This is a genomic window from Sulfitobacter sp. PS-8MA (assembly GCF_040933935.1).
In the GTDB taxonomy this organism is placed as follows: Bacteria; Pseudomonadota; Alphaproteobacteria; order Rhodobacterales; family Rhodobacteraceae; genus Sulfitobacter.
In genome coordinates this window covers 1-55,773 of the sequence record NZ_JBFQYJ010000006.1, presented here as the reverse complement: position 1 = coordinate 55,773, position 55,773 = coordinate 1, and the positions used below count along the sequence as shown (strand labels likewise).

At 63.2% G+C, this 55,773-nt stretch carries 53 protein-coding genes and 1 pseudogene (1 of these 54 only partly in view); 25 read left to right on the top strand and 29 right to left on the bottom strand.

What is annotated here, in order from left to right; translation table 11 throughout:
• From AB4M76_RS04230 to AB4M76_RS04195, 8 genes are all read left to right on the top strand, one after another.
• Nucleotides 1–886, top strand: partial view of an NAD(P)/FAD-dependent oxidoreductase gene (locus AB4M76_RS04230; RefSeq protein WP_368440566.1) — the 3' portion only. 239 nt of this gene lie to the left of the window's left edge; the window shows 886 of its 1,125 coding nt (coding positions 240–1,125); its start codon lies beyond the left edge, outside the window; the stop codon is at nt 884–886.
• On the top strand, nt 852–1,169 hold the full coding sequence (locus AB4M76_RS04225; RefSeq protein ID WP_368440565.1) for a (2Fe-2S)-binding protein: 318 nt from the start codon (nt 852–854) through the stop codon (nt 1,167–1,169). Before AB4M76_RS04230 ends, AB4M76_RS04225 begins: the two co-directional genes overlap by 35 nt.
• Nucleotides 1,162–2,547 carry an FAD-dependent oxidoreductase gene (locus AB4M76_RS04220; protein ID WP_368440564.1) on the top strand — a complete coding sequence of 462 codons (1,386 nt, stop codon included), beginning with the start codon at nt 1,162–1,164 and terminating at the stop codon, nt 2,545–2,547. Before AB4M76_RS04225 ends, AB4M76_RS04220 begins: the two co-directional genes overlap by 8 nt.
• Nucleotides 2,544–3,314 carry an ABC transporter ATP-binding protein gene (locus AB4M76_RS04215; RefSeq protein ID WP_368440563.1) on the top strand — a complete coding sequence of 257 codons (771 nt, stop codon included), beginning with the start codon at nt 2,544–2,546 and terminating at the stop codon, nt 3,312–3,314. The genes AB4M76_RS04220 and AB4M76_RS04215 overlap by 4 nt, the downstream gene beginning before the upstream one ends.
• Before the next feature lie 23 nt (nt 3,315–3,337).
• Nucleotides 3,338–4,129, top strand: coding sequence for an ABC transporter substrate-binding protein (locus AB4M76_RS04210; RefSeq protein ID WP_368440561.1), 792 nt, complete (start codon nt 3,338–3,340; stop codon nt 4,127–4,129).
• Nucleotides 4,130–4,196: 67 nt separating this feature from the next.
• On the top strand, nt 4,197–4,886 hold the full coding sequence (locus AB4M76_RS04205) for an ABC transporter permease (protein ID WP_368440560.1): 690 nt from the start codon (nt 4,197–4,199) through the stop codon (nt 4,884–4,886).
• 2 nt (nt 4,887–4,888) lie between these two features.
• Complete coding sequence (locus tag AB4M76_RS04200; protein ID WP_368440559.1) at nt 4,889–5,656, top strand: ABC transporter permease; 768 nt, start codon at nt 4,889–4,891, stop codon at nt 5,654–5,656.
• A 2-nt stretch (nt 5,657–5,658) separates the two neighbouring features.
• Nucleotides 5,659–6,003: a RidA family protein gene (locus AB4M76_RS04195; RefSeq protein ID WP_368440558.1), complete on the top strand. Its 345-nt coding sequence runs from the start codon at nt 5,659–5,661 to the stop codon at nt 6,001–6,003.
• A 127-nt stretch (nt 6,004–6,130) separates the two neighbouring features.
• On the opposite strand, the gene AB4M76_RS04190 is transcribed toward AB4M76_RS04195, so the two are convergent.
• The 3 genes from AB4M76_RS04190 to AB4M76_RS04180 are packed head-to-tail and all read right to left on the bottom strand — an operon-like array spanning nt 6,131 to nt 10,515.
• Nucleotides 6,131–8,188, bottom strand: coding sequence for an FAD-dependent oxidoreductase (locus tag AB4M76_RS04190; protein ID WP_368440557.1), 2,058 nt, complete (start codon nt 8,186–8,188; stop codon nt 6,131–6,133).
• A 9-nt stretch (nt 8,189–8,197) separates the two neighbouring features.
• Complete coding sequence (locus AB4M76_RS04185; RefSeq protein WP_368440555.1) at nt 8,198–9,250, bottom strand: flavin reductase family protein; 1,053 nt, start codon at nt 9,248–9,250, stop codon at nt 8,198–8,200.
• Nucleotides 9,247–10,515: an aromatic ring-hydroxylating dioxygenase subunit alpha gene (locus AB4M76_RS04180; RefSeq protein ID WP_368440553.1), complete on the bottom strand. Its 1,269-nt coding sequence runs from the start codon at nt 10,513–10,515 to the stop codon at nt 9,247–9,249. The genes AB4M76_RS04185 and AB4M76_RS04180 overlap by 4 nt, the downstream gene beginning before the upstream one ends.
• A 108-nt stretch (nt 10,516–10,623) precedes the next feature.
• Here AB4M76_RS04180 and AB4M76_RS04175 point away from each other — a divergent pair, with 108 nt between their 5' ends.
• Nucleotides 10,624–11,535: a LysR family transcriptional regulator gene (locus AB4M76_RS04175; protein WP_368440552.1), complete on the top strand. Its 912-nt coding sequence runs from the start codon at nt 10,624–10,626 to the stop codon at nt 11,533–11,535.
• 72 nt (nt 11,536–11,607) lie between these two features.
• Here AB4M76_RS04175 and AB4M76_RS04170 read toward each other — a convergent pair whose 3' ends face one another.
• Together AB4M76_RS04170 and AB4M76_RS04165 are read right to left on the bottom strand one after the other, a co-directional pair.
• Nucleotides 11,608–13,227, bottom strand: coding sequence for an acyl-CoA dehydrogenase family protein (locus AB4M76_RS04170; protein ID WP_368440551.1), 1,620 nt, complete (start codon nt 13,225–13,227; stop codon nt 11,608–11,610).
• Between the two features lie 181 nt (nt 13,228–13,408).
• Nucleotides 13,409–14,551 carry a patatin-like phospholipase family protein gene (locus tag AB4M76_RS04165; protein ID WP_368440550.1) on the bottom strand — a complete coding sequence of 381 codons (1,143 nt, stop codon included), beginning with the start codon at nt 14,549–14,551 and terminating at the stop codon, nt 13,409–13,411.
• 333 nt (nt 14,552–14,884) lie between these two features.
• Between AB4M76_RS04165 and AB4M76_RS04160 the strand changes: the two genes are divergently transcribed.
• A complete protein-coding gene (locus AB4M76_RS04160; protein ID WP_368440549.1) occupies nt 14,885–15,682 on the top strand; it encodes a glutathione S-transferase family protein in 798 nt (265 codons plus the stop codon).
• 318 nt (nt 15,683–16,000) lie between these two features.
• Here the strand turns inward: AB4M76_RS04160 and AB4M76_RS04155 are convergent, their stop codons facing one another.
• From AB4M76_RS04155 to dsbD, 5 genes are all read right to left on the bottom strand, one after another.
• Complete coding sequence (locus AB4M76_RS04155) at nt 16,001–17,416, bottom strand: dihydrolipoyl dehydrogenase (protein ID WP_368440548.1); 1,416 nt, start codon at nt 17,414–17,416, stop codon at nt 16,001–16,003.
• A 159-nt stretch (nt 17,417–17,575) separates the two neighbouring features.
• A complete protein-coding gene (locus AB4M76_RS04150) occupies nt 17,576–18,283 on the bottom strand; it encodes a L,D-transpeptidase (RefSeq protein ID WP_368440547.1) in 708 nt (235 codons plus the stop codon).
• 31 nt (nt 18,284–18,314) lie between these two features.
• Complete coding sequence (locus tag AB4M76_RS04145) at nt 18,315–18,950, bottom strand: DsbA family protein (RefSeq protein WP_368440546.1); 636 nt, start codon at nt 18,948–18,950, stop codon at nt 18,315–18,317.
• A gap of 45 nt (nt 18,951–18,995) precedes the next feature.
• Nucleotides 18,996–19,838, bottom strand: coding sequence for a prolipoprotein diacylglyceryl transferase family protein (locus tag AB4M76_RS04140; protein WP_368440545.1), 843 nt, complete (start codon nt 19,836–19,838; stop codon nt 18,996–18,998).
• Nucleotides 19,835–21,619, bottom strand: a complete 1,785-nt coding sequence (gene dsbD, locus AB4M76_RS04135; protein ID WP_368440544.1) for a protein-disulfide reductase DsbD — start codon at nt 21,617–21,619, stop codon at nt 19,835–19,837. Before dsbD ends, AB4M76_RS04140 begins: the two co-directional genes overlap by 4 nt.
• Nucleotides 21,620–21,820: 201 nt before the next feature.
• Here dsbD and AB4M76_RS04130 point away from each other — a divergent pair, with 201 nt between their 5' ends.
• The 4 genes from AB4M76_RS04130 to AB4M76_RS04115 are packed head-to-tail and all read left to right on the top strand — an operon-like array spanning nt 21,821 to nt 26,031.
• Nucleotides 21,821–23,116 carry a flavin-dependent oxidoreductase gene (locus tag AB4M76_RS04130; RefSeq protein ID WP_368440543.1) on the top strand — a complete coding sequence of 432 codons (1,296 nt, stop codon included), beginning with the start codon at nt 21,821–21,823 and terminating at the stop codon, nt 23,114–23,116.
• Complete coding sequence (locus AB4M76_RS04125) at nt 23,113–24,159, top strand: TRAP transporter substrate-binding protein (protein WP_368440542.1); 1,047 nt, start codon at nt 23,113–23,115, stop codon at nt 24,157–24,159. The genes AB4M76_RS04130 and AB4M76_RS04125 overlap by 4 nt, the downstream gene beginning before the upstream one ends.
• A gap of 52 nt (nt 24,160–24,211) precedes the next feature.
• Nucleotides 24,212–24,712, top strand: coding sequence for a TRAP transporter small permease (locus tag AB4M76_RS04120; protein WP_368440541.1), 501 nt, complete (start codon nt 24,212–24,214; stop codon nt 24,710–24,712).
• Nucleotides 24,709–26,031 carry a TRAP transporter large permease gene (locus tag AB4M76_RS04115; RefSeq protein WP_368440540.1) on the top strand — a complete coding sequence of 441 codons (1,323 nt, stop codon included), beginning with the start codon at nt 24,709–24,711 and terminating at the stop codon, nt 26,029–26,031. The genes AB4M76_RS04120 and AB4M76_RS04115 overlap by 4 nt, the downstream gene beginning before the upstream one ends.
• 122 nt (nt 26,032–26,153) lie before the next feature.
• On the opposite strand, the gene AB4M76_RS04110 is transcribed toward AB4M76_RS04115, so the two are convergent.
• Complete coding sequence (locus AB4M76_RS04110) at nt 26,154–26,612, bottom strand: DUF3237 domain-containing protein (protein ID WP_368440539.1); 459 nt, start codon at nt 26,610–26,612, stop codon at nt 26,154–26,156.
• A gap of 85 nt (nt 26,613–26,697) precedes the next feature.
• Between AB4M76_RS04110 and AB4M76_RS04105 the strand changes: the two genes are divergently transcribed.
• Entirely contained in the window at nt 26,698–27,294 is a 597-nt protein-coding gene (locus AB4M76_RS04105) for a TetR/AcrR family transcriptional regulator (protein WP_368440538.1), read from the top strand.
• 350 nt (nt 27,295–27,644) lie between these two features.
• Here AB4M76_RS04105 and AB4M76_RS04100 read toward each other — a convergent pair whose 3' ends face one another.
• A complete protein-coding gene (locus AB4M76_RS04100; RefSeq protein WP_368440537.1) occupies nt 27,645–27,956 on the bottom strand; it encodes an ETC complex I subunit in 312 nt (103 codons plus the stop codon).
• Between the two features lie 139 nt (nt 27,957–28,095).
• Between AB4M76_RS04100 and AB4M76_RS04095 the strand changes: the two genes are divergently transcribed.
• Nucleotides 28,096–28,380: an antifreeze protein gene (locus AB4M76_RS04095; RefSeq protein WP_368440536.1), complete on the top strand. Its 285-nt coding sequence runs from the start codon at nt 28,096–28,098 to the stop codon at nt 28,378–28,380.
• A gap of 100 nt (nt 28,381–28,480) precedes the next feature.
• Nucleotides 28,481–30,688 (top strand): excinuclease ABC subunit UvrB, encoded by a 2,208-nt coding sequence (gene uvrB / locus AB4M76_RS04090; protein WP_368440535.1) that lies wholly within the window; start codon nt 28,481–28,483, stop codon nt 30,686–30,688.
• Between the two features lie 50 nt (nt 30,689–30,738).
• Here the strand turns inward: uvrB and AB4M76_RS04085 are convergent, their stop codons facing one another.
• Both AB4M76_RS04085 and AB4M76_RS04080 read right to left on the bottom strand, forming a co-directional pair.
• Nucleotides 30,739–31,008 (bottom strand): GlsB/YeaQ/YmgE family stress response membrane protein, encoded by a 270-nt coding sequence (locus tag AB4M76_RS04085; protein WP_368440534.1) that lies wholly within the window; start codon nt 31,006–31,008, stop codon nt 30,739–30,741.
• A 270-nt stretch (nt 31,009–31,278) separates the two neighbouring features.
• Nucleotides 31,279–31,635, bottom strand: coding sequence for a PRC-barrel domain-containing protein (locus tag AB4M76_RS04080; protein WP_368440533.1), 357 nt, complete (start codon nt 31,633–31,635; stop codon nt 31,279–31,281).
• A gap of 181 nt (nt 31,636–31,816) precedes the next feature.
• Between AB4M76_RS04080 and AB4M76_RS04075 the strand changes: the two genes are divergently transcribed.
• Complete coding sequence (locus tag AB4M76_RS04075; RefSeq protein ID WP_368440532.1) at nt 31,817–32,002, top strand: PLDc N-terminal domain-containing protein; 186 nt, start codon at nt 31,817–31,819, stop codon at nt 32,000–32,002.
• A gap of 134 nt (nt 32,003–32,136) precedes the next feature.
• Complete coding sequence (locus AB4M76_RS04070) at nt 32,137–32,808, top strand: hypothetical protein (RefSeq protein WP_368440531.1); 672 nt, start codon at nt 32,137–32,139, stop codon at nt 32,806–32,808.
• Between the two features lie 29 nt (nt 32,809–32,837).
• On the opposite strand, the gene AB4M76_RS04065 is transcribed toward AB4M76_RS04070, so the two are convergent.
• The 3 genes from AB4M76_RS04065 to AB4M76_RS04055 form a co-directional block, all read right to left on the bottom strand.
• On the bottom strand, nt 32,838–35,126 hold the full coding sequence (locus AB4M76_RS04065; RefSeq protein ID WP_368440530.1) for a glycosyl hydrolase family 28-related protein: 2,289 nt from the start codon (nt 35,124–35,126) through the stop codon (nt 32,838–32,840).
• A gap of 148 nt (nt 35,127–35,274) precedes the next feature.
• Nucleotides 35,275–35,688: a DUF4864 domain-containing protein gene (locus tag AB4M76_RS04060; protein WP_368440529.1), complete on the bottom strand. Its 414-nt coding sequence runs from the start codon at nt 35,686–35,688 to the stop codon at nt 35,275–35,277.
• A 60-nt stretch (nt 35,689–35,748) separates the two neighbouring features.
• Complete coding sequence (locus tag AB4M76_RS04055) at nt 35,749–37,329, bottom strand: lysine--tRNA ligase (protein WP_368440528.1); 1,581 nt, start codon at nt 37,327–37,329, stop codon at nt 35,749–35,751.
• A 124-nt stretch (nt 37,330–37,453) separates the two neighbouring features.
• Here AB4M76_RS04055 and AB4M76_RS04050 point away from each other — a divergent pair, with 124 nt between their 5' ends.
• On the top strand, nt 37,454–37,876 hold the full coding sequence (locus AB4M76_RS04050; protein ID WP_368440527.1) for a tellurite resistance TerB family protein: 423 nt from the start codon (nt 37,454–37,456) through the stop codon (nt 37,874–37,876).
• Nucleotides 37,877–37,882: 6 nt separating this feature from the next.
• Here AB4M76_RS04050 and dacB read toward each other — a convergent pair whose 3' ends face one another.
• Complete coding sequence (dacB, locus tag AB4M76_RS04045; protein WP_368440526.1) at nt 37,883–39,499, bottom strand: D-alanyl-D-alanine carboxypeptidase/D-alanyl-D-alanine-endopeptidase; 1,617 nt, start codon at nt 39,497–39,499, stop codon at nt 37,883–37,885.
• 100 nt (nt 39,500–39,599) lie between these two features.
• Between dacB and AB4M76_RS04040 the strand changes: the two genes are divergently transcribed.
• The gene (locus tag AB4M76_RS04040) at nt 39,600–40,436 is read left to right on the top strand and encodes a DMT family transporter (protein WP_368440525.1); all 837 of its coding nucleotides are present in this window, start codon (nt 39,600–39,602) and stop codon (nt 40,434–40,436) included.
• Here AB4M76_RS04040 and AB4M76_RS04035 read toward each other — a convergent pair.
• The 3 genes from AB4M76_RS04035 to AB4M76_RS04025 form a co-directional block, all read right to left on the bottom strand.
• Nucleotides 40,428–41,021, bottom strand: a complete 594-nt coding sequence (locus tag AB4M76_RS04035) for a nicotinate-nucleotide adenylyltransferase (protein WP_368442379.1) — start codon at nt 41,019–41,021, stop codon at nt 40,428–40,430. The two genes, AB4M76_RS04040 and AB4M76_RS04035, sit on opposite strands and share 9 nt — an antisense overlap.
• A gap of 82 nt (nt 41,022–41,103) precedes the next feature.
• On the bottom strand, nt 41,104–42,651 hold the full coding sequence (locus AB4M76_RS04030) for an alanine/glycine:cation symporter family protein (protein ID WP_368440524.1): 1,548 nt from the start codon (nt 42,649–42,651) through the stop codon (nt 41,104–41,106).
• 11 nt (nt 42,652–42,662) lie between these two features.
• A complete protein-coding gene (locus AB4M76_RS04025) occupies nt 42,663–43,100 on the bottom strand; it encodes a universal stress protein (protein ID WP_368440523.1) in 438 nt (145 codons plus the stop codon).
• A gap of 349 nt (nt 43,101–43,449) precedes the next feature.
• Here AB4M76_RS04025 and ettA point away from each other — a divergent pair, with 349 nt between their 5' ends.
• The gene (gene ettA, locus AB4M76_RS04020) at nt 43,450–45,105 is read left to right on the top strand and encodes an energy-dependent translational throttle protein EttA (RefSeq protein WP_368440522.1); all 1,656 of its coding nucleotides are present in this window, start codon (nt 43,450–43,452) and stop codon (nt 45,103–45,105) included.
• 299 nt (nt 45,106–45,404) lie between these two features.
• On the opposite strand, the gene AB4M76_RS04015 is transcribed toward ettA, so the two are convergent.
• The gene (locus tag AB4M76_RS04015) at nt 45,405–46,382 is read right to left on the bottom strand and encodes a PleD family two-component system response regulator (RefSeq protein WP_368440521.1); all 978 of its coding nucleotides are present in this window, start codon (nt 46,380–46,382) and stop codon (nt 45,405–45,407) included.
• A 374-nt stretch (nt 46,383–46,756) separates the two neighbouring features.
• Here AB4M76_RS04015 and AB4M76_RS04010 point away from each other — a divergent pair, with 374 nt between their 5' ends.
• The gene (locus tag AB4M76_RS04010) at nt 46,757–46,963 is read left to right on the top strand and encodes a cold-shock protein (RefSeq protein ID WP_007117950.1); all 207 of its coding nucleotides are present in this window, start codon (nt 46,757–46,759) and stop codon (nt 46,961–46,963) included.
• Nucleotides 46,964–47,109: 146 nt separating this feature from the next.
• Complete coding sequence (locus AB4M76_RS04005) at nt 47,110–47,661, top strand: L,D-transpeptidase (protein WP_368440520.1); 552 nt, start codon at nt 47,110–47,112, stop codon at nt 47,659–47,661.
• A 68-nt stretch (nt 47,662–47,729) separates the two neighbouring features.
• On the opposite strand, the gene AB4M76_RS04000 is transcribed toward AB4M76_RS04005, so the two are convergent.
• From AB4M76_RS04000 to AB4M76_RS03970, 7 genes and pseudogenes are all read right to left on the bottom strand, one after another.
• Nucleotides 47,730–48,677, bottom strand: a complete 948-nt coding sequence (locus AB4M76_RS04000) for a LysM domain-containing protein (protein ID WP_368440518.1) — start codon at nt 48,675–48,677, stop codon at nt 47,730–47,732.
• Between the two features lie 133 nt (nt 48,678–48,810).
• Complete coding sequence (locus tag AB4M76_RS03995) at nt 48,811–49,791, bottom strand: ABC transporter substrate-binding protein (RefSeq protein ID WP_368440516.1); 981 nt, start codon at nt 49,789–49,791, stop codon at nt 48,811–48,813.
• A 27-nt stretch (nt 49,792–49,818) separates the two neighbouring features.
• Complete coding sequence (locus AB4M76_RS03990) at nt 49,819–50,658, bottom strand: ABC transporter permease (protein ID WP_368442377.1); 840 nt, start codon at nt 50,656–50,658, stop codon at nt 49,819–49,821.
• A complete protein-coding gene (locus tag AB4M76_RS03985) occupies nt 50,658–51,518 on the bottom strand; it encodes an ABC transporter permease (RefSeq protein ID WP_368440515.1) in 861 nt (286 codons plus the stop codon). The genes AB4M76_RS03990 and AB4M76_RS03985 overlap by 1 nt, the downstream gene beginning before the upstream one ends.
• Nucleotides 51,518–52,303, bottom strand: a complete 786-nt coding sequence (locus AB4M76_RS03980) for an ABC transporter ATP-binding protein (RefSeq protein ID WP_368440514.1) — start codon at nt 52,301–52,303, stop codon at nt 51,518–51,520. Before AB4M76_RS03980 ends, AB4M76_RS03985 begins: the two co-directional genes overlap by 1 nt.
• Before the next feature lie 72 nt (nt 52,304–52,375).
• Nucleotides 52,376–53,836 (bottom strand): dihydropyrimidinase, encoded by a 1,461-nt coding sequence (hydA, locus tag AB4M76_RS03975; RefSeq protein ID WP_368440513.1) that lies wholly within the window; start codon nt 53,834–53,836, stop codon nt 52,376–52,378.
• A gap of 79 nt (nt 53,837–53,915) precedes the next feature.
• A pseudogene (locus tag AB4M76_RS03970) lies at nt 53,916–55,165 on the bottom strand (Zn-dependent hydrolase).
• Between the two features lie 166 nt (nt 55,166–55,331).
• Between AB4M76_RS03970 and AB4M76_RS03965 the strand changes: the two are divergent.
• On the top strand, nt 55,332–55,773 hold a 442-nt coding region (locus AB4M76_RS03965; protein ID WP_368440512.1), incomplete at its 3' end, for a TetR family transcriptional regulator C-terminal domain-containing protein.

The window sequence follows — 55,773 nt, the reverse complement described above, 5'->3', positions numbered from 1 at the left end:
GTTGCAGGAGGTCACGGGCATCGACGTGGCGCTGGACCAACCCGGCGGCTATGAGTTCTTCACCGATGCCGAGGAGATGGCAGGCTTTGCCGCCGAAATGGCGCGGCAGGCCGACCATCTGGGCCATCGCGCCCGCTATGAGATGCTGAACGGGGATGATCTGCGCAGCCAGATGGCAGGCATCGGGCCAGAGGTCGCTGGCGCGAGCTTCTCGCCCAGCGACGGTCATGTAAATCCGCTGCGCTTTCTGCGCGCCCTGCGCTGTTCGGTTCAGGCGATGGGCGGGCGTGTGACACTGGGGGCCACCGTCTCTGCCATCGTGCCGCAACCCGGTGGGGGCTTTGCGCTTGCGCTGGCCGATGGGGGTGTCGTTTACAGCGCGCAGGTCGTGCTCTGCGCCGGGCTGGGGTCCGCGTCTTTGGCGGGCGATCTGGGGTTCATCACCCGGGTCAAGCCGCAGCTTGGCGAATTGCTGATCACCGAAAAACTGGGCGACCGCCTGCCGTTTCTGTCCAGCACCATCCGACAGGTTGACGAAGGCGGGGTGCAGATCGGCGGCACCAAGGCCGATGCCGGGCTCGATGACCGCGAGAGCCTGCGCGTCATGTCGGGCCTCGCGCGCCATGCCGTCACCGTCTTTCCCGCCCTCACCGATGTGCGGGTGGTCCGGGCTTGGGGCGCTTTGCGCGTCATGTCGCCCGATGGCTACCCGGTCTATGCCAAATCCGCCGCGCATCCCGGTGCTTTTCTGGTGACCTGCCACAGCGGCGTCACCCTCGCCCCGCTGCATGCCAGCGTGCTGGCGGATTGGATTTTGAACACATCCCCCACCCCTGATCTGGAGGCTTTCGATGAACGTCGCTTCGCGCTTTCGCACGCCGCCTGAGACCGGGAAGCGCGTGGCGTTCACCCTTGATGGCGCGCCCGCCTCGGCCCCCGCCGGGGTCACCGTCGCGGCGGCGCTTCTGGCGCAGGGCGGCGATTGGACCCGGCAGACCGCCTCGGGCGCGCCGCGCGCGGCTTTTTGCATGATGGGCGTCTGTTTCGACTGTCTGGTCGAGGTTGACGGCAGGCCCAATAGCCAAGCCTGCATGACGCTTCTGCGCGAAGGCATGACCGTGCGACGCCAGACCGGGCTGCGTGGACTGTGCGGAGGTCAGGATGGCTGAGGTCGATCTGATCATCATCGGCGCGGGGCCGGCAGGCATGTCCGCCGCCGCCGTGGCCGCCCGGGGCGGGCTTCGCGTGATGCTGCTGGACGAGCAGCCGCGTCCGGGCGGGCAGATCTACCGCAATGTGGCGCAGAACCGGGGCCAGCGTGGCTATCTCGGCAAAGCCTATGCGGCGGGGGCGGCCTTGGTCGATGCGCTCGCCCATCCGGGCATCACGATCCAGACGGGCGCCACGGTTTGGCGGCTCGACGAGGGGCCGCAGGTCACATGGTCGCAAGGCGGCAAAAGCCAGACGACCCCGGCGGCCCATGTGCTGCTGGCCACCGGCGCACAGGAACGCCCGGTGCCCTTTCCCGGCTGGACCCTGCCCGGTGTCATGCCCGCTGGCGCCGCGCAGATCCTGATGAAAACCGCCGGGATGCTGCCCAAAGATGCCGTGCTCGCGGGCTCCGGCCCGCTGCTCTACCTCATCGCGGCGCAGATGATCGACGCGGGCTGCCCGCCGCAGGCGCTCGTTGAAACGCAGACGCGGCGCAATATGCTCTCTGCCCTGCGCCACCTGCCGCGCGCGCTCTTCGGTATGCCGACCCTGCTGAAGGGGCTGAGCCTGATCGCCAAGATCCGGGCGGCGGGCGTGCCGCGTTATACGGGGGCCTCGGATTTCCGCGCGACCGCCAAAGCCAATGGCGATGTCGCCTTCGCCTTCCGCGCGCAGGGCCGCGCCCACAGCCTCAGCTGCGGCCTGCTGCTGACCCATCAAGGTGTGATCCCCGGCACCCATATCACCCGCGCCGCCGGGATCGCGCATGGTTGGAACGCCGCGCAGGGTGCCTTTCAGCCCGAGCATGATCTCTGGGGCGCGACCGACCAGCCGGGGCTGCATGTGGCAGGCGACGGTGCGGGGATCGGGGGTGCCGAGGCGGCGGCGGCGGCAGGTGAATTGGCGGCACTCGACATCCTGCGCCGCTCCGGCCAGCTCGGCACCGACCGCCGCAACCAGCGGGCTGCCCGCGCCCGTGCCGCGCTGTTCCGCGCCCACGCCATTCGGCCCTTCCTCGATGCCGCCTACCCGCCCCCGCCCGAGACCCTTAGCCCCTTAGACGACACCATCGTCTGCCGCTGCGAGGAAGTCTCCGCCGGGGCGATCCGACAGGCCATCGGCGAAGGCGCGCAAGGCCCCCGCCAGATCAAAACCTCCCTGCGCTGCGGCATGGGCCCCTGTCAGGGCCGCATGTGCGACGCGACCCTGCGCGGCCTGCTCAGCGAAGGCCCCGCAAACCAGCCAATTTCCCCGCCCCGCGCCCGCTCGCCGATCAAACCGATTGCCCTGGGCGAGCTGGCCGCACTCTCACCCCCTCAGGAGGACCCCGCATGACCGCCCCCGCAGCCCTGAAAGTCAAAGACCTGCACAAAAGCTTCGGCCTGCATGAGGTCATCAAAGGCGTATCGCTAGAGGCGCAAAAGGGTGAGGTCATCGCCATCCTCGGCGCCTCCGGCTCCGGCAAAAGCACCTTCCTGCGCTGCATCAACCTGCTGGAGACGCCGAACGCCGGCGAGGTCTGGCTGGCGGGCGAGCAGATGCGGATGACGCGGAACCGCCGGGGCGAGATTGTGCCGCAAGACCTGCGGCAGGTCGAGGCCATGCGCGCCCGTCTGGCGATGGTTTTTCAGGGCTTCAACCTCTGGTCGCATATGACTGTGATGGAAAACGTCATGGAAGGTCCGCTCTACGTCCAGGGCATCCCCAAGGCGCAGGCCCGCGAGAAGGCCGAGGCGCTGCTGGCCAAGGTCGGGCTGTCGGACCGGGCGGATTATTACCCCGCGCATCTTTCGGGCGGCCAGCAGCAGCGGGTGGCGATCGCCCGGGCGCTGGCGATGGACCCTGACGTGATGCTTTTCGACGAGCCGACATCGGCGCTCGACCCTGAACTCGTTGGCGAGGTGCTGGGCGTCATGCGCGATCTCGCCGAAGAGGGCCGCACCATGCTCGTCGTGACCCATGAGATGGGCTTTGCCCGCGATGTCTCCACCCGAACCGTGTTTCTGCACCAAGGCGAGGTCTGCGAAGAAGGCCCGCCCGCCGAGCTCTTTTCCAACCCGCAAACCCCAGAGTTCCAAGCGTTTCTTTCGCGCATGAACTAATCAACGACAGAGAGGACCACCCCATGTTTCGTAGAACCATCCTAAGCAGCGCCGCCGCCATCGCCCTCAGCGCCATCGCCCTGCCGCTGGCCGCCCAAGACACGCTGCGCATCGGCGTCGAAGGCGCTTACCCGCCGTTTTCTTCCAAGGAATCCGATGGCACGCTGGTCGGCTTTGACATCGACATCGCCAAGGCGCTCTGCGCCGAGATGCAGCGCGACTGCGAGCTGGTCGAGCAGGAATGGGACGGCATGATCCCGGCGCTAAAGGCGCGCAAGTTCGACGCCATCGTCGCCTCCATGTCGATCACCGAAGAGCGCAAGCGCCAGATCGATTTTTCCGACAAATACTACAAGACCCCGGCCCGTCTGGTGGCCCCCAAGGATGCCGATTTCGAAGGCACGCCCGAGGGGTTGGCCGGGAAGCGCATCGGTGTGCAGCGCGGCGCCACGCATCAGTGCTACGCCGAAAAGATGTTCCCCGACGCCGAGATCGTGCTCTACGGCTCGCAGGACGAGGTGTTCCGCGATCTGGCGCTTGGCCGCGTGGACGCGCAGCTGTCTGACAGCCTGATCGCGCAGGAAAGCTTCCTCAGCGCCGAGGCCGGTGCCGATTATGCCTTCCTCGGTGGCGATCACACGGATGTCGAATGCTACGGCGAAGGCGTGGGCATTGCCGTGCGCAAGGGCGAGGACGAACTGCGCGAAGATTTGAGCGCGGCGATCACCGCCATCCGCGAAAACGGCACCTATGCGGAGATCAACGACACATACTTCCCCTTCGACATCTACGGCGGTCGGCCCGAGCGCCAGTAACCCCCCGGCCCTAAACCCCCGTCAGGGCCGCCCCGCGCTGCCCTGACGCTCCTCTGAGGAACATGCGATGAACCTGCTTTTGGAATATCAATCCCAATTGATCGACGGCACGATCATGACGATCAAACTGGCGCTCACCTCGCTGGTGATCGCCTTGGTCTTCGGATTGCTCGGCGCATGGGCCAAACTCTCGGCCAACCGTTTGGCGCAGCGGCTGGCGGGGGCCTATACCACCATCGTGCGCGGCGTGCCGGATCTGGTGCTGATCCTGCTGGTGTTCTTTGGCGGTCAGGTGACGCTCAACAACATCGGGGCCGCGACCGGGCTTTGGGGCTATGTCGAGGTCAGCCAATTCGCCGCCGGCGCGGGCACGATCGGCGTGATCTTCGGCGCCTATTTCACCGAGACCTTTCGCGGCGCGATCATGGCGATCCCGTGTGGCCAGATCGAGGCGGGCATCAGCTGCGGGATGCGTAAGTCCCTGATTTTTCGACATATCATCTGGCCGCAGATGATCCGCTTTGCCCTGCCCGGGTTCACCAACAACTGGCTGGTGCAGCTCAAGACCACGGCGCTGGTCTCGGTCATCGGGCTTCAGGATCTGGTCTATAACGCCTTTACCGCCGGGCGCTCGACGGGCCAGCTATTCACCTTCATGGCGGCGGCGTTCGTGATCTACCTGCTGCTCACCGGCCTCTCTGACCTGCTGCTGCGCGCGGTGGAGCGGCGGTATAACCGCGGCGTGGTGAGGGCGTAATCATGGAAAACCTGCTGTCCTATATCCCGCTCGACATCGCGCTGATTGTCGAGAATTTCGACCGTTTCCTCTATGGCGTATGGGTCACGCTCAATCTGACCTTCCTCTCGCTGTTTCTGGGGGGGCTGCTGTCGATCCCCATGGCCATTGCGCGGGCGTCGCAACACCGGGTCTTCAACCCGCTGGTGCAGGGCTATACTTACGTCTTTCGCGGCACGCCGCTGCTGGTGCAGACCTATCTGATCTACTACGGCGTCGGCCAGTTCGAGGTGATCCGCCAGAGCTTCCTCTGGGACCCGATCCTGTCCTCGGCCTGGTGGTGCGCGCTCATTGCCTTCACGCTCAACACCGCCGCCTATACGACCGAACTGCTGCGCGGCGCCATCGCCGACACCCCCAAGGGCGAGGTCGAGGCCGCCATCGCCACCGGCCATTCCTACCGCAGCCGCATGCGCCGGATCATCCTGCCCTCGGCCTTTCGCCGTGCGATCCCGGCCTATTCCAACGAGGTCATCTTCATGCTGCACGGCTCGGTCATCGCCAGCACGATCACCCTGCAGGACATTCTCGGCGTCGGGCGCTGGCTGAACGGGCGCTACTACCTCGCCTATGAGGGCTTTATCACCGCGGCCCTGCTCTATTTCCTGATCGTGCTCTGCATCACATGGGCCTTTCGCGGGTTCGAGCGCCGCTACCTGCGCCATCTGACCCGCCCTGACCCCGCGGCCCAGCCTGACGTCCCTCCCCTTCCGACCCCTGAAAGAGTATGACCATGATCGAACGCATTCACAGCAAGCAACGCATGAGCAAAATCGTCAAACACGGCGGTGTTGTCTATCTTTGCGGACAGGTTGGCGACGGGGCCACGGTGACCGAGCAGACCGAGGATTGCCTTGGCCGCGTCGATCACCTGCTGCGCGAGGCGGGCTCCTCGCGCGCGCATATCTTGCAGGCGACCATTTGGCTGGCCGATACGGCGGATTTCGACGCGATGAATGCGGTCTGGGACGCCTGGGTGCCAGAAGGAGCCGCCCCGGCCCGCGCCTGCGGCGAGGCGAAGCTGGCCGATGCGGAGCTTCGGGTCGAGGTGATTGTGACCGCTGCCCTCACCGCGTAACGCTTGGCTGGCGGCGCCGCGTGACACAGTTCCGGAAGCGCGCGGCTCGCCCTCTTCGCGATCAAGGCCCAACGATCATAGAGCGCGACCGGCGCGGGCATTGAGGACCGCACCCCGCTTTTGCGGATCAGAGATCTTTGACGAGGCGCAGCGCGTCGTAGATGGCCGCATGGGTGTTGCGCGACGACACCGCATCGCCGATCCGGAAAAGCTGAAACGCGCCATCGGGATTGGTCTCAAGCCGCTGCGGCTCGCCATTGATCAAGGCGGAGTGATCTACCGCCCCGCCGTTGCGAGACAGGGGGCGCAGGTCGAAATATAGCTCATCGAGCGGCATCGTGCCGTAGTTCACGACCACCTGATCATATTCGGCATGGGTGACGCGGTCGGAATAATCGGTGCCGAGGGTGGCGCGCAGACGGTTCCCCAGACGCTCCAGCCCGACCAGCCGCTGGGCGATGGTAAAACGCACATCGTCATGCTGAAGCGCCTTCATATAGCGCGACAGGTTCATCGCCATGACTTCGGGCGCAAAGGAGCGGTCGGGGGTCATGATCTCGATCTTGGCATGGCTGCGAAGGGCCGCTTCGGCAGCTTGCAGACCGGCATGATCGCCCGCCTCATCGTAGATCAGAATATCGCGGCCGGGGGCGACGTCGCCCGAGAGAATGTCCCAAGAGGTCACCGCAAGCGGCAGCTCGCTGTCGGTTTCAAACAGCATCCGATGCGCCATCCCGCCGGTCGCGACGATCACCACATCCGGATCGAGGGCGGTCACGTCTTCCGCCTCGGCATAGGTGTTGTAGCGGATGTCCACCCCGGCCGCCGCGCATTGCGCGACGCGCCAGTCGATCAGCCCCATCATCTCGGAACGGCGCGGCGAGCGCGCGGTCAGGCGGACCTGACCGCCGGGCGCGCTGGCAGCTTCGAGCAGGGTCACCGAATGGCCGCGCGCCGCCGCAACGCGCGCCGCTTCCAGCCCGCCCGGACCGGCCCCGATGACCGTCACCCGGCGGCGCTTCTGCGCCGGTGGGATGGTATGGGGCATCGTCTCTTCGCGGCCCGTCGCGGCGTTGTGCAGACACAGGGCCATGCCCCCCTGATAGATCCGGTCCAGACAATAGTTCGCGCCGACACAGGGGCGGATATCGTCCTCCCGGCCCTGGGTGATCTTGGCCACCAGATGCGGGTCGGCCATATGCGCCCGGGTCATGCCAACCAGATCGAGATGCCCCTCGGCAATCGCGTGGCGGGCGGTGGCGACATCCTGAATCCGCGCGGCGTGAAAGGTCGGCAAGCCGGTGGCACGGCGCAGACGGCCTGCGAAATCCAGATGCGGGGCCGAGCGCATGCCCTGGATGGGGATCATCTTTGTCATCGCGGGATCGGTGTGAATCCGGCCCCGGTTCACATTCAGGAAATCGACCATCCCGCTGGACTTGAGCCTGCGCCCGATCTCGATCCCTTCCGCTTCGGTGATGCCACCGGCCTGGCTCTCATCCGCCGTGGCGCGGATGCCGACGATGAAATCAGGGCCAACCCGTTTGCGCACCGCCGAGAGCACATCGGTGGTGAAGCGCAGGCGGTTTTCCAATGTGTCGGCCCCGTAAGGCCCGGTCAGCGCATTGGTGAGCGGCGACCAGAACTGGTCCATCAGGTGACCGCCGGCGTAAAGCTCTACCCCGTCCATCCCGCCGGCCTGCATCCGCTCCGCCGCGGCGGCATAGTCTTCGATGATCCGCGCGATGTCCCAATCCTCCAGCACCTTGGGGAAGGCCCGGTGGGCGGGTTCGCGGTGGGGGCCGGGCGACACGGCGGGCAGCCAGTCGCCCTTGTTCCAGGTCGTGCGCCGGCCCAGATGGGTCAATTGGATCATCACCGCCGCGCCATGTTCATGGCAGGCGTCGGTCAGCTCGCGGATCCAGGGCACGACCTCGTCGCGATAGGCGAGGATGTTGTTGAACACCGGCGGGCTGTCGCGCGACACCGCCGCCGAGCCGGCCGTCATGGTGAGGGCCACGCCCGCGCGGGCCCGCTCTTCGTGATAGAGACGGTAGCGCGTCTTGGGCATCCCATCCTCGGGATAGGCCGGTTCGTGGCCGGTGATCATCACCCGGTTGCGCAGGGTCAGATGCTTCAGCCGGAACGGCGTGAGCAACGGGTCGGTTCCGGGGGTATCCTTCATGGCGCGCTCCTAACAATCAAGGACGATGTCGGTCAGCGGGCGGCTGACGCAGGGCAGGATGAAGCCGCGGTCGATCTCGCGCTGGCGGATGCCGCCGTCATGCGACATGGTGACTTCACCGGAATGTTTGAACGTCTTGCAGGTGCCGCACATCCCCCGCGCACAGGAGGAGGGCAGCGGCAGCCCGGCCTGTTTGACCGCCGAGAGGATCGTCGTGGTCTCGGCACAGGAAAACACCTGGCCCGACTTTGCGAAAGTGACGCTGCGCAGCGGGGTTTCGGTGCCCGGCGTGATCTCGGCCTCGGGCGATGAGAAATCGAAACTTTCCTCCCCGTAGCGCTCGGGCGGCACGCCTGCCGCGCGGGCCGCGGCGCGCACCATGGCCATGAACCCCTGCGGGCCGCAACACAGAACCGTGCGGCGGGCGAGGTCTGGCACGATCCGCGCCAATAGGTCCGCGTCCAGCCGGGTCGATGCCGCCTCGCGCGTGGTCAGCCGCGCCACCGCAAGCTTCGGCAGGCGGCGGGCGAGCGTCTCCGTCTCGGCCGCTACGATCCAATCGGTCTCGCGCGGCGCGACCTGGATCAGCACCGCGTCGAGATCAATGCCCCTATCGGCGGCGGTGCGCAGGATCGACAGCATCGGTGTCACGCCGCTCCCCGCCGCGATCAGCGCATAGGCCTCGCCCGGCCAGGCGGCGGGGCCGAACCGGCCAGAGGGGCCAAAGGCCTCGATCCGCGCGCCGCGGCACAGCGTGGCGTGCAACTGGCGCGACCCCGCGCCCGGCTGCCGCTTGACGGTGATCTCAATGCCGCCGTCGCGCGCCGCGGAGGAAGAAATCGTATAGCAGCGCTCAATCCGCCCCGCCGCCGTTTCGATACGGAAGGTCATGAACTGGCCCGGGTCATGTTCGATCCGGCTGCCGTCCTCCGGGGTCAGCAGGAAGGTCCGCACCTCTGGCGCTTCGTCCCAGACGCCCCGACAGACCAGCCTGCCCCAGCGGTCCGGCGGGAAGCGCCGCCGCCGCCGGCTGTCCCATTCGGTGAGGTCGATCTCGGTCACAGCGCGTATCCGCTTGCCTGCATCCGCGCGACATACCAGCTGGCAAATTCATCCAGCGCCCGTTCGGTGAAGCGCGAATAGGGCCCGGGCCGATATCCGGCAGAAGAGACCCCGCGCTGCGCCAGCGCCACCAGATGCGCGTCCTCGGCATTGGTTGTCTTCCAGACCGCCGTGAGGTTCTCAAGGTCGTAATCCTCGCCCTCGACAGCCTCGGCATGGACCAGCCATTTCGTGCGCACCAATGTCCGGTCGGGGGCGACCGGGTAGGCGGCAAAGACGACAGCATGGTCTGACATGATATGGTTCCAGGAATTGATGCCCCAAAGATGCACATCGCCCATCCAGGGGCGGTTCGCCTTGCCCAGCGAAAGCGCCACGGCGGCGCGCGTGTCGGGCGTCTGGCTCTCCCCCAGTCCGGCGATGATCAGCCGCTGCGTGCGGAAATTTGTCGGCCAGCCCACGGTATGTTCCACAGGTTCATAGGCCAGCCCCTCCCCGGTCCAATGCGCGCCGTATTTCGCATAGGCGTCCAGCAGGGCATTCGCCTCGGCCCGCTCGCTTTCGGTGAGGTTCTCGGGGTCGTATCCGAAATCGGCGGCGTGGAAACTGAGCGCGAGCTGCGGATGGTTCGACGCGCAGTGATAGCACTCGCGGTTGTTCTCCATCGTCAGCTTCCAGTTGCCCTCTTCGATCACGTCCTGTTCAAAGGCGACCTTTGCATTGCGCAGGTCGTAATCTGCCAGACGCGGCTCCATGACGGTGGCCAGTTCTTCGATATCGGCAGGCGGATCGGGCGCGAGACAGGCATAGAGGATGCCCCCCACGTCGCGCAGCGCCACCGGCTTGAGGTGATGCAGGGCGCGGTCGAAATCGACGCCCATATGGGGGGCGAGCGCGAGGGCACCGTCGAGATCATAGGTCCATTGATGATAGGGACACACGAGCTTGCCGACGATCGACCGCCCCGGCGGTACCAGCCGCGCCCCGCGATGGGAACAGACATTGTGAAACGCGCGCAGCCCACCCTCGTCATCGCGCAGAATGACGATGGAAGAAGGTCCGATATCCAGTGCGATCACATCGCCCGCCTCGGGCACGTCACAGGCCACCCCCACGGCGATCCAGTGCTGGCCGAAAATCGCCGCGCAATCGGCCGCCCAGACGGCGGCGGAGGTATAAAGCGGCGCGGGCAGCGTATGGCCCGGGCGGCGGGCCGCGAGATGTCGCGCGATGTCGGGGTGATTTCCTCCGTCGGTATCGAACATTGCATACCTCCTCGTAACACTGGGAACAGCCTGCGCGTTACAATCGCTTGCCGCAACGGCATTTCCGGGCCAGAAATACATACGCCCAGCGAATGGAAAGGACTGCCCATGCATAGGCTGCGCCGCAGCATTTCCTCCCTGACCGTGTTGCTGACCTTTGAGGCCGCGGCGCGGCGCGAGAGCTTTACCCGCGCCGCCGAGGAGCTTGGCGTGACGCAGGCGGCGGTGTCGCGCCGGATGAAGCAGCTCGAAGCTGAAATCGGCTGCCCCTTGTTTCTGCGCGCCAACCGGCGGGTGGTGCTGACAGAAGAAGGCAGCGCCCTATTCGCGGCCACCGGTGACGGTTTTGACCGGATCGCGGATGCCATTGCCGGTATCCGCGACCGTCCGGCTGACCTGACGGTCGCGGTGTCGGTGGCCTTTGCGCATTTTCGGCTGCTGCCCGAATTGTCGTCATTTCGGGATATCGCGCCCGAGGCGAACCTGCGCGTGGTGTCGAGCGATACCTGGACCGCCCCGGATGACCCGAGCATCGATATTGCCGTCAGATATGGGGCGCCGCCGTTTCGCGGCATGACGGTGCTTGGATCGCTGGGGGACGCCGTGGTGCCGGTCTGCGCCCCCGCGCGCCGCAATGCGCTTGCCGGTGTCACCATCGATGACCTGATCGCGGGGCGCTGCGGCGCGCTGATCGAGGCCGATGCGCCCGAACCCACATGGATGGGATGGGGCCAATGGTTCACAGCGCAAGGCCACCGCGCCCGCCCCAGCGGCAAATGGCTGAGGTTCAGCAGCTATTCCGACGGGATTTACGCCGCGATGGCAGGTCAGGGCATCGCATTGGGCTGGAAGGGGCTGATCGAGCGCCCCCTCGCCGACGGCCGCCTTGCGGCCTTGCCCCTGCCGATCCTAAGGCCGAAAGAGCGCCATTGGATCATGGTATCCGACAAACTCGCCCCCTCGCCTCAGGCCCAAGCTTTCGCGTCCTGGATGGAAAAATCCATGGGCTTTGTGCCGTGATCCGCCTGCGGTAGCGGATCGGGGAAAGGCGCGGCGTATAGACCACGGGCGTCCGCCCTCTGCGATGGCCCGTTAGCCAATCCTCGCCAATATTGCCGCGCTGTCCTCCGTACGGATCGTGCCCGGAACCCGGCCTCTGTCGCCCGAAACTCGCGTCGCGACAAAGGCTTCCGCGATTGCCTCCGGCGCATGTCGGAGCAAAATCGCAGCGGTCAAAAGATAGGCCGTCCTTTCGACGAACCAGCGGGCGTCCTGTTCCGGCGGGAGGCTGCTCCAACGCGCCCGGTAGGCCTGAAGCGCCGCATCAAACCGCGGGTCATCCCCGGCCACAGCGTCCAGTTCCGCATCGACGACAGCACGCGCCCGCGGGTCTTTCGCAAGGCTGCGCAGGACATCAAGGCAGATGACATTGCCCGACCCCTCCCATATGCCGTTGAGCGGGGCTTCACGGTAGAGCAGCGGCAGCGGCGTGTCTTCGATATAGCCCATGCCCCCAAGGATCTCCATCGCCTCGCCGACGACCATGGGGCAGAGTTTGTTGTTCATGAATTTGGCCAAGGCCACCCCGATGCGGGCGAAAGCGCGGTCGTCTTCGGTCTGACCGTCAAAGGCCCGGGCGACCCGCATCCCAAGCGCCAGCGATCCTTCCCAGTCCAGCGTCAAATCGGCCAGAACGCTGCCCATCAACGGCTGATCGATCAGGGTCTTTTGGAAGGCCGTTCGATGCGTCACCCAGTGGTTTGCCTCGACCAAAGCCGCGCGCATCAGCCCCGCGGGCGCCATTGCGGTGTCGAGCCGCGTGTGATGGACCATCTTGATAATCGTCTGGATGCCGCGCCCGCCCGCGCCGATCTGATAGGCCAGCGCGCGGTCATATTCGATCTCGGCAGAGGCGTTGGAGCGGTTTCCCAGCTTGTCCTTCAACCGCTGGATGCGGATGCTATTGCGCGCGCCCTCCAGCCAGCGCGGGACAAGAAAACAGGTCAGCCCTTCGGGCGCCTGCGCAAGCGTGAGCAGCCCGTCTGACATCGGGGCAGAACAGAACCACTTATGCCCGGTCAGCCGCCAGACGTCCCTATCGGCTTCGGCGCGGGTGGCATTGCTCATGACATCCGAGCCGCCCTGTTTTTCGGTAATGGCCATGCCGATGGTGGCACCGCTCTTACGCGCCAGCGGTGCGACCGCGGGGTCATACTGTCGGGACAGGATCTTGCGGGACCAATCCGGCGAAATCCCCTGCGCGGCGGCGATCACCGGGACGGCGGCATAGGTCATCGTCAGGGGGCAGCAATGCCCCGGCTCGACCTGACTGGCCAGATAGACCATCGCCGCATGGGTCGCATGTCCGCCGGGGGTGCCTTCCCAGGCCACGGCGGAATAACCGGCCGCCGTGGAGATCTCCATGAACTGGTGATAGGCCGGGTGATAGCGCACCTCATCCAGCCGCCGCCCCCAGCGATCGAACAGGTCGAGTTCAGGACTGTGGCGATTGGCATCGCGTGCAGCCGCACGCCATTTGGCCCCGCCGATGCTCTGCGCATAGCGATGGACCGCATCGGTCTGCGCGCCCATCAGGGGGGCAATCGAACGCAAGACCGGGTCACCCTGCCATAGATCACTGTCACCTCGGCTGCCCGGCTGGTTATAGACCTCATGGGTGCCAAGATCAGATTGCGGGTCACTATGCGTCATGCCAGCCTCATTGATGCAGAAGGGAGAGCCGATGCTGAACCTTAGTCCCTATCGGGATTTCAGTCCATCATCAGACCAACGGGGTTTTAGCGCGCGCGCCCCCCCGGCCAAAAGCCTATGGCGGATGCTTCAGATAGCACTGATGCCGGGACAGCGCGCCTGGCCCTACGTCAAATCGCGCTCACAACGGGCCTAGGAAGGAGCGCAATTCATCCGCGCGCGCAATCGTATCGGCATAGCCCAGATCAATCAGATCGCCGATATAGGCAGGCTCAAACATCAGATAGCTTTCCAACCGCCCGTCATGATGCCAGGCCCCGACCATCTTCATCAGGATGCGGATCGTGCGCGGCAGGTCATGCGCATGCGGGCGCGCGATGTCGCGCAGGTCTTGCGATGGGGCGAGAAGCAGCGCGGAAATGGGCCGCAGCCATGATTGCTGCCGCACGTCCTCGGGCATGAGGGTAAGCGTTTCGTTGACCCGCAACATCCGCTCATAGTCGGCTTCGATATTGTCATTGAAGAGGATGTCGAGCGCATGGCCGGCAATATCCCCGAAAGTCGGCGGCGCGGTGGGCAGGTCTTTCGGCGGGACTTGGTGCAGAGGGTCGCGCGTTGCGATGACCAGCACCCGATCCGCACCGGTACGGATTGCCGGTGACAGGGGTGAGGTAGACCTCAGCGAGCCATCGCCATAATATTCGCCCTCGATCTCCACCGGATCAAACGCAAAGGACAGCGAAGACGAGGCCAGCAGATGCGCCGGACCGATCTGCGCACGGCGTCCGATCCGGCGGGCGCGTTGCCAGTCGGCGATGCCCTCCACCCCGTCAAAGAAGGTGACCGCGACACCCTGGCTGTAGCTGGAGGCGGTGACGCAAAGCGCATGGAGCGCCCCGCTGGAAATGGCCCGATCCAGCCTTTTACGGTTGAACTCACGCTCCAGCAATTGGCGCAGCGGGGCATGGTCAAGCAGTGCGCCCCCTGCCCGCAACCCGCCAAAACGAAACAACAGGTTCCCGGCCAGACGGGAGCCGCTAAGCAGGACTTTGAGCGGAATGGTCTCATAGATCGAGGTGCAGTGCAGCCCCCGCCACAGTCTTTCCAGATGCCGCACCGCCACCTGAAAGTCCTGCGCCATCACCGCGACCGGGGCCGCGTTGATCGCACCGGCAGAGGCGCCGCAGACGATCTGGAAAGGCGAGCGCCGGGCGCCGCTGATCTCTGCAATCGCCTTGAGGACACCGACCTGATAGGCACCCCGCGCACCGCCGCCCTGAAGCACCAGAGCGGTCTTTCCGCGATCTCCCCTATGCGTTTCCATTCTCACATCCCGTCCCAGCAGAGCGGCGGGTGGCGGGCCACCTGCCTCTGGTCAATAATGCGCCGGGCGCGACGGCGAATAAAGCACTGATCTTGCGAAAGACTGGCAGTGCGACGTGCTGATGATGGTGCGCGCACCCCGGCGTGGGGGCTGCGAGAGCCAGATCACCGCCCGCTATCGGAAAATACTCTTTGGCAGGTGTCCTCCGACCCGGCTAGACTTCTGACAAGGCCCGCGCTTTCCTTTCGCCCCCCGATCACGCGCAGAGCATGACCTGCGAAGCGATGGGAAGGCCAGTATTTGACCTGCACCGCCCCCCAGAGGAGTGAACTGATGTCCGGCAAACATATCGTCTATCACATCCCCGTCTGCCCTTTCTCGCAACGGCTCGAAATTCTGATGGCGCTGCGCGGGCAGAAAGACGCGGTTGAGTTCCGGGTCGTCGACATCACCAAACCGCGCGACCCGGCGCTGTTGGCGAAAACGCAGGGCACGACAGCTTTGCCGGTTCTGGAAACCCCGGAGGGCGCGATCCTGAAAGAGAGCCTGGTCATCCTCCGCTATCTCGATGAGGCGCTCGAAGGCCCGACGCTCCGCCGCGACGACCCGTTTGAACATGCCATCGAATCCATGCTGATCACCCGCGAGGGGCCGTTCACCATGGCGGGATATCTCTTTGTCATGAACCAAGACCCCGACCAACGCGAAGCCTACGCAGAAAAACTGCGCGCCATTTACCGCGATATCGACGGTTTCCTGCGCTGTTACAGTCAGAAAGAGCCTTTCTTGTTCGATGCCTTCGGGCTGGCCGAAACGGTCTTCACCCCGATGTTCAAACGCTTTTGGTTTCTCGACTATTATGAGGAATTTGAACTGCCCGACACGCCGGAATACCGGCGGGTGCGGATGTGGAAAGACGCCTGCATGGCCCATCCCGCGGCCCAGCAGGTCAGCAAGGAAGAGATCGTGAAGCTCTATTACGATTACGCCCTTGGCGCGGGAAATGGCGCACTGGTCGAAGGCCGCAGCGTCTCAAGCTTTGCCTTCCTCCCCCATTGGCGCGACCGCCCCTGGCCGCCGCGGGACAAATATGCCGGCAGCGCCAGCGACGCGGCTTTGGGGTTGGTATAGGCGGGCGCGGGCCGTGGGTCGGTATCTGAATGAGCGCCGCAATAGCGGGTTTTTGTGCCCGTCAGAGGATGAGCTTTCAGGATGTCGTAGATCGGACCCGGTTCGCGCCCTTTGCTCCGCCGGTTCAAAACCAAATCATAAGACGTTTCTTCGCGCTAAAGCGATCCCGTGGCGTCAAGGAAGTTGTTGGATGGATATAAAGGCAACCTTTTCATCAGTTGAGAAGACCGCCTGAACTATACCTACAATGATGGATCGTCATCCATATGTAGAGCCCATTGACCCACCGCCTCCGCCCCACTCCAACTATCGCCTCACCTATTCCAAAGCTTCGGCCTTCAAAGACCCGCAGCCGGCCAGATCCGAAATGCTGCAGGGCGGCAGCTTGCGTGCGATGTCGCGCAGGGCCGTGCGCAGCCCTTCTTCGAGCGTGGGGTGATAGAAGGGCATCCGCAGGAGATCATGCACCGTGAGATCCTGCTTGATCGCCAGGGCCAAAAGATGAGCGAGATGCTCCGCGTCCGGCGCCGCCATCTCGGCGCCCAACAGGCGCCCGCCCTCACTGGCCGCGTAGATGCGCAGCAGCCCCGCGTTTTCCTGCATGACCCGCGCGCGGCCCTGCGCGCTGTAATCGACCTCTCCGATGAGGCACTCCTTGAGATCGCCCGCCTGTTGGCCGACCGCAGCCACCTGTGGCGAACAGAATGTCACCGTCATCGGCGTGCGCCGGTCCAGCCGCACGGGCCCATCATTCGTCGCGTTGATCCCCGCGATATGACCTTCGTCCGCGCCTTCGTGAAGGATGGCGCGGAAGCCGTTGGCATCCCCTGCGAAGAGGACCGGGGTGTCCGCGATGCGCATCGTATTCGGATCGACCTCCGGCATCCCCTTGTCGTCGAGCGGCACCCCCAGGCTGTCCAGTCCCAGATCCTGCAGATTGGGACGCCGCCCCACGGCGACCAGAACCTTGTCGACGACGATACTTTCGTTGTCATCGCCCCAGGTGATTTTCACACCGTCATCCGCCTCCGCAAGGTCCGCTTCGACGCCGAGGTGAATGGGAAACTCCTGTGTCAGAAGGTCGTGCAAGCTGCCGGCGACCTTGTCATCCGAGATGCCGGCCAGGTGTTCTGCCCCGTCAAAGCCGTGCACCTCGATGCCAAGCCGCGCCAGGGCCTGCGCCAATTCCACACCGACGGCCCCCAGACCGATCACGCCGATCCGGGCGGGCAGATCAGGTTCTTCGAAAAGCGTGTCGGTGGTCAGGATACGGTCGCCGAACGCCTGCCAAGGGGGCGGCACGATCGGGCTGGAGCCCGGCGCCAGAATGATCTGGCGCGCTTCGATCCTGCGCTTATCGACCACCAGCCGGTTCGGCCCGTCGAGACGCGCCTGCCCCGCGATGTCACGCTCGCCCAGATCCTCGGTCGATTTCAGAACACTTTCGACAAAATGATCGCGCAGTTTGCGCACCCGGGCCATCACCGCGGGAATGTCGGCCTTGAGGCCACCTCCCCCCTTGATACCGAACGTGTCCAGCAGGACCCGCGCGTGATATGCGTTCGCTGCGGCAATCAGCGTCTTCGAAGGCATGCATCCGACCCGGGCGCAGGTCGTCCCATAGGGTCGCTTGTTGATCAGAACGAAATCATCGGTCTGTTTGCGCACTTCCTGCAGGGCGGCCAACCCCGCCGTGCCGGCACCGACGATCGCCACGTCCACCTTATCCGTCATGGGTCACCCCTCCTCCTGTCGCTTGCCGGTCCGGGCGGGGCAGATGAATTTCAGAACGGCGCCCCCCCGTCCGACGTTCTTCAAAGCGTCCTCTGTCCCATCAGGATCGTCAAACCAATTTTTACGCGTCCTATGGGCAGAAAACCGCAGGCGCCGACCCTAAAGCATCTCCGGATCGCCCGGTCTCGCCGAAGGCAGCACCACGACCGAGGCCCCGTGAACGGCACGTTCATGCAGGTCGATGGCGTCCTGATTCAGCATGCGGATACAGCCCGAAGAGACGGCCTGGCCCAATTCCTGCGCCGAAGCGCTGCCGTGAACCCGGTAGAGCGTGTCCTTGCCGTTCTTGAAAAGATAGAGCGCGCGCGCGCCCATCGGATTGTCCGGCCCGGGGTCCATCCCGCCGTTCGCCACCGAATAGGGGGCCAGCTCGGGCCTCCGTTCGATCATGCTGGCAGGGACCTTCCAGCGTGGCCATTTGCGGCAGAACTGAAGCCGCGCCTCGCCTTCCCAGGCGAAACCGGCCGCACCGACGCTGACGCCATAGCGCATCGCCTTCTCCGGGCTCTCGACGAAATGCAGCAGCGTCGCATCCGGGTCGATCACGATGGTGCCGCGGGCGCGATCGGGGAACGGGTTTTCGACCTCCTGACGCCACAGGCGTGGCGGAATGATACCTTCCGGAACCGCCGGAATCGGAAACGGCTCGGTTGTGATCGGGCCATAGAACTCCGGCAGCGGTGGATGGGAAGGCGGCGGGGCAGCGGCCTTTACCACCGGTGCGGCCAGCGGTTCGGCCGATGTCCGGGCGCAGGCGGCAAGTCCGCCCGCCCCGACGAATGCGATGAAGCTACGGCGGTTCAACATTTGATACTCCTTTGCTCAGGTCGGGTTTGTCTCAGGCTCTGCTCTGGGCGACAGCGTCCAGAAGCGCGGCGCGATCCATCGATCCGGGGTAGATCGCCGTGCCGATGATGAAGGCAGGCGTCCCCTGCAGGCCGAGCTGCGCGGCTTGCGCACCATTGCGCGACATCAGACCGTCCCATGTGTCACGATTGGCCCGATAGGCGCTGTCCAGATCGGAGACGTCGAGGTCTGCCGCGATCAGCGCCGCCTCGATATCCTCTTTCGAAAGACGGCCCTGCGTGCCCATCAAAGCCTCATTCGCGGTCTTGTAGGCTCCGCTATCCGCAGCCCCGAGCGCCAGCTGGCTGGCCCGCACCGAGGGGGCACCGAAGATCGGCCAGTCTTTCATCACCAGCCGGATGTTGCCATCTTCGGCAACGACGTCGACAAGGTCCGGGTGGTTCGCCTTGCAGTAGGGGCATTGGTAGTCGAAGAATTCAACGATGGTGACATCGCCATCCGGGTTCCCGAGGACGGGGTTGTCCGGGTCGTAAAGGACATCCTCGACCGTCAGGGCTTGGGCATTCCCCTGCTTCGCGGGGGGTATCAACGTCGCGCCGAAAACGGCGGCGGTGCTGGCGGCCAACCCGCCGCCGATCACCAGATTTCTTCGGGTCACTATCGTCATTCTGCGTCTCCTTCTCTGTCTACGGTTGCCTGCGGTCTCCGCTCCTCATTCCTGCGTGGCGCGCTGGCCGCCGCCCCCGCTGCGCTTGAGATCCTCGATCCCGGCCAGCAGCGCGGCGCGCGAGATCTCCCCGGTATGGACCGCCTTGAGGCTGCCGTCCGCGGCGAAGAACAATGTGCTGGGCAGCCCCTGTAGCTCGAATTCCTGCATCAGAGCGTTGTTCGGGTCGCGCACCATCCCGTCCGGGGGGAGCCCGGCCGTGTTAAGGAAGTCCCGAATTGTCTCGGCACGCTCGCCCTGATTGGCGAAGACGACATCCACGGCATCCTGCGACCCTGCCACATCGACCATCATCGGCATCTCGCGGCGGCAGGGCGGGCACCAGGTGGCCCAGAGGTTCAGCACCAGCGGCTGGCCGTCCCGCTGGGCCAGCGATACCGGCGCGCCGGTCAGGTCGGCGAAACCGGCCGCCGGAATTCGCCCTTGCGCCTCATTGGGCAGCAAGAGTGTCGAGGTGACGAAAGCCAGCGCGGCCACCGTCACGGCGATCAGAACCGGCCCGCCTGCGCGGGGCCGGGCGAGGAAGGCGGCGAAGAGCGCAACGCCCACTGCGAAGACGCCCGCGTAGATGTCAAAGCCCCCCTGCCAGATCGCAAAGACAGTCCAGGGATCGGGCGCGAAAGCCTCCCAATGGGTCCAGACAAAGCCCAGACGCGCGCCGATGATCCAGACCACCAGCGCGATGTTGCCCCAGAACCGGATCGCATCGCCAATCTCGCGCCGCCGACGGGCCAGGATTTCAATTGCCAACACGAAAGCGAAGATCGTCAGCACCGCGATGAAACGGTCGTGCGAGAATACGAAGGGGCCAATGGATATCGCGTTCATCGGACCGCCTCCGCCGAGGCGCGCACCGCGCCGGGGCTGGTGTCGCCGACGATGCGGGTGCCGGCCTGCTCGCGTTTGCTGCGGTCCAAGAACACCATCGTCGGCGGGCCGACTGCGCCAAGCTGGTCCAGCATGCGCTGTGCGTTATCATCGAAATCGGAAACGTCTGCGGCGATCACGTTCATCCCCGAAAGCGCCGCCTGAACACCGGGATCAGGCCAGACGTTGCGCTCGATCACCCGGCAGGTCACGCACCAATCCGCCGTGACATAGACCAGCGCGGGCGTATCTGCCTTGGCGCTCAGCGCGGCATCCAGCGTATCGGGGCCGGTCACCGTCTCGAAACTCACCGCGGCCGTTTCAGCTGCAGCGCCCCGCCCGCCTTGCAACATGGCGAGCGGCCGCAGAGGGTCATCTCCGCCCAATGCGGCCCCCACCGCCATCAACGCCCCGGCCAGCATCGACAGCACCCCGGCAGTCTTGACGCCTCGCCGGGCCGGTCCGGCCTCAGCGGGCAGCAGATCGAGCGCGCCTGCGAACACGCCGGCAGCGATCAGCAGAGCCGCCCAAAGTGCGAGGATCACGGGGCCGCCCAGCAGCCGTCCGACCAGCCAGATCGCCATGCCAAGGAAGACGAAGCCGAAAACCCGTTTGACCCCGTCCATCCAGCCGCCCGCCCGCGGCAGCACCCGCGCGCCCAGCGTGCCGGCGATCAGCAGTGGAATCCCCTGCCCCAGCCCCAGGGCAAAGAGCGCACCGGCCCCCAGCAGGATGTCGCCCGTCCCCGCGATATAAAGCAGCGCCCCGGCCAGCGGTGCCGTCACGCAGGGCCCCATGATCAGCGCCGAGGTAAAGCCGAGCATCGCGGCCCCGCCAAAGGTGCCGCCGCGCCCCGATCCGGCGGAGGTCAGGCGCCGGGTCCAGGCCTCGGGCAATTGCAGTTCGTAAAGCCCGAACATCGACAGCGCCAGCGCGACAAAGATCGCGGCGACCACGTAGATCGCCATGGGGGATTGCAGCACCATCTGCAGGTTCTGCCCCGACCAGGCGGCGGCCACCCCAAGCAGGCCGAAGGCCGAGGCCATCGCCAGCACGTAGACGCCCGACAGCGCCGCGCCGCGTCGCGCGGTCAGATCGCTGCCCTGCCCCGACAGGATACCGGCAAGGATCGGGAACATCGGGAACACGCAGGGCGTGAAGGCCAGCAGCAGGCCGAATCCAAGGAACCCGGCAAGCACCAGCCATGTGCCGCCCTTTGACCGAAGCGATTCGACGAGGCCGGTGTCCTCGGCCAGCACGACGCCGCCCTCCGCCTGCGCCGCCGCGGGCGTGGCCTCGGCCCCGGGTATGGCCGCGAGCGTGCGTGTCACCGGCGGATAGCAGATGCCGCCATCCTGGCAGCCCTGCCATGTCAGGGTCACCGGGCCGCCCGCCGGCGGCAAAACCGCCTCGGCAGCGTCGAAATAGACCTCGACGGAGCCGAAAGTGGGATCGTCCATCTCGATCCCCGGGCGGGTCTCCAAGGGTATTTGGGTGCCGTCTTCGGTTTTTGCGGTCAGCTTGTCTCGGTAAAGGTAATATCCCTCAGCGACGTCCCAGGACAAAAGGCGGCTGCCGTCCTCGCGCTGTACCACGCTCAGGTCGAATGCCTCATCAACGGGCAGCGGCGCGCCGGCCGAGGACGACAGCAGCTGCGCCGCTGCGGGCAATGACAGCAGGATACTGAACAGAAGCACCAGCAGAGCGGCAACGGGGCGGATTCGGAGCGTGGTTCTCATCATATGCGCGTCATCGCGGCCCTGGCTTAAGTGAGGCTTAAGGTCAGCCGCGAAAAACCGACCGGGCCCCATCCTTGTGATACTACGGGCCTGCTCCCGAAGCGCACGGCCACCTCCATACCAAAAAGTATTGACAGCGCGCAGATCCCCTGCCAGCAATTCAAAGGGGGATGTGATCCGATGATCCGGGTCAGGGAGGAAAGAATGACGATACTTATCGCGGGCGGGGGCATAGGCGGCCTTGCCCTCGCGCTGACCTGCCACCAGATCGGCGCACCGTTCCGGGTATTCGAGGCGGCAGAGACCATCAGGCCGCTGGGGGTCGGCATCAACCTGCAACCGACCGCAGTGCGCGAACTCATGGACCTCGGGCTTGGCGACCGGCTCGACGGTATCGGGGTCAAAACCCGTGACTACGGGATGTACAGCAAGCTGGGTCTGCATATCTGGACCGAACCGCGCGGCACCTGGGCGGGGTACAAATGGCCCCAGTATTCGGTTCACCGGGGCCAGTTGCAGATGATGCTGCTTGAGGCCCTCATGGAACGCGCTGGCCCCGACTGTATCGAAACGGGGTGGTCCGCGGTCGGCTTCGACAGTGGTGCCGATGACGCCACGCTGCATCTGCGCGATCGCTCGGGGCAGCGCAAATCCGTGAAAGGGAGCGTGATCCTCGGCGCGGACGGTATCCATTCCACGATCCGCAAGATCATCGCGCCCCACGAAGGCGCGCCGAAATGGGGCGGCGCTGTGCTCTGGCGCGGCACGACACAGGCGGTGCCTTTCAAATCGGGTGCCTCGATGGTGATGATCGGCCATGACGGGTTGCGTTTCGTATCCTATCCGATCTCCAAACCCGACCCTGCGACCGGCCGGGCGACGATCAACTGGATTGCCAATCTGACCTACGACCCCGACGCGGATTGGAACAAGGAGGACTGGAACCGTGAGGCAAAGCTGGATGATTTCCTGCCGCAGTTCTCGCGGTTCGATCTGGACTGGATCGATATTCCCGGCCTGATCAAGGCCGCAGACAAGGTGTTCGAGTACCCTATGGTCGACCGCGACCCGCTGGCGCGCTGGACCCATGGCCGGGTCAGCCTGATGGGGGACGCGGCCCATGCGGCCTATCCCGTGGGCTCCAACGGGGCCGGGTCGGCGATCATCGATGCGCGGAAACTGGGGGCAGCCTTCATCGCGCATGGAATGACAGAAGCGGCCCTGCAAAGCTTCGAGGACGAAATGCGTCCGAAAACCACAAAGGTGATCGAGATGAACCGCGTCGCCGGGCCAGATTCCATCCTCGACATCGTCGAGCAACGCAGTGGCGGCCAATTCAACGACATCGCCGAGGTGATTTCGACCGCGGAAATGGCGGAACACGCCCGCAAGTACAAGCTGACCGCCGGTTACGGGATCGAAGAGACCAACGCCAGCCCGCCGACGATTCCGAAAGGGGCGGCAATCGGACCAATGGTAAACCCGAGGGAGAGAACATGAAACGCAGAGATTTCTTGAGAACGGCAAGCGCCGGTCTGGCATCGCCGATGATCTTCGGCCTGACGGCGCAACAGGCCGCGGCGCAACAATCGACCCTGCGCCTGCACCAGTTCCAGCCGCCCGTCGCGACAATTGCCGCCAAAGTCCTGAAACCCTGGACCGAGAACGTCGCGGCGGCGTCCGACGGCAACCTGAAGATTCAGCAATTCGACTCCATGGCCCTGGGCGGACGCCCGCCCGAACTCTTGGATCAGGCCCGCGATGGGGCGGTCGATATTGCCATGACGGTCGTCGGCTACACGCCCGGACGGTTCCCGCGCAGCGAGGCCTTCGAGCTTCCCTTTATGATGAACGGCGTTGTCGAGACCTGCCTCGCCTTTCAGCAGATGATCGAGGACGAGCTGCAAGAAGGTGAATTCAAAGATGTCAAGATTCTATCCGGGTTCGTGCACGGCCCGGGGGTGATCCATTCCAGCAAGCCCGTGGCAAAATTGGAAGATATGAAGAACCGTAAGCTGCGTGCGCCGACGCGGGTGATCAATGCCATGGTCGACAAGCTGGGCGCAACCGCCGTGGGCATGCCGTTGCCGTCGATCCCCGAGGCCCTGACCAAGGGCGTCATCGACGGAACCGTTCTGCCGTGGGAGACAACCCCCTCGATCCGGCTGTCCGAACTGGTGACCAATCATACGGAATTCGCGGGTAACGAGGCGCTCTATACAGCAACCGTTGTCGTGGCGATGAACAAGGCGAAATACAACAGCCTGCCGGGCGAGTTGAAAGCCGTTCTGGACGCGGAATCGGGTGCCAAACTGTCAGCCCTGGGCGGCCGCGAGATGGCTGCGGCTGACGGGCCGGGCCGCGCGATCGCCGAGGCCAGAGGCAACAGCATCACCACCATTGAGGGGCCCGAACTCGCCCGGTGGAAGGAGGCGGCGCATACAGTCGTGGCGGACTGGATCGCCGAAATGGATGCCAAGGGCATCGACGGGGCTGCGTTGGTGGAAAAGGCCAAGGCGCTGATCGCCGCCAAATCGGCATAGGCCGTTCGTCGCGCCGGCCGCAGGGCCGGCGCATCTTCTGCGAGGCTCAGGCATGTATTTAATCCTTGAACAGACGGTCGATCGAATTGCCAAGGTGCTCGCCCTGCTGGGAGGCATCGTGATGACGATCCTGATCGTGGTGACCTGCCTCAGCATCGTCGGCCGATCGCTGACATTTGCCGGGCTGGACCAGATCGACGGAGATTTCGAGATCATGGAACTCGGGATCGGCTTCGCGATCTTCTGCTTCCTGCCCTGGGCACATCTTTCGGGCGGACATGCGCGGGTCGAGATGCTGAGGTCCGTTTTCGGGGCCAAGGGGAACGCGGTGCTGGACCTGATCGCCGATGTGCTGGTGTTCTGCGCCAGCGTCGTTCTGACCCGGCAACTGTGGCTGGGGATGCTGGATAAGAAAAGCTATCTGGAAACCACCTTCATTCTGCAATTTCCGGTCTGGCAGTCATATCTTGCGGCCAGCGTGGGGGCGTTTGGCTTTGTCCTGATCGCCGGTTTCTGCGTTCTGCGCAGCACACGAAAGTTGATGCATATATGAGCGATATCGCACTCGGCCTATGGTCTTTCCCGGTCCTGCTGGCCCTGATCTTTCTGCGCATTCCGATCGGCTTTGCCATGATGGCCGTGGGGGCAGCCGGCACCTATCTTGTCAGCGGCACCACAATGATGACATTGGCCAGCCTGAAAACGCTGACCTTCGGCACCTTTTCCAACTATGCGCTGTCGATCATTCCGCTGTTTCTGCTCATGGGGCAGCTGGCGATGCTGTCGGGGATGTCACGCGCCCTGTTCAAGGCGGCGGAGGCCTGGCTGGGCCATCTGCGCGGCGGTCTGGCGATGTCGGCCATCGGGGCCAGTGCGGGCTTTGGCGCCATCTGCGGCTCATCACTGGCCACCGCCGCGACAATGGGTCAGGTGGCACTGCCCGAATTGAAGGCGGCGGGATATTCCGGCCGAATGGCAACCGGGACCCTTGCCGCAGGCGGGACGCTCGGCATTCTGATACCGCCCTCGGTCGCCTTGGTCATTTACGCCATTCTGGCCGAACAGAACATTGCCAAACTGTTTATGGCGGCGCTGATCCCCGGCATACTCGCGGCCATCGGATATATGATCACGATCTCGGTCGTGATGCGGATGCGCAACGAACCCGGCCGCCTTCTCGACAAGCTGCCCGTTGCAGAGCGGTTCCGCGCGCTGATCCCGGTCTGGCCCGTGATCACCATTTTCGCCGTGGTGGTGGGCGGCATCTATGCCGGGATCTTCACCCCGACGGAAGCCGCAGCAGTCGGCGCCGCAGGCACCGCGATTGCGGCGGTTGCCACCCGCCAGCTGACCCTGCGCCGGATGGTCGAAGCCTGTCTGACGACCGCACGGGGCACCGGGATGATCTTCATCATCATCCTGGGGGCGGGCATGTTCAACAGCTTTCTGGCGCTGACATTGCTGCCGCAAACGGCGGCGCTCTGGGTGGCGGATCAGGGTTTCAGCCCCTGGACCGTGATGATCGCCGTATTGGTGATCTATCTCGTGCTGGGATGTGTCATGGACAGCCTGTCGATGATCCTCTTGACGGTTCCGATCTTCTTTCCCCTGATGGTCACGCTGGACTTCGGCATGACAGCGGACGATTTCGGCCTCTGGTTCGGCATTCTGGTACTGACAATCGTGGAGGTCGGATTGATCACCCCGCCGGTCGGGATGAACCTGTTTGTCATCAACTCCATGGACCGGCAGACACCGATCCTGCAGACCTTTGGAGGGGCGTTCCCCTTCGTCGTCGCCGACCTGATCCGCATCGCCTTCCTAACGGCCGCGGCGCCTGTCACGCTGGCTCTGGTCTGGCTGTTCTACTAGATGGGCAGATGGGCGCTCGGCCAGACCTTGCCGACGTATGTGCGACGGCTCAGGGATAGGTGACGCGCGGCTTTTCGACGGGGCGATCGGCCGCTCGGGAAACCCCATTATGAGAAAAGACCCTAACGCACTTCGTAGGTCTCGATGACCACTTGATCGGCGCGTCGCGCGCCAGTGCCGATCGCGATCAGCCGGTTCAGCCAGTCGTATTTCCCAGCCGGCGCGTCAAAGATCATACTCTCTCGAAAGTAGTAGTCATGCGGGGAAACAGTTTCTCCTTCTCCCGCCGCGATCCGCTGCATGACCGCGTCGGACCCATGCCGCATGCCGAGCCCGCGCATCAGGAAAATGACCCCATCATCGGTTTCAAACGTGGCGCGCACATCCAGTTCGGCCACCCCATCGGGCCGGATCAACTGGCAATCCGCGCCCCCCGGCAACATCCTGCCGCGCAGCCGCGCGCCTTCAAAGCTGCCGCCGGTGACAGGGATGAAACGCCGGGTTCCATAGGGGCCATCCGCAATGACCTGAGGCGCGCCCACCTCTGCCGCCAGTGTGAAGAGAGGCTGCAAATCCAGCATGTTCCATATCCTTTTATCGTCCGGCAGCATTCCATACCAGAAGGTATAGTTTGCAATTCGCCGGTGATCTGTCAATGCTCTTGCCATGACAGAGACCACGCGAGCACCGCGCCGTTCGAAAGAGACGAAGCGACTGACAAAGACGGACTGGCTTGAGGCCGGGCTGGCGGTCCTTGGCCAAAAGGGCGCGGGCGGTGTGCGGATCGACGCCATCTGCAAGAAACTCGGCGTCACCAAAGGCAGCTTCTACTGGCATTTTCAGGATCGCGAAGACCTGATGACCTCGGTCATGGAATACTGGGAAGAGAATGCAACCGTCGGCATGATCGACCGGGTCGAAAGCACGATCCCTCACCCCCGGGACTGTCTTTGGCATGTCGTCGACGCAGTCGTCCTGGGCGATTACAACGTGGCCATCGAAGTGGCGGTGCGGCATTGGGCCCATGAAGAACCGTCGATCCGCGCGCGTCTGGAAAGCATCGACGGGCAGCGGCTGGGTTTTTTCCGGCGCCAGTTCGAACGGCTCGAGTTTGCGCCGCAAGACGCCGACCTGCGCGCCCATACCCTCTATAGCATCACCCTCGTGCGCGAGTTCATGCACACCGGAGAAACCCGAGAGGCCCTGACCCACCGGATGCGCGCCAGTGTCGATCAGCTGACGCGGAAGGGGTGCGCGGAATAGGTCCGTCCGGCACGACCCTATGCATTCCGAGAAATGGTCCTAACCTGCGCGCATTCGGCGGCTGCGCGGCATTGCGACGGCCCACAAAGTAGGCGGGTTCTGTCCCCTCCATACGGCGTATTGTGACCCGATTTGGCAGAAGGGACTGTAAGAACTCTGGTCGCTGGTTTGGTGGCCGTGCTCGCCCTCGTAGCCGGCAGCCAATGACTCTGACTGTAGTCTTCTACCGAATTGTGCCGTTAGAGAACGAGATCAGCCGCAAACCGCCGGGGGGCTACATATTGCCTGCGCCAACTGTTGCTTCCGCTATATTAAGGAAAACGGGAAAACCCCAGCTATCTCTCACACCCTCAATGGGTCCAAGCGCCCCGCCGTCCGGTCGCGAAGTTCTCGCCATAGCCGCCGGGGCGGATGTTGGGCTTGCGCTTGTTGGGCGCCTGCACCTGCGCGTCGATGCCGTGCTCGCGGGCGTATTCTTCGGCGGCTTCGCGGGTGTCGAACTGCAGGCGCACCTGGCTTTGCGTATCGCCGGAGGAGGTCCAGCCCATCAGCGGATCGACCGACCGCGCCTCTGCCGGGGCGAATTCGAGCAGCCAGACGCGGGTCTTGGCCGTGCCGGAGGACATCGCTGTGCGGGCGGGTTGATAGATACGTGCGGGCATGTCGCGTCTCTCGTTTCTGGAACCTGTGAACTTATCTAATATTCCGCAGCAATGGGCAAGGGACGCCGATGCGCAATAGCGCCACTGGAATGCTGCGCCGCAGAGACTACCTATACCCCACCCCATTGGAGCGCCCCTCATGACCCCTTTCGCATTCTTCGCCCTGCAAAGCCAGTTTGCCGCGCTCGCCGTGGAGACACAGATCGTCATGTCCCTGCGCCTGATGGCGCTGGCCGGCGCCCTGCCCGCCCGACCGGGGGAAAACAGCCGGATGATCCGGGAAAAAGGCCCGGCCCTGACCAAATCCCTCACCGCCGGGACGCAGGCGGCGCTGGCGGGCCGGACGCCCGAGCAGATTATCGACGCCACGCTGGCCCCGCTCACCCGCAAGGTGCGGCAAAATCGTAAACGATTGATGAAGTAAGCCGCTTTCGCCGTGAAAACCGTGCATAGCTGCCCCCCGCCCCCTTGAACCCGGCGGGAAAGGGGGCACCTATGTCTCTGCCCGACGAAGGATAACCGCAATGCCCTATGCCCATTCCGACAAATCAGAGGGGATGCCCCTGCTGGCAAACCCCGCCCCTGATGTGCGCAACCGTCCCAAGCTGGAGGGCGGCAAGAAGTTCAACCTCGTGACCGAATTCGATGCGGCGGGCGACCAGCCCACGGCGATCAAGGAGCTGACCGAAGGGGTGATGTCGGGCGAACGCGATCAGGTGCTCTTGGGCGCGACCGGCACCGGCAAGACCTTTACCATGGCCAAGGTGATCGAAGAGACACAACGCCCGGCGATCATCCTTGCCCCCAACAAGACGCTGGCGGCGCAGCTATACGGCGAGTTCAAGGGATTTTTTCCCGATAACGCCGTGGAATACTTCGTCTCCTACTACGACTATTACCAGCCCGAAGCCTATGTCGCGCGGTCCGATACCTTCATCGAGAAGGAGAGCCAGATCAACGAGCAGATCGACCGGATGCGCCACTCCGCCACCCGGGCCCTGCTGGAGCGCGACGACGTGATCATCGTGGCCTCGGTCTCCTGCATCTACGGCATCGGGAGCGTCGAGACCTATGGCGCGATGACGCAGGATTTGAAGGTGGGCGAGATGTACGACCAGCGCAAGGTCATCGCGGACCTTGTGGCGCAGCAGTACAAACGCAATGACGCGGCCTTCCAGCGCGGCTCCTTCCGGGTGCGCGGCGACAGTCTTGAGATCTTCCCCGCCCACCTTGATGACCGCGCCTGGCGGCTCAGCTTTTTTGGCGAGGAGTTGGAGAGCATCACTGAGTTCGACCCGCTCACGGGCGAGAAAACCGACACCTTTGACCAGATTCGCGTCTATGCCAACAGCCACTATGTGACGCCGAAACCGACGATGTCGCAGGCGATCATCGGCATCAAGAAAGAGCTGCGCACGCGGCTCGACCAGCTGGTGGCCGACGGCAAATTGCTGGAAGCACAGCGGCTGGAGCAGCGCACCAATTTCGACCTAGAGATGCTGGAGGCCACCGGCGTCTGCAACGGGATCGAGAACTATTCGCGCTACCTCACCGGGCGCGCCCCGGGCGAGCCGCCCCCCACCCTGTTTGAGTTCATCCCCGACAATGCCATTGTCTTTGCGGATGAGAGCCACGTCTCGGTTCCCCAGATCGGCGGCATGTACAAGGGCGACTATCGGCGCAAATTCACGCTCGCGGAACATGGCTTTCGGCTGCCGTCCTGCATGGACAACCGCCCGCTGAAGTTCGAGGAATGGGACGCCATGCGCCCGCAGTCGGTCTTTGTCTCGGCCACGCCGGCAGCATGGGAGATTGAGCAGACCGGCGGGGTCTTCACCGAACAGGTGATCCGCCCCACCGGCCTTCTGGACCCCAAGGTGGAAATCCGCCCGGTCGAGATGCAGGTCGATGATCTCTTGGACGAGGTGCGCCGCGTGGCTGCCGATGGCTACCGCACGCTCTGCACCGTGCTGACCAAACGCATGGCCGAAGACCTCACCGAATATATGCATGAACAGGGCATCCGGGTGCGCTACATGCACAGCGACATCGACACGATCGAGCGGATCGAAATCCTGCGCGATCTGCGGCTTGGCGCCTTTGACGTGCTGATCGGGATCAACCTTTTGCGCGAAGGGCTCGACATTCCCGAATGCGGGCTGGTGGCCATTCTGGACGCCGACAAGGAAGGTTTCCTGCGCTCCGAGACCTCGCTCATTCAGACCATCGGCCGCGCCGCGCGCAATGCGGAAGGCCGCGTTATCATGTACGCCGACCGCATCACAGGCTCGATGGAACGCGCCATGGGCGAGACCGAGCGCCGCCGCGCCAAGCAGATCGCCTATAACGAGGAACATGGCATCACGCCTGCGACCGTCAAAAAGAACGTCGAGGACATTCTTGCCGGTCTCTACAAAGGCGATGTCGATATGAACCGCGTCACCGCCAAAGTCGACAATCCGCTGGCCGGGGGCAACCTTCAGGCGGTGCTCGACGGGCTGCGTACCGATATGCGCAAGGCGGCCGAGAACCTTGAGTTCGAAGAGGCGGCGCGTTTGCGTGATGAGGTGAAACGCTTGGAGGCGGTCGATCTTGCGGTGGCCGATGATCCGATGGCCCGGCAACAGGCGATCGAAAAGGCTGTCGATACGGCGCAGCAAGCCTCGGGCCGCAGCACCAGCGGGCGCGGCGGCATGCGCGGTGGCAATGTCAAACGGCGCAAGAAACGCTAGTGTTAGGGGCCGGTCCTATCGGCCCCTGACCGCCTGCCGCTGAATCTGGGCTAGCGCCGCAGCGCAGCCACCAGCGCCAGGACCAATGCCGCGCCAATGGCGGCGATGGCGAGCAGAACCAAGAGCCCGCCTGCCGCGACAACGGTCACGCCGAGGGCGGCAAGGATGAAGGGCAAGGCCACCGCGCCCGCCACGCCGAGGATCAGGTACATCACCCGGTTGCGCCCCGCCACAGCCCCGGCAATGGCGCCGGCGGCCAGACCGACAACAACGAGGGCGATCAGCGCAACGGCGCCGAGGGCATCGAGAAAAGCTTCCATTCTATCAGCACTCTGTCTTGGAGCAGACCACAGGCCCGCTCGGTCCAAATCAAATAAAGGGAACGAAAGGCACACCGCATCCCGCAAGGGACAGCAGCATGCCAAGGATCATCATAGGGCGCATTAGAAACCTCTGGTTAGGGCGAGAATGCCTGCCTGACCATCTGGCCTGAACACCCGACGACATTCAATGACCAATGGTCAGGCAGGCCGCGCGTTTCACCAAGAAAACCCCCGCATGATGTAGCCGGGTAACGGTTCGCGCGCCGATCAGAGCCAATAGTAAGGCACGCCGTAATAGTCCAAGGACCGTTCCTGCCAGGCACGATCTGTGTGCCAGTTATCCTTCCGCTCCGGCGCGCCTTTGACCGTTTGCTCGTCGATATCGGTCATAAAACCATCGCGCGCCTGGTCATATTTCAGCGCATCCCAAGGGACCGGATAATGCTCTTCGCCCAGCCCCAGAAAGCCCCCGAAGCCCATTACGGCATAGGCGACCTTGCCGGATTTCTTGTCGATCATCAGGTGATCGATATGGCCGATCTCCGCGCCATCCCGGCTGAATACGGCGGTGCCGTTCACATTGTCCGAGGAAACCAGAGAGGCGGGTGCATGCGTATCAGTCATGGCCTGTTCCTTTCATTGCTAGGTCTGAGGGAAAACGCCCATCTGCCGGGGCCGGTTCCCTGCCCTGCCCCCCCTCCGCAGCAATTGGCCGATGGGCAGACGGCCCGCCCCGGCGGAACAAAATTGCGGGTAACGATGTTGATTAGCCAAGCAGTCATCTCGGATTTTAAGGAGATCACCAATGGAATATGGACTTTTCGGCCTCATCATCCTGATCGCGGATATTTATGCCATCTATCAGGTCGTCACCTCCGGCGCTTCCGGCCTTGCCAAGGTCGCATGGGTCTTGGGCATCATCATCCTGCCGGTCCTCGGCTTTATCGTATGGCTGATCGCAGGTCCGCGCGGCGGCAAGGCGCATGTGTAACCGCCCTTCCCTCTCATTTGGGCGAGGATCAACACAGGAAAACCCGGCGCATAAGGCGCCGGGTTTTTACGTTTTCACAGGTGGCGAAAGGAATTGTTAACCACGTTTGACCAAGATCGCAGCAGGAGCCTGCCATGCGATCTGTCCTTATCCTGCTATTGCTGCTGTATCTGCCAGCCGCTGCCCCGGCAGTTGCGGGGCCGTGGCTGCGGGAAAAGGGCAAAGGGTTTCGCGCGACAAGCGTTACGGCCTCTTACTTCTATGATCTGAGCCAAAGCACCTATCTGGAATACGGCTGGCGCGACGATCTTACCCTGGGCCTTGATATCCTCACATCGCAAAGCCGGTTCGGCGAATTGTCCGGCAGCGGCACCCTGTTCCTCCGGCTTCCCCTTGGGAGCCCGGGGGAGAGGGGCAGATGGGCCTATGACCTCGGCCTCGGGGCCAGTTGGGAGGGGGAGTTGGTGTCCCCCCATCTCAAGGCCGGTCTTTCATGGGGGCGCGGCTTTAGCAAAGGCGACCGCAATGGCTGGCTGACCGTCGATGCCTCCTTTAAATGGGATTTCGGCCTTGCCGAGCGCGAGATCAAAATCGACAGCACCGCAGGGTTTGATTTTACCGATCTCACCACCGCCATGGTCCAGCTTTTCGTGACCAACACGCCCACGACCACTGCGGTGCGCGTCGCGCCCTCGGTCGTTCTATCGCCCGAATGGGCCAAATACCGCTTTCAGATCGGCAGCGAAATCCCCGTTGACCGGCCCGAGGATACGCTGCTCAAACTCGGTCTCTGGCGGGAGTTCTGACCCCCGCCGCCCGCAGATTGCGGCGCCCCCTAGCGGCTGTCCATCCGCACCATGACCGACACCCTCCCCTTTACCGGCGTCTTCCAGACCACATGCAGCTGGTCATTATTCGGGCCTTCGGCATGTCTCACATAGGGCATGTCGAACTGCGCTACATTGTTCCCGTTCCGGATCGCCCCATGCGCCACCACCGCGTCACTGTTCAGCGCATGCCCGCCGAAGGGCAAATGCCCTGCCGTATCAATCACCCAGATGTTCGAAGGCGTGGTCTGACTGTGCTCAATCTCGGCCATATTCTCAACCTGCGTGGCCACGGCATGAAAGGAGTTGCCCTTCATCACCACATTCTTGCAACGCGCCAGATTGAGATCGGCATAGGTGGTATCCACCCGCTCGGCGCGGTCGATGCTGCCGTTGAGGCTGCGGAAGCGATTGCCGGTGATGTTCACCCCATTGAGATAGTGCCCGGCCCCATGCGGCTTGACGATGATATAGCTGAACCAGGGCGCCACCTCGCCCGAGAGAAAGATATTGTCGCTGATGGTCAGGGCGCTGAAGGAATAGCCATTGGTATGGTCCGGCGTCGGGTCTTGCTCATTGGTCCATTCAATAAAGCAATTGTCGACGTAATTGCCGGAAACCACCGTGCTCGTATGCGCGGCGGCAAGGATCAGCCCCGCCGACCGCAGGCCATTCTCGATAGCGTCGCCTTGGAAAAAGTGATTGCCCATCACAATGCTATTGCCCCCGGCAAGCATCGCGAAATGGCGAAACTTGGTGGCCCGGCAATCGCGCAGCTTCACGTCATTGGCATTTGTGTTCAGCGCGATGCTCTTGCGGTTCGGCACCGTCAGCGCATCCTCGGCCGAAAGGAACTGACAGCGGTCAATCAGCATCCCCTGACAGCCCACCCCGGTCGAGGTCACGCCGCGGTCCATTGGGCGGCTGATGAAGCAGTCCCGCAGGTGAAAGATCAGCCCCGAGGGCGCAAGGTTGATCGCACTACAGCGGTTGTTGCACTGAAACTCGACATCCGCGATCACGAATTTCGACAGCGCCGCAAAGCCGCCGAAATCCACCAGATACTGAAACTTGCGGAAGGTGAAGGTTTGCGTGCCAGCTGCGTCGAACAGGGGCGCGTTCAGGGTGATTTCGCGCGTCGCCACGTTTTTCGACTTCACGTAAACCTCACGCCCCACCCCATTGCCCTCGATCAGCGCCCCCACCGGCACATTGGCAATATTGACCACATTGGTGAGCCTGCGGGCGTTTGAGGGCGAATAGGTCGCGCGCGAGGTCACCACCTGCGTGTCCCAGGCGCTGCTCGCCCCGGCCTCGATCTGGCCATTGCGGATCACCCGGCGCGTGGCATAGCTGGTCTTGTCCGGCACCGCGGCCTGCATGTCGAGGGGGCTGGTTACGGTGATCTTGCGCCCGCCCATGTCCAGTGAATCGTGATCCGCGTTGCTTAAAAGCGCCTGAAACGCCTTCAGGAAGGCCAGGCGCTCATTCTCAAAGGCTTCGACATAGCTGGGTAGATCAAAGTTGCGGCGCAGGATCAGCACGGCGGTGGTGGGCATGGTGACATGGCCCTCGAATTTGACCGGCGTGTCGAATGTCACATCGCCATTGAGCAGATAATTCCCCGCCGGCACCAGCACCGTGCGCCCCTCTGCCGCCGCATTGGCAGCCTCAAAAGCGGCGGTGTCATCGGTCACCCCATTGCCGACGGCGCCATAATCGCGCACGTCGATCTGCGCCAGCATGTCGCGCAGAAAGACCGAGGTGACATCCTCGATCACCAAATCATCGATCCGCACCACGCCGCCGCTGGGCCCGGTCAGATCGAGCCCGAGATGACCATAGGCGGCCCCCATGCCCCAAACCATATCGACCCCGCCCCGGTCGCCGCTGCCGATGATCGCGCTGACCTCGACCACCTCGCCATAGCTGGTAAGCGCCGTCGCCGGGCCAAACTCGGCCACCCCGCCCAAGCGCGCCCCGCCCGGCCGCGCCGGATAGCCCGCGATCCGCACCGAGGGCAGATTGCCGCTCACCGCCTTGATGCGCGCCGTCATCCGCAGATAGCAGCCCGGCAGCAATGGGGTCTGGCGCATATAGCGCAGCCGCTGGGTCGCCTCGGTCTTGACCAGTTCCAGCGCCCCGCCAAAATCCTGATCCGCCGGGACAAAGGCCGCATTGGCCGCATTTGCATAGCTATCCGACCCCGGCGTGCCGTCGCCGCGCGACCAAAGATCCAGACCCGCTGCAAAGGGTGTGGGCATCAGCACCACGCCATCGGTAATCGCCTTGTTCATCGCATTTCCTTTCCCCGGGGCCGCACCGCCATGCTGGCAAGCCACGCCATTCCTCTGGCTCGGACATGCCGAACCGCGAGGTCAGGGAAATATCAACGATATGTTAAACAGGGCTGAGACCACCGTGCGCCAGAGCCGCAACAAAGGCTCAGACATTGGCCCCCGGCGCGTCGAGAATTTGCACCGCCGCAATGCGCCAGCCCGCGTCGGTCTGCCGCATCAGATAGGCCAGCAGATGCGTGAACCCGCCTGCATCCGTGATCTGCACCACCTGATAAAAGTCCGACCCTGCCGCGCGCCGGTCCAGAAACCGCACCTCGGCAGGGTTTTGCACCATCGGGTAGCCGCTGGTCACCATCTGGCGAAAGTTTTCCGGGGTCTGAAAGAACCGCTGCAATTGCGGTGTGGCATATTCGAAGGCGCCTGCGAAATCACCGGCGCGAAAGGCGTCGAATTGACTGTTGATCGTCGCCTCGATCTCGGCCTGCTGCGCGGCTGCGCCAAAGCTCAGGAGGGCCGATAGGGCCAGCCCTCCGCAGAATGTCAGGATGCCGTTGCGCATGTCTTTCCCCTCCGCCCTTGTTGACTTGATCTAAGTCACGCAGGCCGGAGGGCAAAAGTTTCACGCGGTGGTCAGCTTGCCCGCCAGCGCGTCGTCGATCAGCGCCACGGTCTCTTCCACGCCGTAAAGCGCGATGAACCCGCCGAAACGCGGCCCCTGATCGGCCCCCAGAAGCACTTGGTAAAGCGCCTTGAACCAGTCGCGCAGCGGATCGAAGCGCTCCTTGCCGACGGCGAAAACCATGCTCTGCAAGGCTTCGGCATCGAGGCCACCGTCCCAGACCTTGAGCCGGTCGCGCAGGTCTTCCAGCGCCTCGCGCTCCAGATCGGTGGGCGCGCGGAACACTTTCGTGGGTTTCACGAAGTCATTGAAATAACGCACCGCATGGCCCGCCGCGGCATCCATGCCGGGGTTGGTCTCGGGCGTCGCCTCGGGCGCGTAGCGCTGGATGAAGCCCCAAAGCTGCGACTTGTCCTCGGCGCTCGACACAGAGGCGAGGTTCAAGAGCATCGAGAAGGGCACCACCATGTCCGACTTCGGCACATCACCGCCGTGAATGTGCCAGACCGGGTTGTTAAGCCGCGCCTTTACGTCCTGCGTCTCATAGGCGCGCAGCTGCTGGTGGTACTCATCGACCGCTTTGGGAATCACGTCGAAATACATGCGCTTGGCCGTTTTCGGCTTTTGGAACATGAAATAGGACAGGCTTTCGGTGCTGGCATAGGTCAGCCACTGGTCGATCGAAATGCCATTGCCGGAAGACTTGGAGATCTTCTGCCCGTTCTCATCCAAGAACAATTCATAGCTGAAATGCTCCGGCTTCTTACCGCCGAGGATCTCGCAAATCCGGTCATAGATCGCCGTATTGGTGGCGTGTTCCTTGCCATACATCTCGAAATCCACATCCAGCGCCGCCCAACGCGCGCCAAAGTCCGGCTTCCACTGCAGTTTCACGTTGCCACCAGTCACCGGCAGGGTCATCTCATTGCCGTCCTCATCGTCGAAGGTGATCGTGCCTTCCTTGGCGTTGACCTCCTTCATCGGCACATACATCACCCGTCCCGTCTCGGGGTGGATCGGCAGGAAGATCGAATAGGTCTGACGACGCTCTTCGCGCAGCGACTTCAGCATCACCGCCATGATCTCATCGTATTTCTCACAAGCGCGCAGCAGCACCTCGTCAAACTGGCCCGAGCGGTAGAACTCGCGGGCCGAGTAGAACTCATATTCAAAGCCAAAGGTATCAAGGAAGCGGCGCAGCATGGCGTTGTTGTGGTGGCCAAAGCTCTCATGCGTGCCGAAAGGGTCCGGCACCGAGGTCAGCGGCTTATGCATATGCTCTTCCAGCATCTCGCGCTGCGGCACATTGCCGGGCACCTTGCGCATCCCGTCGAGATCGTCCGAGAAACAGACCAGCTTGGTCGGGATGTCACTGATCTCCTCAAAGGCGCGTTTGATCATCGTGGTGCGCAGCACCTCGCCAAAGGTGCCGATATGCGGCAGGCCCGAGGGGCCATAGCCTGTCTCAAACAGCACAAACCCCTTCTCTGGCGGCTTCTTGGCATAGCGTTTGAGCACCCGGCGCGCTTCTTCAAAGGGCCATGCTTTGCTGCTGAGTGCCGCGTCTCGGGTCTCGGACATGTCAGATCATCCATATTTTGCTGCCCCCCGCACCCTATGTGCGGCAGGTCGCCTGTTCCTATTGCGTCACCGGGGGCGGGTCAATAATCTGCGCCGCAACACAGCCGTTCAAAGGATATCCAGCATGGCCGACGATTCCTCCCCTTCTTTCAACGCGCAGGACAGCCTCGTCGCGCTGATGGTCGCGGTCTCTGCTTCGGACGAAGACATCCGCACCGCGGAATTGGTCAAGATCGAAGCGGCGCTCTACCTGCTGCCGATCTTTGCAGGCTATGACCATGACCGTGTCTCCACGATCAGCAAGACGGTGCTCGACCTCTTTGAACAAGAAGAAGGGCTCGACGCGCTCTTTGGCCTGATCCGCGATGCCCTGCCCGAACGGCTCAATGAAACCGCCTATGCGCTGGCCTGCGATGTGGCGGCCGCTGACGGCAAGCTGGGCGAGGCGGAACTGCGCCTGCTCGAAGAAATCCGCTATGAGCTCAACATCGACCGCCTGCACGCCGCCGCCATCGAACGCGGCGCACGGGCGCGGCATCTGACCTAAGCGGTCCTAAAGCTCCGGTTCCAACTCCGCATCCACCGCGTTGGCGCTGTCGGCCACGGCCTCCGCCGCTGGCTCAGCCTTGGTCTCAGGCTGCGTGCCTGCCGCGGTCACCGGGGCGGGCTCAGGCACAACGGCCACGTTATAGAGCAGCGCCCAGCGTTCCAAAAGCCCGCGCTGCACCCGCTTGGCCCGCCCGTTCCAAGTGCGCGCGCCGGGGGGGCGCTCGCGCTCTTCCCGGCTGATCTTCGCGCGTTCCTCAGGATTGGCCGACAAGACCGCAAAGGCCAGCACCCGCCCCTCTGGCGTGGTCACAAAGCCTGCGAGGGCGGACACGAAATTCAAAGTGCCGGTCTTGGCGTCGATCTTGATCGGGCTGTCGCGCTCGGGCCGCCCCCGGTCATCGCGCAGATAGACAGGTTTCAAGATCGGCCGCAGCCCGGTGCCATGAATGCGCCCCAAGGCGCCGGCCATGTCACGCGCCGTCATCTTGCTGTCGTCGCTCAGCCCCGAATGGTCCACCATCTGCGGGTTTTCCATCCCGAGCTTTTCCACCGACCAGCGGTTCATCTCAGCCGCCGAGGCCCGCAGACTGTCAAGCGGCCCGGCCCGCGCCACGCTCGCCGCCATGCCAACCATCTCGGCGGTCAGATTGGTCGAATATTTCAGCATGTCCTTCAGGATCGACCGCAGATCGGCGCTGGTATGAACGATCAACGCTTTTCCCCCCGGCAGGCTGTCGATGATCTCAGCCTCGGGCAGGTCGATCTCCAAGCTCTTGGCAATGGTCACAAACGCGTCACCGGCATAGAGCCCCGGCTTGCGCACCGGCAACCAACGCGCGCCGTTCTTGCCCAGCGCGCCTTTCGCCACCGTCCAGACATCGCGCCCGGCCTTGTCCTCATAGGTATAGACCGGCCCCCTGCGGTCCACGACCTCCATCGTGGCGATGCGCACCGCGGGCCGATAGCGCAGCGAGCGGCCTTCCATGGTGACGTCATAGCCGTCGCTGCCGCGCTCCCACTCGAAATGCACCCGGTTGTAATTCAATGCGATGCCCGACAGGCCGGGGTTGTAGCCCACCTGATCCGGCTGCTCGGGGTCAATCACGGGCGCCAGAGGGTAAATCCCCTGATATACTTTAAAACCGCCCGTCACCCCTGTGATCCCGGCGGCTTTGAGCTTTTCCGCCATGACCCCAAGATTGTCGGAATCCAGCGTCGGATCACCGCCGCCCGCGAGGATCAGGTCGCCCTGCACGACGCCATCGACAATCTCACCTGTGGCAATCAGCTGGGTCTCAAACACATGCTCCGGCCCCAAGACATCCAGCGCATAAAGCGCGGTGATCGCCTTGGCGCTGCTGGCGGGCGGGATGCCCATATTGGCATTCGCCGCTTCCAGCCAAATGCCGCTGTCCACATCGACGACGGCAAAGGCCACATCGCCTTTGATCCCACTGTCGGCAAGGATCTCAGAGACATTGGGGATGGCCTGCTTATAGAGATCCGCATCGCGCCCCACCGGGCGCAAAGACACGGTTGGCGGCTCGGCCATGGCAGAGACCGCAGCCACTGCCGAGGCTGCCGTACCGAGGAAAAATCGTCGTGTGTAAATCTGGCTCATAGGGCTGATATAAAGCGCAAGCTGGACTTGGCCACAACCACTCTGACCGCGCGGCAGCTTTCGCGGTTGCACAAATCCGCCGACCTGCTAACCCATTGCAATGCAACGCGCCATTCCCATCATGTTTATCGCCATGTCGCTCATCCCTGCGGGCGACAGCGCCGGCAAGATCCTGACCGGCAGCCTCGGCGTCGCCCCGGTGTTTGTCGCCTGGTCGCGTTTTGCGATTGGGACGCTGCTGGTGCTGCCCTTCCTGTCCCCCGGCAGCTGGGCGCTGATGCGCGACGGGCGGCTTTGGCTGCGGGCGGGCACTTTGGCGGCGGGCATCACCTGTATCCAGACCGCGCTGCAAACCGAAGCGCTGGCCAATGTCTTTGCCGCCTTTTTTATCGGCCCGATGTTCAGCTATCTGCTGGCCGCGCTGTTTCTGCGCGAACGTATCTCGCTGCTGCGCAGCGCGCTGATCCTTCTGGGGTTTCTGGGCGTGCTTCTGGTGGTCCGCCCCGGGCTGAACACCACGTCAACCGGCGGCGCGGGTCTGCTCTTTGCGGTGGCGGCGGGGATGTTCTACGGTGTTTTCCTCACCATGTCGCGCTGGCTTTCCGACATCGCCAGCCCGCTGGCGCTGACCTTTACCCAACTTGCGATGAGCGCGCTGATGTTGCTGCCGCTGGGTCTGATGAACCTGCCAGCCGCCACGGTCGAGGTCGCTGGGCTGGCCACCGCCAGCGCCGCCTTTTCGATGCTGGGCAACCTGCTGCTGCTCTATGCCTACCGCCGAGCCCCCGCCACGCGGCTGGCGCCGCTGGTCTATTTCCAACTGATCGCCGCCGTGCTCTTGGGGCTGTTTTTGTTCAACACCCTGCCCGATGCGCTCACATGGGCCGGGCTGGCGGTGATCATCACCGCGGGCATCACCTCGGCCCGGCTACGCTGACCGCCAGCCCCCGGCAGCCCGCAAGGCGGTGGAGGAGACATCCACCATCGGTACATTCACGAAACACCAGGCAGGCGTCGTGGCATGGACCAAAAGCTGGCTCTCGCGCCCCGCGATCCGGTAGGGCGCATAAAGCGCGGCGGCCCGGCTCATCCGGGCCGAGATGCGCTGGCCGGGCCGGGCGAGCACGCCCACCGGCACCGTCTCCATGATCTGCCGCCAATCTTGCCAGAGGTGAAACTGCGCGAGGTTATCGGCCCCCATCAGCCAGACAAAGCGCACGCCGGGGTAATGCCGCCGCAATGCCGCCAGCGTCTCAGCGGTGTAGCGCGTGCCAAGCTGCGCCTCGATATCCGTGATCTCGACCTTCGGGTGATCCATCACCGCTTGCGCCCGTGTCTTGCGCTGCGCCATCGGCGCGGGGCCGTGTTCCTTGAGCGGGTTGCCCGGGCTCAGCAGCCACCAGACCCGATCCAGACCAAAGCGCTTCAAGGCTTCGCGGGTGATATGCGCATGTCCTTCATGCGCCGGGTCAAACGACCCGCCCAAAAGGCCGATGACCTGGCCTTTGGTGGCGAATGGCATGGTGTTGCGAAACAAAATGGCCCCCGATCCGAAATCAGGGGCCAAAGGAGGGGCATCGCTGCCCTTTGTCAATGCGAAGCCCTTACTTGTGCTTCACAATCTCGCCCGAGCGCAGCCGTGCAACATAGCTGTTCAACTCCCGTTTCACGATCGGCATCAGGAAGTAGAGCGCGATGATGTTCACGATCGCCATGGAAAAGAGCATGGCATCCGAGAAGTCGATCACCGGCCCAAGGCTCGCCGCCGCGCCGATCACGATGAAGAGACAGAAGATCACCTTGAAGACCAACTCCTTCGCCGCCCCTTCTCCGAACAGATAGGTCCAGGCCTTCAGCCCGTAGTAGGACCAGCTAATCATCGTCGAGAAGGCAAAGAGCACCACCGCGACCATCAAGAGCACCGGGAACCAGGAGAAGGCCCGCGCATAGGCCGCCGAGGTCAGGGCCACGCCGCTGACTTCGCCCTCGGTCGCGATCCGGCCTGCTTCGGCGTTCCAGAGGTAAAGGCCGGTTTCAGGGTCTTGGTTGAGCACCCCGCTGATTACAATCACCAGCGCGGTCATGGTGCAGATCACCACCGTGTCGATGAATGGCTCCAGCAAAGCCACATAGCCTTCCGTCACCGGCTCTTTCGTACGCACCGCAGAATGCGCGATGGCCGCCGAGCCGATGCCCGCCTCATTGGAGAAGGCCGCGCGGCGAAAGCCCTGGATCAGCGCCCCGGTAAAGCCGCCGACCACGCCCAGCCCGGTGAAAGCCCCCATGAAGATCTGGCCAAAGGCCCAGCCGATCATGTCCCAATTGATGAGCAGGATCAGGATCGACACCAGCACATAGAAGATGCCCATGAAGGGCACGATCTTTTCCGTCACCCGCGCGATGGACTGCAAACCGCCCGCGATCACCGCAAAGGTCACACCCGCAAGGATCACCCCCGTGATCCAGCCCGGATAATCGCCAAGCACCCCGGCAAGCTGCGCATGGGCTTGGTTGGCCTGGAACATATTGCCGCCGCCAAGCGCGCCCAGAATGGTGAAGATCGAAAACAGCACCGCCAACACGCCCCCGAGCGGCAAGCCGCGTTCGGAAAAGCCTTTGACGATGTAATACATCGGCCCGCCCGAGACATGGCCGTCGGGGAACTCATTGCGATATTTCACGCCAAGCGTACATTCGGTGAACTTCGTCGCCATGCCGAACAGACCCGCGATGACCATCCAGAAGGTCGCCCCCGGCCCGCCGATGCTGACCGCCACCGCCACGCCGGCGATATTGCCCAGACCCACGGTGCCCGACAGCGCCGTCGCCAGCGCCTGAAAATGGCTCACCTCGCCCGCGTCATTGGGGTCTGCGTAATCGCCCTTCACGAGCTGGATCGAATGCCAGAACCCTTTCAGCTGGATGGCGCCGAAATAGACGGTAAACACCACCGCGCCGACCACCAGCCAAAGCGCGATCCATGAAAAATTGGTCCCCGGCAAGGGCGCGAAAATGAAAGAGACATACCAGCCCGTGTAATCGGCAAAGACCTGATTGATACGCTCGTCGATGCCCGCGGCCTCCTGCGCCGCGGCAAGCCCGGGCAGCAAGGCGGCGCAGGCGGCCATGAAAATGGTAAACAGCTTGTTCATCGCTTTTCCTTTCAGGGAATGATCGTGACAGGCACGGTTGAGCCCGCAATCAGCCGGCCGGTGACGCCACCGAAAAGCCGCTTCAGCCCGCGCTCACCCACACGGCCCACGACGATCTGATGCGCGCCGCGATCTTTCGCGATCTCTTCGAGAATATCCGCCGCGTCGCCATGGCGCACGATGCCCTCGACCTCGATCCCCTGCGCCTGCAGGTCAGACACCGCCGGATCGAGCACCACCTCATGGGCGCGCTGCAACTCTTCCTCACGCCGCCGGTGGCGTTGCTCATTCTCTTCCTTGGTCTGAAAGGTGAAGGGCGACCATTCGATGACGAAGCAAACCGTGATCGAACAATCCCCGATCTGTTTGGCCTGCGACCGGGCAAAGGCCAAGGCGCGCGCGCCGGCCTCTGATCCATCCAGACCCACAACGATTGTGGATTTTGACATGCGTATTTCCCTGTTTTTATGACTGACCGTCGATGCCCGCAAAACCTGCGCACCGCGTTCAGCCTTCTTGCTCCAGATTGACCAAAAAGCGCCGCCAATCGTAGATTGGGTGAATCCTAGCGCGAAAAACGCGGAAAAGTCGACAGAATTTCGCTTTCTACCCTTGCGCGCCACCGGCTAGAACGTTGTAAGTCCACCCCTTCACCCAGATCATCGCAGGACCTGTCGCGCGGCTTCTTTTACAAGGCCGCGATGTGCCTTGGGCCTGCGGCATATAGAGTGTTTGATCTTGGCTTGCCCGGGCGATATGGCACTGCAAACCCCAAAACGCGTTTCGAGGATTCTCCAAATGGCTGCCTATCAATACGTCTATCACATGTCCGGCGTCTCCAAGACCTACCCCGGGGGCAAGAAGACATTCGAAAACATCCACCTGAACTTCCTGCCCGGCGTGAAGATCGGTGTTGTCGGCGTCAACGGCGCGGGTAAATCCACCCTGCTCAAGATCATGGCCGGGCTCGACAAGGATTTCTCCGGCGAGGCCTGGGCCGCAGAGGGCGCCAAAGTCGGCTACCTGCCGCAGGAGCCCAAGCTCGACCCCGAAAAGACCGTGCGCGAGAACGTCATGGAGGGCGTGGCCGGGAAAAAGGCCATTCTGGACCGTTACAACGAATTGGCGATGAACTACTCGGATGAAACCGCCGAGGAGATGGCCAAGCTGCAAGATGACATCGACGCGCAGGACCTCTGGGACCTCGACAGCCAGATCGACGTCTCGATGGAAGCGCTGCGCTGCCCGCCGGATGACGCGATGCCGGAAAACCTCTCGGGCGGTGAGGCGCGCCGCGTGGCGCTCTGCAAACTGCTGCTCGAAGCGCCCGACATGCTGCTGCTCGATGAGCCGACCAACCACCTCGACGCCGAGACCATCGCTTGGCTGCAGCAGCACCTGATCGACTACAAGGGCACCATCCTCTGCGTGACCCACGACCGCTATTTCCTCGACGATATCACCGGCTGGATTCTCGAATTGGACCGCGGCCGCGGCATCCCCTACGAGGGCAACTACTCCGACTGGCTGGAGCAGAAGGCCAAGCGGCTGGCGCAGGAAGCGCGCGAAGACAAATCCAAGCAGAAGACGCTGGAGCGCGAACTTGAATGGATGCGCCAGGGTGCCAAGGCCCGTCAGGCGAAATCCAAAGCCCGGATCGCGGCCTATAACGAGATGGCCGAGACCTCCGAGCGCGAGAAGCTGTCCCGCGCCCAGATCGTCATCCCCAACGGCCCGCGCCTTGGCAGCAAGGTGATCGAGGTCGAGGGCCTGAAGAAACACATGGGTGACAAGCAGCTGATCGACGGGCTCGACTTCTCGCTGCCGCCCGGCGGTATCGTTGGCGTGATCGGCCCCAACGGCGCGGGTAAATCGACGCTCTTCAAGATGCTGACTGGCCACGAGAAACCCGACGAAGGCACCATCGAATACGGCGATACGGTTGAACTGTCCTATGTCGACCAGAGCCGCGACGATCTGAACCCCGAGGACACCGTCTGGCAGGCGATCTCGGGCGGGGCGGAACTGATCAAGCTCGGCGATGCCGAGGTGAACTCCCGCGCCTATTGCTCGTCGTTTAACTTCAAGGGTGGCGACCAGCAGAAGAAAGTGGGCCTCCTGTCGGGCGGTGAGCGTAACCGCGTGCATATGGCGCGGCTGCTGAAAGAGGGCGGCAACGTGCTGCTGCTCGATGAGCCGACCAACGATCTGGACGTCGAAACCCTGCGCGCGCTCGAAGACGCGCTGGTCGATTTCGCCGGCTGCGCCGTGGTCATCTCGCACGACCGTTTCTTCCTTGACCGTATCTGTACCCACATCCTCGCCTTCGAGGGCGAAGCGCATGTCGAGTGGTTCGAGGGCAACTTCGAAGACTACGAAGAGGACAAGAAGCGCCGTCTGGGTGCTGATGCGCTTGAGCCGAAGCGGTTGAAGCACAAGAAGTTCGCGCGGTAAGCGCATTGAGATCAAAATACGAAAGGGCGCCGCAAATCCGGCGCCCTTTTTTATGCGCGCCGTTTCAGCGCTCCGCCCGGTGGCACACCGGGCATCGCCCTCCCTCCCCCCGGAGGGCGATTTAGCGACGTCGCAACCGACGGCAGCATCAGCGCGTCTTGCGCCCCGGTCGCCAGTCGCTACCGTCCACATCGCCCCCCAGGGAGGGCGCTGCCCTCAGCGCATGACAGAAACAAAAACGCCCGTCCCACATCTCGGCAGGACGGGCGCTTCGCAAACCTTGAAAAGGAACAACACCCTCAGCGTTCGTCGTCGATCGCCGTTTCAAGCTGGGCAAAAAGATTATCCTCATCATGCCGCGCCAGCCCGTGCAGCGGGTCCCAGCTTTCCAGATGCTCGCGCAACTTGTTGCTGGCCGAAAGCCCCGACCACAGACGCTGCTCACTGACCGAGGACACCCGCAGGCTCGGCGGCAAAGCGTTGTTCATGCCCTTCCCGTCCCAATTCTTCTCCAGATACTCATGCATCCGCTCCTCCATGGCCTCGGTGTTCAACCGCGCGCGGCTCAGGACCACGCCGACATATCGGCCACTGCCCGCATAGGCGAGGTGAAACCGCATGCCGTGGAGCGAATGGATGGTGGCAGAGGCGACCTGTTCCATCTGGCGGCGGAAGGCGGGCGCTTTGACAGCGCGGTAAATCCCCCGCGCCCCTTCGACCGCGACGGAAAAGAGGTTCATTGAGAAACAGCCGCTCGGCAGGCGCAGCAGGTAGTTTTCCAGTGCAAGAAAATCGCTGCACCCTTCGACGTTCAGGTCAAAGCCTTCGTCGAAGCGGATTTTCATCATCTCCGTCAGTTCAGACAGCGTGTGCTGCGCTTCGCGCTCCCGCAGCAATGAGGCATTGAGCATGCTGGCCGAGTTGATCCGGGCGCTGAGCTCAACCCCATCCAGAGGTTTGCAAAGAAAATCCGTGGCGCCGGCATCAAAGGCGCGCTGCATCATCGCAGGCTCCCGGCTGGCGGTGATCATCACGATCGGTGCCGCGCGGTAAAACGGCACGTCGCGGATCGTCTCGCAGAGGCTGATCCCGCTGATGCCGGGCAGCATGATATCGAGCAGGAAGGAATCGAACGGCTTGTCCGCATCCTGCAGGATTTCCAAAGCTTCTTCTGAGCTTTCCGCGCAGACCAACTCGTAATTGTCGTTTTCCGTCAGACATCCGGTCAACAGGTCCAGGATGACAGGATCATCATCCACCGCAAGAATTCTCATCATTGTGCAATCTCCGCATGGGGCGCTGGCAGGCGCAATTGGGGCTTTCGGGCAGAAAACCACCTGGGGCGGGCAGCAATGCGACGGGTTTTAGACAATCTTTAGACAGTCCCGGCCCCGCCATCTGCATGAAAAACAAGGACAAGCGCCGCGCAACATGGCGGGAAAGTGCCGAAAGCGGGCGCCCCGAAGGCCGCGCGCAGGGGGCCGGAATCGATCCCCCTTGATCGAATCCCCCTCTGATGCGATATAGGCGGGGCAGACGTTATCTTTTTCGACCCACTGTCTCCCTCATACGGCGCTCAGTCTATCGATCCAGACAAACCACGCCGGGCCATCGCACCAACGCGGATGGCATCAATATGGAGACTACGGATATGGCCACTGGCACCGTAAAATGGTTCAACACAACTAAAGGCTTCGGCTTCATCGCACCCGATGGCGGCAGCAAAGATGTTTTCGTGCATATTTCCGCTGTTGAGCGCGCTGGCCTGACCGGCCTGGCCGACAACCAGAAAGTGACTTTCGACATCGAAGCCGGCCGTGACGGCCGCGAGTCCGCGACCAACATCGCGCTGGCCTAAGGCCCGGGGGCTGCGGCCCTGACCCGAAAGTTCAAGCGGCCCGCCGGCAACGGCGGGTCGTTTTTTCATGTGCCATCTTGCCAAGACGCCCCGCCGTGACCGAAGGTCGAGATATCCGCTCAATTTATTCCCAGATGGAGCCTGCCATGCGCCGCCGTAGTTTTTTGATCAGTACCCTTGCCGCCACCACCCTGCCGCTCATGGCACAGGCCCGGACCGCGGCCTATGATCCGAGCCCGCAGATCGTCCCGGTGAAGGCGCAATATGCGCCGGGGCAATTGCTGATCCTGCCGCGCAGCCATTACCTCTATTTCGTGACGGCGCCGGGTCAGGCGATGCGCTACGGCGTGGGCGTGGGCAAGGCCGGGCTGGAGTTCACCGGCACCGCGACCATCGACGTGAAGAAAGAATGGCCGACATGGCGCCCCACCAATGAGATGATCGAACGCGAGCCACAGACCTACAAACGCTTCATCGGCAATACCGACGCCCAGCCCGGCGGTCCCGGCAACCCCTTGGGCGCGCGGGCGCTCTACCTGTTCCAGAACGGCCGCGACACTTTTTTCCGCATTCACGGCACGACCCAGCCCAATTCCATCGGGCGCTCGGTGTCGAACGGCTGTATCCGCATGCTCAACGACCATGTGATCGACCTCTACCAGCGCGTGCCACTCGGCACCAAGGTCACGGTTCTGTAAGACCCTCGCGGGGGACAGCAAAAAGGCCGGGCAGACGCCCGGCCTTTCCATTTTCATCTAGGCTGCGATCAGCGGTTCACTTCGTCCAGTTCCGCCACCTCGACCGTGCCGAGCCCTTGCTGGCAGATCGACATGTCGGCGCGTTCGCCTTCGACCTCGACATATTCACCTTCGGTAAAGGGAATGTCGTCGCTGACGATTGCCCAGACATCGCCGTCTGGCGTGGTCAGCGTGTGGCATTCGACGCCTTCATTCACCCGGCCCTCCAGCGCGATTTCCTGGCTGGCATCGGCCGATCCGGCGACGGTGAAGTCACCCGATTTATAGGTATAACCCCGGTCGGTATCGACGACGAAGGTCAGATAATCCTGCGGCTCGGCCCATTCGGGCACGCGTACTTCGGTGCGCAGCTCACCATCGGCGGCCACCTGCACTTCGCGCAGGGCGCGCCATTCGGAAGAGGTTTCGCCGACGCCCACGGTCACCCAGTCATTGGGGCGCAGGTTGCGTGCGATGAGGGTCACCTCGCTGCCGACCTCGGCTTCGGTCGGGGTCACGCGGATGCTGCCCTGCCGCTCGTTCTGCTGCGGCACCTCGAGCACATCGCCCACGGCCATGCGCAGCGGGTCAAGGTCCTCATTCTCGTTCAGAAGCTCGAAAAGCGAAATGCCGAGCGCCGAGGCGATGGCATAGGGCGTGTCGCCCTGCTCCACCCGGTAGGTGCCCTGGGCATTCGCGGTGCTGCGCGTCGTGTCGTCCGACGTGCCGCCGCTGGCGCTGCCCTCAAGGGCAATGCGGGTGCCCACTTCGATGTCGCGCACGTCACCGATCTGCGGGTTCAGGTCCATAATGCGCGACAGCGAGACACGGCATTGCTGCGAGACCTTGTGCAGCGTGTCGCCGTATTGAATCTGATAGCTGTTGCCGCAGGCGCTCTGGGCGGATGCGGCGCTGGCCAGACCGGTCAGGGCCGTGGCGGACAGCGCGGAAAGGATGAATTTGCGAGACTGTGTCATGTCGTCCTCCTGTGGTGTCCTCTGCCCGTAAAACGAGCACCCCCGGGGGCCATGTTCCAAGATTTTTCCCTCAGAAATGGAAAAGGGCCGGCGCAATGCACCGGCCCTTCCGCTCTGTCATGGGGGCAAAGGCTTACTGAAGCGCCTTGTCGGTGATGTCATGGGTCCAGGCGCCTTCGGGTTCCTTGGTGATCATGCCACCTTCCATGGTGATCGCCGCGCTGCGGTCAAAGGCCGCCTCGTCCAGACGCCCGTCGCTGCCCTTGGTCAGCTTCACGATCTCGCCCATCATCCGGGTCTGATGCTTCTCGGTCTGGGCGCCGGTCTGGTCATTCTCCAGCACGATTTCGGCGGCTTCTTCGACATTCTCCTCGGCGTATTTCCAGCCCTTCATCGAGGCCCGCACAAAGCGCGCCAGCTTGTCGACCATCTCGGGGTCTTCGAGGTTCTCTTCGGTGGTATAAAGACCGTCCTCCAGCGTCGAGATGCCCTCGTCCTCATATTTGAAGACCACCAGATCCTCGGGCGTGAGACCCGCATCGATCACCTGCCAATATTCGTTGTAGGTCATGGTGGTGGCGCATTCGACCTGCTTTTGCAGCAACGGGTCGACGTTGAAGTTGATCTTCTGGATCGTCACCCCGCCGTCAGAGCCGTCGGTGGGATAGCCCAGCTTGCCCATCCAGCTCAGCAGCGGAATCTCATTGCCAAAGAACCAAGTGCCCAGCGTGTTGCCCGGGAAGTCCTCCGGGCTTTCGATGCCATGCTCTTTCAGACAGGTCAGCATCAGCCCCGATTTGGCGAAAGGCTGCGCGATGTTCACGATCGGCGCGCCCTTCTCCCGCGCGGCCAGAGCGGAGGGCAGCCAGTCCACCATCACATCCGCGCCGCCCCCAAGCAGCACCTGCACCGGGGCAATATCCGGCCCGCCCGGTTTGATCGTGACATCGAGCCCCTCTTCCTCGTAGAACCCTTTGTCCTTGGCGACGTAATAGCCGCCGAACTGCGCCTGCGTGACCCATTTCAACTGCAAGGTCAGCTCATCCTGCGCCTGTGCCATACCGCCCCAGAGGCCCAAAGCGGCCCCGGCTGCGATCTTCGTGATATTCTTCATTTTTATCTCCCTGTTGGTTGGTCGTCTTTATGTCCTTTGGCTGGGGTGCCAAAAGGTCACCCGTCCTTCGATAAGAGCCATGATACCATAGAACGCCGATCCGGCTATCGCCGCGACAACAATCTCGGCCCAGACCAGATCAAGCGCAAGCTGCCCGACCGAGGTGGAGATGCGAAAGCCCATGCCCAGCACCGGAGAGCCGAAGAATTCAGCGACGATGGCGCCAATGAGAGCAAGCGTGGTGCCGATCTTCAACCCGTTGAAGACAAAGGGCATCGCCGCAGGCAGGCGCAGCTTCAGCAGGGTGCGCCAATAGCCCGCCGCATAGGTCCGCATCAGGTCGCGCTGCATGGCGTCACTGGCCTGCAAACCCTGCACCGTGTTCACCAGCATCGGGAAGAACACCATCACGACGACAATCGCCGCCTTGGACTGCCAGCCAAAGCCGAACCACATCACCATGATCGGCGCCATGCCGATGATCGGCAGCGCAGCGACGAAATTGCCCACCGGCAAAAGCCCGCGTTGCAGAAATGGGAAACGGTCAATCGCCAATGCCGTGAGGAAAGCCGCACCGCAGCCGATGATGTAACCGCTCAGCGCCCCCTTGATGACGGTCTGCACAAAGTCGATCCACAGGATGTCGAGCGAGGTGGCAATGCGGGCCGCGATCACCGAGGGTGCCGGCAAGAGCACCTGGTTGATGTCAAAACCGTGCACCACCCCTTCCCAGACCGCGATCAGCGTCAGCCCAAAGACAATAGGCGCGGCCAGCGCCGCCCAGCGAGAGGGCCTTTGCCGGGCCAGCCAGACGTTGAGCGACAGCCCGGCGACCCATGCGACAATGGCAAAGAGAACCCAAAACATCATGCCATCCCCATCCGTTTCAGCGTCAGGCGCTGGACCAGGCCAATCAGCCCCACCATCAGCGCGGCCAAAGCCGCCGCCATCAGCAAGGCGCTCCAGATCTGCACCGTCTGCCCGTAGTAGCTGCCGGCCAGCAGCCGGGCGCCGAGCCCCGCCACAGCGCCCGTCGGCATCTCCCCGACAATGGCCCCGACCAGTGAGGCGGCAACGCCCACCTTCAGCGAGGTAAAGAAATAGGGCATCGAAGACGGCAACCGCAGTTTCCAGAAGGTCTGCCAGCCGCTCGCGTTCCATGTGCGCATCTGGTCCAGCTGCATCTGATCCGGGCTGCGCAGCCCTTTGACCATGCCCACGACCACCGGGAAGAACGACAGATACATGCTGATGATCGCCTTCGGCAGCAGACCCGAGAGCCCGACCGCATTCAGCACCACGATGATCATCGGCGCGATGGCGAGGATCGGGATGGTCTGGCTGGCGATCACCCAAGGCATCACCGACATGTCCATCGTGCGGTTGAACACGATCCCCACCGCCAAGAGCGTGCCAAGCCCGGTGCCCATGACGAAGCCCAGAAAGGTCGCGCTGAAGGTGACCCAGGTGTGATAGACCAAGGACCGTTTCGAGGTCACTTTCTTCATCACCGTGGTCTTCCAAAGCTCCGCCCCCACCTGATGCGGGGCGGGCAATTTGGGCTTATCCTGCGACCATGTATCGGCCACCAGTTCCGAGACTGTCAGCGTCTTATCCGCCCGCGCCGCCACATCCCGCGCCCATTGCGCGTTGAGCGCAACCGCCGCGCCATACCAGATCAGGATCAAAAGCCCGACAACCGTGAGAATGGGAATGACATTACGCATCAATCGTCCCCATGCCCGGCGCGGAGCCCTTCGCGCACGCGGTGCGCGATCTCCAGAAACTCCGGTGTTTCACGAATCTCCAAGGGCCGTTCGCGCGGCAGCGGGCTTTCGATCACATCGGTGATCCGCCCCGGTCGCGGGCTCATCACCACGATCTTGGTCGAGAGATAGACCGCCTCGGGGATCGAATGGGTGACAAAGGCAATGGTCTTTTCGGTCCGCGCCCAGAGCTTCAGAAGCTGCTCATTCAAATGGTCCCGCACGATCTCGTCCAGCGCGCCGAAGGGCTCGTCCATCAGCAGGATATCGGCATCAAAGGACAGCGCCCGCGCGATCGAGGCGCGCTGCTGCATCCCGCCCGACAACTGCCAGGGAAACTTCTTCTCAAAGCCGCTCAGCTCGACCAGTTCCAAGACCCGCTGCACCCGCTCGGCCTGTTCCGCGCGGGGGATGCCCATGATTTCCAAGGGCAGACGGATATTGCCGCCAATGGTCCGCCACGGGTACAGCCCGGCGGCCTGAAACACATAGCCGTAAGCCCGCGACCGGCGCGCCTCTTCGGGGCTGACCCCGTTGATCGTCACCACGCCCCCGGTCGGCTGCTCAAGGTCCGCCATGACCCGCAGAAAGGTTGTCTTGCCACAGCCCGAGGGGCCGATGAAGCTCACGAAATCGCCCTTGTCGATCTCAAGGTTCACGTCTTTCAACGCATGGATCGGCCCGTCATTGGTCTGAAAGGTCAGATCCAGATTCCGGGCGCTGATCACGCTCTGGTTTTCTTGCACTAATTTTTCTTCCCTGTTGGTCGGCCGCTTTTGGCGCGGCACTTTACCTGTGTTGAGATACTTTTACATCATTCAGATCCCCGCCGGAATGTTCAACGGATCGCGCTTGATCATCTTGGGGCTGTTCAGTTCCTTCCACTTGCTGAGCGCGACGTTCGCGCTCGGGAAGGCCGGGCGCGGCACGAAACGGCCCCGACCGGGCTGCGGCTGGCTGTTCTGCCCCCAGGCCCAGATCACCTCGCCCCGGCTCAGCGTATAGCGGCTCTGCGCCGTGACCTCGAAACCTTCGAAGACGTTGTAATCCAGCACCGAATGATGGTTCGCGGGGCTGATCGTCTTGGTGATCTTCGGGTCCCAAACCACGATATCCGCATCCGCCCCTTCGACGATCGCGCCTTTCTGCGGGTAGATATTCAGGATCTTGGCGATATTGGTCGAGGTCGCGGCGACAAATTCATTGGGCGTCAGACGCCCGGTCTCCACCCCTTCGGTCCAAAGCACGGCCAAGCGCTCCTCCAACCCGTTCGAGCCGTTGGGGATGATCCGGAAATCATCACGCCCCGCGCGTTTCTGCTCGGTGCTGAAGGCGGCGTGGTCCGTCGCCACCACCTGCAAGCTGCCCGCCTGCAACCCGGCCCAGAGACTGTCCTGATGGTCCTTCGAGCGGAAGGGCGGCGACATCACGCGCCGCGCGGCGTGGTCCCAATCCTTGTTGAAATACTCACTCTCATCCAACGTCAGGAACTGGATCAGCGGCTCACCGTAGACCCGCATCCCCTTTTGCCGCGCGCGCCGGATCGCCTCATGAGTCTGCTCGCAGGAGACATGCACGATATAAAGCGGCACGCCCGCGGTATCGGCGATGGTGATGGCCCGGTTCGCGGCCTCGCCTTCCAACTCCGGTGGGCGGGAATAGGCATGGCCCTCCGGCCCGGTGATGCCCTGGTCGAAATACTTCTGCTGCAACTCGGCCACCAGATCGCCATTCTCGGCATGGACCATCGGCAGCGCACCCAGCTCGGCACAGCGTTTGAAGGAGGCGAACATCTCGTCGTCCTCGATCATCAAGGCGCCCTTATAGGCCATGAAATGCTTGAAGCTGTTCACCCCCATGTCGACCGCGTCTTTCATCTCGTTAAAGACATTCTCGTCCCAGCCGGTGACGGCCATGTGATAGCCGATGTCGCTGCAAATCTGCGGCGCCGACTTGCGGTGCCATTCGTTGATCGCGTTCTTGATGCTGCCATCGGCGCCCGGCAGGCAGAAATCGACCACCATCGTGGTGCCGCCCACCGCCGCGGCCCATGTGCCGCTCTCAAAGGTCTCTGCCGCCGTGGTGCCCATGAAGGGCATTTCCAGATGGGTATGCGGGTCGATCCCGCCGGGGATCACATAGGCCCCTTCCGCATCGATATATTCATCGCCCTTCAGGTCTTCGCCAATCTGCTTGATCTTCTCCCCTTCGATCAAGACATCGGCTTTCCATGTCCGGTCCGCCGTGCAGACCATGCCACCTTTGATTACCTTGCTCATCTTTCTCTCCCCATTCTCTTTCTGGCCAAGATACTACCGGGGGGTCTGGGGGCTGGCCCCCACACCGCCCCCCAATATCTCAGCCCTCTATCTCTGCGGTCTCCAACACCGCATGGAGCAGCACATCCGCCCCGGCCTTGGCCCAGTCCTTGGTGATCTCCTCGGCCTCGTTATGGCTCAGCCCGTCGACACAGGGGCACATCACCATCGCCGTCGGCGCCACGCCGTTGATCCAGCAGGCGTCATGGCCCGCGCCCGAGATCAGGTTCATATGACTGTAGCCCAACCGCTCCGCCGCATTGCGCACCGCCCTCACGCAGCCTTCATCAAAGGCCACCGGATCAAAGCCGCCGACCTTCTCGAATTCAATCTCAAGCCCCATATCATCCGCGATCTTCTGCCCCTCGACGCGCAGACGCTGCTCCATATCCTCGATCACTGCCAGATCGGGCGAGCGGAAATCGACGGTGAAAACCGTCTTGCCGGGATCACGTTGCGCGAATTGGGATAGACCTCGATATGCCCTGCCGCCCCCACCGCATGGGGCGCATGGCTCCAGGCAATCTCGCTGACCTTCTCCAGCACCCGCGCCATGCCGAGCCCCGCATCGCGGCGCATCGGCATCGGGGTCGAGCCGGTGTGGCTGTCCTTGCCGGTGATCGTCACCTGCGTCCAGCTCAGCCCCTGCCCATGGGTGACCACGCCGATGTCCTTGCCCTCGGCTTCCAAAATCGGCCCCTGCTCGATGTGCAGTTCAAAGAAAGCATGCATCTTGCGCGCACCGACTTCCTCCTCCCCCTTCCAGCCGATCCGCTCCAGCTCATCGCCAAAGCTTTTGCCCTCCGCATCGGTCTTGGCATAGGCCCAGTCTTGGGTATGGATGCCCGCAAAAACGCCTGAGGCCAGCATCGCGGGGGCAAAACGCGTGCCTTCTTCATTGGTGAAATTGGTCACGACAATCGGGTGTTTGGTCTTGATCCCCAGATCATTCATCGTGCGCAGGATTTCCAGCCCGCCCAGCACGCCCAGAACCCCGTCATATTTGCCGCCCGTGGGCTGGGTGTCGAGGTGGGAGCCGACATAGACCGGCAGCGCCTCGGGGTCCGTCCCCTCGCGGCGGGCGAACATATTGCCCATCTGGTCGAGGCCCATGGTGCAGCCCGCCTCTTCGCACCATTTCTGGAACAGGGCGCGGCCCTCGGCATCCTCGTCGGTCAGGGTCTGGCGGTTGTTGCCGCCCGCCACGCCCGGGCCGATCTTGGCCATTTCCATCAAGGAATCCCACAGGCGGTCGGGATCAATCTTGAGGTTCTCTCCGGGGGCGGGCATAGGTCACTCCTCTGTCATCTTCGCATCGGCTTTTGCCGTGTTGTTTTTTTACCATTTGGTAAATCCACGATTGCGATTAGGTTATGGTCTGTCAAGAACTGCTTTGAAACAACCCGCCGCCGATCCACCAAACGCCTTTTTTCGCAGCACCACGAGGATCCCCGCCTTGCCCGCAAGCTCTGCCAAGAAACCCAGCCGCATTCAGTTGCGCAACCGTCGGGTGATTCTGGATGCCGCGCTAGAAGTCTTTTCAAAGCACGGCTATCGCGGCGCGACATTGGATCAGATCGCGGCCGAGGCGGGGCTGAGCAAGCCGAACATCCTGTATTATTTCGACGGCAAGGAAGACATTCACGTCACCCTGCTTTCGCGTCTGATGAAGACATGGCTCGACCCTCTGGTCGCGCTTGACCCCGATGGCGACCCGCGCGGCGAAATCCTTGATTACGTGGACAGAAAGCTGAAAATGGCGGGCGAACTGCCGCGCGAAAGTAGGTTGTTTGCCAATGAAATCCTGCAGGGCGCGCCGCGCATTTCGCCGGAGCTGCACAGCCATCTCAAACCGCTTTTTGACGAGAAATGCGCGGTCATCGCAGGCTGGGTGGAGA

Bases quoted from the DNA above. Each gene is read 5' to 3' on its own strand.
- AB4M76_RS04225 (WP_368440565.1), top strand. From the start codon at position 852: ATGAACGTCGCTTCGCGCTTTCGCACGCCGCCTGAGACCGGGAAGCGC.
- AB4M76_RS04220 (WP_368440564.1), top strand. From the start codon at position 1,162: ATGGCTGAGGTCGATCTGATCATCATCGGCGCGGGGCCGGCAGGCATG.
- AB4M76_RS04215 (WP_368440563.1), top strand. From the start codon at position 2,544: ATGACCGCCCCCGCAGCCCTGAAAGTCAAAGACCTGCACAAAAGCTTC.
- AB4M76_RS04210 (WP_368440561.1), top strand. From the start codon at position 3,338: ATGTTTCGTAGAACCATCCTAAGCAGCGCCGCCGCCATCGCCCTCAGC.
- AB4M76_RS04205 (WP_368440560.1), top strand. From the start codon at position 4,197: ATGAACCTGCTTTTGGAATATCAATCCCAATTGATCGACGGCACGATC.
- AB4M76_RS04200 (WP_368440559.1), top strand. From the start codon at position 4,889: ATGGAAAACCTGCTGTCCTATATCCCGCTCGACATCGCGCTGATTGTC.
- AB4M76_RS04195 (WP_368440558.1), top strand. From the start codon at position 5,659: ATGATCGAACGCATTCACAGCAAGCAACGCATGAGCAAAATCGTCAAA.
- AB4M76_RS04190 (WP_368440557.1), bottom strand. From the start codon at position 8,188: ATGAAGGATACCCCCGGAACCGACCCGTTGCTCACGCCGTTCCGGCTG.
- AB4M76_RS04180 (WP_368440553.1), bottom strand. From the start codon at position 10,515: ATGTTCGATACCGACGGAGGAAATCACCCCGACATCGCGCGACATCTC.
- AB4M76_RS04175 (WP_368440552.1), top strand. From the start codon at position 10,624: ATGCATAGGCTGCGCCGCAGCATTTCCTCCCTGACCGTGTTGCTGACC.
- AB4M76_RS04170 (WP_368440551.1), bottom strand. From the start codon at position 13,227: ATGACGCATAGTGACCCGCAATCTGATCTTGGCACCCATGAGGTCTAT.
- AB4M76_RS04165 (WP_368440550.1), bottom strand. From the start codon at position 14,551: ATGGAAACGCATAGGGGAGATCGCGGAAAGACCGCTCTGGTGCTTCAG.
- AB4M76_RS04160 (WP_368440549.1), top strand. From the start codon at position 14,885: ATGTCCGGCAAACATATCGTCTATCACATCCCCGTCTGCCCTTTCTCG.
- AB4M76_RS04155 (WP_368440548.1), bottom strand. From the start codon at position 17,416: ATGACGGATAAGGTGGACGTGGCGATCGTCGGTGCCGGCACGGCGGGG.
- AB4M76_RS04150 (WP_368440547.1), bottom strand. From the start codon at position 18,283: ATGTTGAACCGCCGTAGCTTCATCGCATTCGTCGGGGCGGGCGGACTT.
- AB4M76_RS04145 (WP_368440546.1), bottom strand. From the start codon at position 18,950: ATGACGATAGTGACCCGAAGAAATCTGGTGATCGGCGGCGGGTTGGCC.
- AB4M76_RS04140 (WP_368440545.1), bottom strand. From the start codon at position 19,838: ATGAACGCGATATCCATTGGCCCCTTCGTATTCTCGCACGACCGTTTC.
- dsbD (WP_368440544.1), bottom strand. From the start codon at position 21,619: ATGATGAGAACCACGCTCCGAATCCGCCCCGTTGCCGCTCTGCTGGTG.
- AB4M76_RS04130 (WP_368440543.1), top strand. From the start codon at position 21,821: ATGACGATACTTATCGCGGGCGGGGGCATAGGCGGCCTTGCCCTCGCG.
- AB4M76_RS04125 (WP_368440542.1), top strand. From the start codon at position 23,113: ATGAAACGCAGAGATTTCTTGAGAACGGCAAGCGCCGGTCTGGCATCG.
- AB4M76_RS04120 (WP_368440541.1), top strand. From the start codon at position 24,212: ATGTATTTAATCCTTGAACAGACGGTCGATCGAATTGCCAAGGTGCTC.
- AB4M76_RS04115 (WP_368440540.1), top strand. From the start codon at position 24,709: ATGAGCGATATCGCACTCGGCCTATGGTCTTTCCCGGTCCTGCTGGCC.
- AB4M76_RS04110 (WP_368440539.1), bottom strand. From the start codon at position 26,612: ATGCTGGATTTGCAGCCTCTCTTCACACTGGCGGCAGAGGTGGGCGCG.
- AB4M76_RS04105 (WP_368440538.1), top strand. From the start codon at position 26,698: ATGACAGAGACCACGCGAGCACCGCGCCGTTCGAAAGAGACGAAGCGA.
- AB4M76_RS04100 (WP_368440537.1), bottom strand. From the start codon at position 27,956: ATGCCCGCACGTATCTATCAACCCGCCCGCACAGCGATGTCCTCCGGC.
- AB4M76_RS04095 (WP_368440536.1), top strand. From the start codon at position 28,096: ATGACCCCTTTCGCATTCTTCGCCCTGCAAAGCCAGTTTGCCGCGCTC.
- uvrB (WP_368440535.1), top strand. From the start codon at position 28,481: ATGCCCTATGCCCATTCCGACAAATCAGAGGGGATGCCCCTGCTGGCA.
- AB4M76_RS04085 (WP_368440534.1), bottom strand. From the start codon at position 31,008: ATGGAAGCTTTTCTCGATGCCCTCGGCGCCGTTGCGCTGATCGCCCTC.
- AB4M76_RS04080 (WP_368440533.1), bottom strand. From the start codon at position 31,635: ATGACTGATACGCATGCACCCGCCTCTCTGGTTTCCTCGGACAATGTG.
- AB4M76_RS04075 (WP_368440532.1), top strand. From the start codon at position 31,817: ATGGAATATGGACTTTTCGGCCTCATCATCCTGATCGCGGATATTTAT.
- AB4M76_RS04070 (WP_368440531.1), top strand. From the start codon at position 32,137: ATGCGATCTGTCCTTATCCTGCTATTGCTGCTGTATCTGCCAGCCGCT.
- AB4M76_RS04065 (WP_368440530.1), bottom strand. From the start codon at position 35,126: ATGAACAAGGCGATTACCGATGGCGTGGTGCTGATGCCCACACCCTTT.
- AB4M76_RS04060 (WP_368440529.1), bottom strand. From the start codon at position 35,688: ATGCGCAACGGCATCCTGACATTCTGCGGAGGGCTGGCCCTATCGGCC.
- AB4M76_RS04055 (WP_368440528.1), bottom strand. From the start codon at position 37,329: ATGTCCGAGACCCGAGACGCGGCACTCAGCAGCAAAGCATGGCCCTTT.
- AB4M76_RS04050 (WP_368440527.1), top strand. From the start codon at position 37,454: ATGGCCGACGATTCCTCCCCTTCTTTCAACGCGCAGGACAGCCTCGTC.
- dacB (WP_368440526.1), bottom strand. From the start codon at position 39,499: ATGAGCCAGATTTACACACGACGATTTTTCCTCGGTACGGCAGCCTCG.
- AB4M76_RS04040 (WP_368440525.1), top strand. From the start codon at position 39,600: ATGCAACGCGCCATTCCCATCATGTTTATCGCCATGTCGCTCATCCCT.
- AB4M76_RS04035 (WP_368442379.1), bottom strand. From the start codon at position 41,021: ATGCCATTCGCCACCAAAGGCCAGGTCATCGGCCTTTTGGGCGGGTCG.
- AB4M76_RS04030 (WP_368440524.1), bottom strand. From the start codon at position 42,651: ATGAACAAGCTGTTTACCATTTTCATGGCCGCCTGCGCCGCCTTGCTG.
- AB4M76_RS04025 (WP_368440523.1), bottom strand. From the start codon at position 43,100: ATGTCAAAATCCACAATCGTTGTGGGTCTGGATGGATCAGAGGCCGGC.
- ettA (WP_368440522.1), top strand. From the start codon at position 43,450: ATGGCTGCCTATCAATACGTCTATCACATGTCCGGCGTCTCCAAGACC.
- AB4M76_RS04015 (WP_368440521.1), bottom strand. From the start codon at position 46,382: ATGATGAGAATTCTTGCGGTGGATGATGATCCTGTCATCCTGGACCTG.
- AB4M76_RS04010 (WP_007117950.1), top strand. From the start codon at position 46,757: ATGGCCACTGGCACCGTAAAATGGTTCAACACAACTAAAGGCTTCGGC.
- AB4M76_RS04005 (WP_368440520.1), top strand. From the start codon at position 47,110: ATGCGCCGCCGTAGTTTTTTGATCAGTACCCTTGCCGCCACCACCCTG.
- AB4M76_RS04000 (WP_368440518.1), bottom strand. From the start codon at position 48,677: ATGACACAGTCTCGCAAATTCATCCTTTCCGCGCTGTCCGCCACGGCC.
- AB4M76_RS03995 (WP_368440516.1), bottom strand. From the start codon at position 49,791: ATGAAGAATATCACGAAGATCGCAGCCGGGGCCGCTTTGGGCCTCTGG.
- AB4M76_RS03990 (WP_368442377.1), bottom strand. From the start codon at position 50,658: ATGTTTTGGGTTCTCTTTGCCATTGTCGCATGGGTCGCCGGGCTGTCG.
- AB4M76_RS03985 (WP_368440515.1), bottom strand. From the start codon at position 51,518: ATGCGTAATGTCATTCCCATTCTCACGGTTGTCGGGCTTTTGATCCTG.
- hydA (WP_368440513.1), bottom strand. From the start codon at position 53,836: ATGAGCAAGGTAATCAAAGGTGGCATGGTCTGCACGGCGGACCGGACA.